Below are 57069 nucleotides of genomic sequence, written 5' to 3'. Positions count from 1 at the left end.
ATATGAGCTTGATCGCCGAATCAAAGATTGAGAATTGAATAATGCACACCTAGTGGGAGCGAACTTGCTCGCGAAAGCGGTGGAACAGTCGACATAAATGTTGACTGTAAACCGCCTTCGTGAGCAAGCCCGCACCCACAGTTTGACCGTGGCTAGCCTTTGAATCGTTATCAGGCAGGCACTTCGTCGAGCATCAGGCGCTGGCGCACCACGTCGACCAGTTTGTCCGGCTGGAATTTGGAGAGGAAGTTGTCGCAACCGACCTTCTTCACCATCGAGTCGTTGAAGCTGCCGGACAGCGACGTGTGCAGCACAACGTAAAGACCACGCAGACGCGGATCGTTACGGATCTCGGTGGTCAGGCGATAGCCGTCCATTTCCGGCATTTCTGCGTCGGTGAAGACCATCAGCAGCTTGTCGGTCATGTTCACGCCGGTATCGGCCCAGCCCTTGAGCATGTTCAGCGCTTTCAAGCCGTCGCTGGCGATGTGCATCTTCACGCCCAACTGGCCGAGGGTGTCGCGCAATTGCGAGAGCGCCACGTTGGAGTCGTCCACCAACAGCACTTCGCGGCCACGGGCGCGCTCCAGGACCGGATCGTCGAGCTTGTCGCGGGACACCTTGGCGTTGTACGGGACGATTTCGGCGAGGACTTTTTCGACGTCAATGATTTCCACCAGCTGATCATCGACCTTGCTGATGGCAGTCAGGTAATGCTGGCGGCCGGCGCTGGTCGGGGGCGGCAGAATAGCTTCCCAGTTCATGTTGACGATGCGGTCCACGCCACCCACCAGGAACGCCTGCACCGAGCGGTTGTATTCGGTGACGATGATCGTACTGGTCGGGCTTGGCACCAGCGGACGCATGCCGATGGCCTGAGACAGGTCAATCACCGGGAGCGTCTGACCACGCAGGTTGACTACACCGCAGACAAACGGATGGCGCTGGGGCATCAGGGTCAGCTTCGGCAGCTGCAACACTTCTTGCACCTTGAAAACGTTGATCGCGAACAATTGCCGCCCAGCCAAGCGGAACATGAGAATTTCCAGGCGATTCTCACCCACCAGTTGCGTGCGTTGGTCTACCGTGTCGAGAATGCCGGCCATCAATGACTCCTGAGCTTGTTCGGATGAATTCACTAAAGAAGGTTATCGGCTGTTTTTGCCGGACCTTGACCCCCATACAAAATGCCACGCGCAGGCATTGATGTCACATTAACATCATGCTTTACTGGACACCTCAATTCATCTGCTTCACTCCCTGCGGCGCGACAACAGTTCGCACGTTAGGTTCCCCTGTGTAAGGGATTCCCCTAGTAACAATCAGGCCCAACCTGATATTCGCAATATCCAATAGCCATTAATGTGACGCCATTCTCATTGCATGAACGGAGTCAGGCTTTTGTGTGTGATCGCAGGTCAGTGGCCATCCACCCTCTCGAATTCCCCTGCCTGCATCCGCGCCGGCCGGAGCGCGATCTCACAACGGCACTGCAACGTCGGGGCCCTGATGGTCCTGGCCGACACACACGACATTCCCTCATTTGACATGACGTTGTGGAGATAAGCATGCCGAACCATAAAGAGTGGGCCCAGCGACTCCCGGTGTTTCTGGTCGAGGCTGAAACGCTCCTGGCCAAATCCGAGGAATGCCTGAGCCATCTGCAACTGATCAGCAATGACAAGGACGCCATCGACTGCATGATGAGCACCCTCCTCAAACTGGCCAACAAGGCTGACGCCCTGGCTTTGGTCGCGGTTTCGGAGTTTTCGCTGCACATTCATGGCCTGCTGAATCATGCCCAGAATCACGTAGACCTGCATGATCAGGCATTGAGCGCGCTGAAAGACTGTTTCACATTGATGGCGTGGCAGCTCGAACTGATCGATCAAAACACCGGCCAGCTCAGCCTGGATGACAGCGAACAGACATCGCTGATCGAGGCCTTTGCCTTTCAGGTCGGACAAAGCCAGTTTCAGCCACCCGCCCACTCAAAACCGTTCAGGCTCGTTTCTTTTTCGGAACAACAGGCTTAATTTTCTGATAACTACGCGATAGCTCGTATTGTTATTGCCATGAAGCCACTCTTTAACTTGAGCACGCTCATGTCGCAATTGAATACTTCATATCTGTCAACGACAGCTCAATACAAATACCCCTCTCCTGCCGCCAAACATTTTCCATTGTGGAACTAACGTCCAAATCCATAATTTCCTGACTGTACGGACATATATACCAAACGCGACCAACGGTTTCTTAAGTGGTATTATGCCGCCCATTAGTTGACGTCAATTAATGGCAGAGTGACTCAGACAGAGACCCGTCAGTCAACATGACCGGTCTGCCCGCAGCGAACATCCATTGGCTCCATCCGCTATGTACGCCAGCCTCAAGTCAATCACCACGTGGCCACCCTCCCGAGAAAACGCGCGCCGGTTCACGCTGTTGCTGTGTACCTGCTCGGCGCTCGGCAGTCTGGCGATCTATAGTCTGTCCATACGCCTGCCACTCAGTCTGCTGCTGCTCAATATTGCGGCGCTGGCTTGCGTCCTGGTGCAGTATTGCCTCTCGCGTAAATCTATAAAGTTCGAACCACAAGAGCTGGCCGACCGATTATTGAAGGTTCAGGAAAACGAACGTCACCGGCTCAGTCGGGAACTGCATGACGATATCGGCCAGTTACTGACTGCGGCGAAACTTCAAAGTGAATGGCTCAAACGCCGAATGCCCGAAGAGCTGCAAGATCAATGCGCGACGCTCTGTGACACGCTGGAAGAAACCCTGACAAAAGTTCGTGATGTATCGGCCATTCTCAATCCCAGGCAGCTGACCAGCCTTGGGCTGGAAGCCAGTCTGCGTGCGCATTTGCTCAAGACGCTGGCTAATACGCAGGTGCACTGGAGCCTGGAGTGCCACTCACGATTGACCGGCATACCGGAAGAAATGGCCGTCGCCGCCTTTCGAATCACCCAGGAAGCGGTGACCAATATATTGCGTCATGCCGAAGCGAAAAATCTGTTGGTTCGCCTGCAACGCCAGCCTCAAGGCCTGACGCTGTTGATCAGCGATGACGGCCAGGGTTTCGCGCCGGCGACGGATCCCGGCCGTGAGGGACAACGTGGAATGGCCGGGATGTCGGAACGGATCGACCAGTTGGGCGGCACCCTGAGCGTGACCAGCGAGCCGGGCAAAGGTACTCAAATCGAAGCTCTCTTCCCGTGGGCGCCACGTGCGCTGGAACGGGCCAGTACGAATAAGGTTATGCATTGACTTGTAACTTACTTTTGGTGGATGACCACTCGCTGATCAGAGCTGGCGTGCGTGCTCTGGTACTGGATATTCCCGGCTACGCGGTAATCGGTGAGGCCAATGACGGTTCGCAGCTGCTCGAGATGGTCGAGAGACTGTCCCCGGACATCGTGCTGCTGGATATTTCCATGAAGGAAACCGGAGGCCTTGAAGCCTTGCAGCGACTCAAGCGAGTACGCCCGCAAAGCAAAGTGTTGATCCTGTCGATGCACACCGACCCGGCGCTCATCATGCAGGCACTGGAATCCGGTGCCCACGGCTACCTGCTCAAAGACACAACGGCCACCGAACTCGAACATGCGCTGGATGCCCTGCGTAACAACGAGCGCTACCTGAGCCCGGCCATTGCCCATACCGTCATCAACCAGGCGCTGACCCGAAACCAGAAGCACCAGCCGGAACCCGCCGACTCGCACAACCTGACGGCGCGCCAGCTGGAAATCCTGCGACTGATCGTTCGCGGAAAATCCACCCGGGAGATCGCCAACGGCCTGGGCCTGAGCATCAAGACGGTTGAAACCCATCGCTCGCAAATCATGAAGCGCTTGCAGATCTACGATGTGGCAGGCCTGGTCCTGTTCGCAGTGCGTGAGCAAATCATCAGCCTGGACGATTGATCGCTGCAGGAATACTCAGCAACGGCGAATGCTCGGGCAAATGCACCCGCAGTGCCGCCGGGCGCGCCGAGAAGCGCAGGCTTTCACCTTCAAGCGGTTCGCCATCAAGGTTGATGTAGAGGCCTTCCGAGACCTTGATCTCGACCCATGGCAAGCGAGCGCGCACAAACATGTTGTCGATGCCGAAACCATCGGTAAGCAAGCTTTTCAACGTACCCACCACTTCCTGCGGCGCAGGCAGAATGCTGATATCCAGCAGACCGTCGTCTGCCAGTGCGTGCGGGCACAGCACATGACCACCGCCCGCCTGGCGTCCATTGCCGATGCCTAATGCCAGAAGCTCGCCACTCCACTGAAAGTCCGGGCCATGCAGCTCACCATAAGCCGCATGCAATTCACTGAAGCGTGATAAACCGGTGAACAGATAAGCCGCGCCGCCCAGTACTTTTTTCAAGTCTTCCGAGGTGTTCGCCGTCACCTGGCTACCGAAGCCGCCCGTGGCCATGTTCAGGAACACCTGTCCACCGACCTCGCCCAAATCGATGGCATGCGGTTCAGCGTCCAGAAGATTCAAGGCCTGAGCGGGTTCCAGAGGTACACCCGCGGCGCGGGCGAAATCGTTGGCGGTTCCCAATGGCATCAGCACCAGACTGGCCTGCGTCGAATGCGCGGCCATGGCCTCGGCAATATCGCGCAACGTCCCGTCACCACCGCCAGCGATGATCTGCGTGTGGCCTGCCGCCAACGCTTCGTCTACCAACCGCTGTGCGTCGCCGGCCTCCCAGGTCAGTCGGACAGCCAACTCCCACCCTTGTGCGCGCCGTTCTTCGACGGCAGCCCGGACTTCCTCGTTGAGCGCCTGCTTGCCGTGCAGAATCAACAGTGCCTTGCGTTCGCCCATTGTGGTCACTCCCATGATTGAATCTCGTATGGGAAATGTGACCCCGTTGCACCCCATAAAAGTCGCAAAAAAATGAATTATTTCAAGCCGAGCGGTATTGAGGTCCTACAAGGCGGGATTTTTTCTTACAAAACGTGAGGAATCGGCTCAATTGACCCCCAACGCCGATTGGTACAACTTGGCGGTACGTTTATCCGTCATCAGCAGGAACTACAGGGACGTATCATGCAAAACCTTGACATCAGGTTGCCGGTGACTTCGGTCACTCCGCTCGCAGACAGGCGGGCCAGCTATCAAGCCGAATTCAAATGCGCAAAACCCAATGGAGAAGTTGAAATGGAACCTCGTGTCGCTGAACTGGAAACACACCTCAAATATATCCGCAGAGACATCGAAGAAGTCCGGGGTGACGTCAAGTCCATCAAACACAGGCTCGCCTACTCCGCCGGCGGAACAGCTGTGGTTCTGGGGCTTCTGGGGTGGATCGCCAACAGCCGTTTCGACCAGTTGGTGGCACTTCTCGCTCGATAGGAAGACGCCAGGAATGCAAAACCCGGTTCAATGAACCGGGTTTGTGTGACAGGTGTGCGGCAGGGGTCAGCCCAGGACTTCACTCAGCGGGATGAAGCCGACGCTGTCACCTTCCACCAATGTGCGATCTTCCCGCACTTCGACCAGACCATCGGCCCACGCGGCGCTACGCAGCACACCCGAACTCTGATTCTTGTAAATGATTGCCCGGCCGTTCTCCAGACGTCCTCGCAAATACTCGCGTCGATTGCCGGCCTTGGGCCAGACAAACCCTGCAGGCACCTGCACCTTCAAGGGTTCGACATCTTTTACCCCCTGACGGCGCAAGAGATAAGGTCTCGCCAACAAGGCAAAGGTCACCAGGGTCGACGCCGGGTTACCGGGTAACCCGATCACCGGAACCCCGCGAAAATGCCCGAACGTCAGCGGCTTGCCCGGTTTGATCGCGAGTTTCCACAACGTGAGCTCACCCTCTTCCCGCAGGGCAATGCCCAGAAAATCGGCTTCACCTACCGATACGCCACCGGTCGACAGTATCAAGTCGACATCCTTCAACTCGCCGAGGCGAGCACGAGTCGTCTCAAGGTTATCCGGAAGAATACCGGCGTCGATCACTTCACAGCCCAAGCGCTGCAACCAGCTGCAGAGCAACACTCGGTTGCTGTTGTAGATCTGGCCTGGCCCCAGTGCCTGACCCGGTTCAACCAGTTCATCGCCGGTGGAGATTACCGCAACGCGCACCTTGCGAATCACCTCCAGCTCGGCGCATCCCAGTGATGCAGCGAGCCCCTGCTCGATCGGGCCAAGGCGTGTGCCCGCAGGCAGAATCAACTCACCGACGGTGGTTTCCTGACCTTGTGGACGGATGTTCTGCCCTGAAGTGAGGACCTCGAGAAAACGCACTCGCTCATCCGTCAGGACCTCGGCGTTTTCCTGCATCTCGACGCAGTCGGCACCCGCAGGCACCGGCGCACCAGTGAAGATTCGCGCGCAGGTGCCTGGCTTTAGAGGCTCCGGAGCGGCACCTGCAAAAATCTTCTGGCTGACGGACAACGGCTCCCCCGTCCAGTCGGCCATGCGCAGAGCGTATCCGTCCATCGCACTGTTGGGCCACGGCGGCAAATCAAGGGTCGAGACCAGGTCAGCAGCCAACACACGACCTTGAGCCTGCGCCAACGGCAGGCGTTCACGCTCGGCAATCGGCGTGGCTTCGGCCATGTCCAGCAAGCGCGCCAGTGCCACCTCGACGGCCATCAGGCTGCCTGTCTTGCCTGGCTTACCCGCGGGATTCACAGGGTGCCGCCTGTTTCAGATGAGCGACGAAATTGCACGGGCGGTGCCGGGAATCCAGTTGTTCGGCAAGAATGCCATCCCACCCGGTGCGCACGGCGTTGGTGGAGCCCGGCAAACAGCACACCAGCGTGCCGTTGGCGAGACCGGCCAGCGCACGGGATTGCACAGTGGAGGTGCCAATATCCGCCACCGAAATCTGGCGGAACAGCTCACCAAAGCCGTCGACCTGCTTGTCCAGCAGGCAGCTCACCGCTTCAGGGGTGCTGTCGCGCCCCGTGAAACCGGTGCCACCGGTGATCAAGACCACCTGCACGACATCGTCGGCAATCCAGTTGGCAACTTGCGCGCGAATTTTGTAGAGGTCATCTTTAAGCAGAACCCGGAAGGCCAGGTTATGGCCCGCAGCACTCAAGCGGTCAACAAAGAGCTGGCCTGATGTGTCGGTTTCCAGGGTACGGGTATCGCTGACCGTCAGCACCGCGATGTTGAGCGGCGCGAAAGGTACATCAGCCTTGGCTTTCATAGGCTCGTCCAGTTGTAGGAGAAACAGCCCGGTGTTATATCACAGCGCCCCTTTTTTTTGCCGCCCCCATGGAGACCAGCCATGACCTTGAATACACAGTTGTCGCCCTGCTCCATTCTGCTACTGGCAGGTGGTCGCGGCCAACGTATGGGTGGTCAGGACAAAGGATTGATCGAGTGGCAGGGTGAGCCACTGATTGCGCATCTCCATCGCAAAACCCGACCGCTGAGCGACGACCTGATCATCTCCTGCAACAGAAACCTGGAAAAGTACGCGCCCTACGCCGACCAGTTGGTCCATGACGATGAAGGTGACTTCCCGGGGCCCTTGGCCGGTATTCGTGCAGGCCTGAAGGCCGCTCGCCATGAGCATCTGATGGTATTGCCGTGCGATGTACCACGCATCGATGCTGCGCTGCTCAACAGCATGCGCGACTCGGCCAGCCAGCACCCGGACAAACCCACGATGTTGCGTCATGGGGAGCACTGGGAACCTTTGCTCTGCATCATCCCCGTAGCCTTGAGCCAAGCGTTCGAAAAGGCCTGGCAGGAAGGCGAACGCAGCCCGGGCCGCCTCATGCGAAAACTGGGCGCAATTGCCCTGCAATGCCCTGACAACGATCCCCGCCTGGCCAACCTCAATACCCCGGAGTTGCTGAGTGCCCACAACAACGTGTCAGATTGACACTAGCCACGGAACTTGCACGCGTTGTATACGTCTCACGCTCAGTAACCAAAGAATTCCAATTCGGAGACACACCCATGACACAACGGACCCTCGCCACTTTCATGCTCGCACTGGGCCTCGCGACCCTTGCAGGTTGCTCATCGCCTGCTGTGATCACATTGAATGACGGTCGCGAAATCCAGGCCGTCGACACGCCAAAATACGACGACGACGCTGGTTTCTACGAGTTCGAGCAATTGGACGGCAAGAAAACCCGCGTCAACAAGGATCAGGTTCGTACCGTCAAAGAGCTGTAATCCTTGCGGTGATACCGGATACAGAAAAGCCCGCTTTACGCGGGCTTTTTCATGGCTGAAAAACGACCATCACCATTGCAGGGTGATGGTGCTTTCGAAGTCTCTTTGCTCACCGGTAACCGGGTCCACAAATCGCAGCCCCTGTGCCAGAAGCTTCAACGGGTTGGCATAGTCGTCTTCGACATCCTTGAGCACGTGCGGATAGAACGGGTCATTGCAAATGCTGGCGCCAAGCGCCGTCATGTGTACCCGCAACTGATGCTTCTTGCCCGTCACCGGGTAAAGCCCGTAGCGCCAGAGATCACCGTTCTTCTCCCTGACTTCGACAGCCGTCTCGGTATTGCTGACACCCGGTCCTTCCTGCATGCGGAAGAAAGGCTCGCCATCGATGAGCCGACTCTTGTGAACCAAGGGAAAGACCCTTTCAGGCAATGCCTTGGCAATGGCTTCGTAGCGTTTATCGATCTGCCGCGTGGGAAACAACGACTGGTACGCGGAACGGCTCTGAGGGTTGGCAGAGAACAGCACCAGCCCCGCCGTATGCCGGTCGATGCGATGCAAAGGCACCAGATGCGGGTTATCGAGTCGGCGAATCAACCGCCGCAGCAATGTCTGCTCTACATATTCGCCCGCCGGCGTCACTGGCAGAAAGTGCGGCTTGTCTGCCACCACCAGATGCTCATCCGCATACAGAATCGACTCGATCACAGGGATCGGCTTTTCGTCCGGCACTTCCCGAAAATAGTGAATCCGCAGACCTTCCTTGTAGGCAAGATCAAGGGCGATTGGCACGCCATGCCCGTCCAGCACACGGCCACGAGCAATTCTGTCCAGCCATTGTTCACGACCGATGGCGCCAAAGTGTTCACACAGGCAATCGAGCACGGTCTGCCACGGCCCTGGCGGCAAGTAGAGTGTGCTGGCCTGGTTGTGCGCAGCAGAAAAAGATGAAGTGGACATACGAAGCTCTGACTCTCGACACAGGGCGGCATTATCCAGCAGTGGCCGGAACGAACCTAGAGGAGAATCCTCAGGCCGGAATCGACTGCGAGCGCGCCGCCGCTTCGGTGAACTCCTTGAGCCAGCGCAACACATCGACCGCTTCCCAGCGCCCCGGATCATAAAGTGCGTACAACAACCCCTGATAACCCACGACATCCAGCTGCCGGTGATAGCCCGCACGCTGGAAAAGTGCCTCGATTTCGGCGAAACAGGTATTGAAATGCAGCTTGTTGAACGGGGTTTTCCCTTCCGTGACCAGACCATCCAGTTGCAACTCGAGGACGGCTTCACGCACCACGTCCACCGACATCCGGTTAACGCTGTTCTTCAATTGTTCTACATTGACCACGACTCACCCCTCTCACGCCCGGCTTGCCCCTATCCGATTAACGGAAACTGCAAGGGCAGGCTTCTGAATAACTGTATGCGCATACAGTACCCGAACACGAAGACTTAAGCCAAGGGATCAATCGTAAAGCTCGACCGCCGGGAAGATTGTTGTAAAACCCGATCAGCGCAGGAAGCTCACCACCTGATCGGCACTGAACGGCCAGCCCAGCTCAGCACCGGTATCGATTCGGCGTAATACCGGAATACGCAGGCTGTAGGCTTCGAACCATGTTTCGTCGTCAGCGATATCTACCAACTCCACCAGCAGGCCGCGTTCGACGAACTCCATCAGCATGGCTTCCGCCACTTCACAGAGGTGGCACCCAAGGGTGCCGAACAGCTGACATTCAGGAAGCATGAGCGCTCAACCGAAAAATTAAGTGATTATTCTAGGCTTGCCCCGAAAAACCGTCGAGCCATTGAATCGTCGGCTGGGGCATGATCGGAGCGGCTGCGGTAAAACCCTGATGCACATCAATCGCCCGAAATGTCTTTTACGTGATGCTCTCGGCTTTTTTGCCTCTACGCTAGAGTAGCCAGCGCCTGTCATTGGAGTTTTCGTGTTCGCCAACCTGTTGATCATTCTCGCCTCCTCCCTGGTGGTGATTGCACTGTTCCAGCGCCTGCGCCTGCCGCCGGTGCTGGGTTACCTGTGCGTGGGGCTGATGATCGGCCCCACGGCATTCAACTGGATCAATGAAAGCGAAGAGTTGCCCGACCTCGCCGAACTCGGGGTGGTGTTCCTGCTGTTCACCCTCGGGCTCGAGTTTTCCCTGTCGAAAATGCTCGAATTGCGCAAAGTGGTGTTCAGGCTCGGCAGCCAGCAAGTGGTGATCACCGCGATACTGCTGGGGAGTTTGCTGATGCTGTTCGGCATGTCGGCGACGCCCGCGCTGCTGCTCGGAGCCGGTCTATCGTTATCTTCTACAGCCATTGTCAGCAAGGAACTCGGGAGTCTCGGCGAGATTTTCAGCAGCCACGGCCAGAACGCCATCGCCGTATTGCTGTTCCAGGACATCGTGGCAGTGTTGCTGTTGACGCTGGTGCCGGTGTTCGCCGGCAACAGCGATCAGGTCTGGTACTGGGCGTTACCACTGACGCTCGGCAAGACCGTCGTGCTCTTCGTCGGCCTGCTGATGGCCAGTCGCTGGTTTCTGCCACGGCTATTTCATGAAGTGGCGGCCGCCCGCTCTGCAGAATTGTTTGTACTGTTGGCACTGGTGATTGTTTTGCTGACGGCCTGGCTCACTCACCTGCTCGGACTCTCCCCTGCCCTGGGTGCCTTTCTCGCCGGCATGTTGCTGGGAGAAAGCCACTACCGCCATCAGATCGAAGCCGACATCCGCCCGTTTCGCGACATTCTGCTCGGGGTGTTCTTCGTCAGCATTGGCATGCTCATCGATTTGCAGCTGTTCCTCAATCACGGCTTGCTGATCCTCGGTCTGACCGCTGGGTTGCTGCTGATCAAGGGGTGCGTGGTCGCGCTGCTGGTCAAATGGCGCGGCAGTGATGTTGAAACTGCCTGGCGCAGCGGACTGGCACTGGCCCAGGGCGGCGAGTTCTGCTTCGCGTTGATGGCCCTGATGCAACAGAACAGAATGATGCCCGCCGACCTCGGCGGGTTGCTGCTGGCCGCGACCTTCTGCTCGATGCTACTGACGCCGCTATTGCTGCGCGCGGCGCCCCGCATCGCGACACGCCTGCACCGCAAGCCCAACGAAGAAGCCAAACTCGAGAAAATAAGCACGCTAAACGCCGGTTTGCACAGCCACGTGGTGATCTGTGGCTACGGTCGCGTGGGTCAGTCGATCGGGCGAGCGCTGCGCAATGCGCTGCAGCCCTATATCGCGCTGGACACCGATCCGGTGCGTGTCCAGGAAGCCGCCGTGGGTGAAACCTGTGTGCACTATGGCGATTCACGGCGCGGTGAGCTGCTGCTGGCGGTAGGGCTGGCACGCGCCAGGCTACTGGTGATTGCCGTGGACCAGGCCGATATCGCGTTACTGATTCTCAAGGAGGCGCGCCTATTGAATTCGACCGTTCCAATCCTGGTACGCACTCGGGACGACAGCCAACTGGCCGAGTTGAAAGCAGCCGGCGCCAGCGAAGTCGTGCCCGAGTTACTGGAGTCGAGCCTGATGCTCGCCTCCCACGCGTTGATCATGCTGGGTCTACCCGCACATCAGGTCCAGGAGCGGGCTAACCAGATACGGCGTGACCGCTATCGCCTGCTACACGGCTTTTATCCCGGCGCCAACGATGAAGAGAACTGACTCAATCCTGGCTCACGGCGCCGATCTTGTGCACCGACAGGTCTGCGCCGTAATACTCTTCTTCCTGGCTCAGGCGCAGGCCATGAAGCGCCTTGATCACGCCATACACCGCGAAACCACCGGCCAGCGCTACGACCACTCCCAGCGTGGTGCCGATCAACTGGCTGATCAGGCTTACACCGCCCAGACCACCCAAGGCACTTTGGCCAAAGATGCCGCAAGCGACTCCGCCCCAGACACCGCACAGGCCATGCAATGGCCAGACACCCAATACGTCATCGATGTGCCATTTGCCTTGGGCCGCAGTAAAGCACCAGACAAACAGCGCCCCGGCGATGGCGCCTGTCGCCAGCGCTCCTACCGGGTGCATCAGATCGGAACCGGCGCAGATTGCCACCAGCCCGGCCAGCGGGCCGTTATGCAGAAAGCCCGGGTCATTGCGCCCGACGATCAGCGCCGCCACAGTGCCGCCGACCATGGCCATCAGCGAGTTCACCGCCACCAGCCCGCTGACCCCTTGCAAGGTTTGCGCGCTCATCACGTTGAAACCGAACCAGCCAACGATCAGGATCCACGACCCCAACGCCAGAAACGGGATGCTCGAGGGTGCAAACGCCACCAGTCTTCCGTCGCGATAGCGACCTTGTCTTGGACCGAGCAACACCACCGCCGCCAGCGCCAGCCACCCGCCCATGGCGTGAACCACCACGGAGCCGGCGAAATCATGGAAACTGGCGCCAAAGCGCTCCAGCAACCAGGCTTGCAGGCCAAAGTTACCGTTCCAGATCATGCCCTCGAAAAACGGATAGATGAACGCCACGATCAGCGCCGTCGCACACAACTGTGGTACGAACCGCGCACGCTCGGCGATGCCGCCGGAAATGATCGCGGGTATCGCCGCCGCGAACGTCAGCAGAAAGAAAAACTTCACCAGGCCATAACCATGATCGGCATTGATCACCGCCGCCGGTTGCAGGAAGGTCACTCCGTAGGAAATCCAATAGCCTATAAAGAAATAGGCCAGGGTCGAAATGGCGAAGTCGCTGAGGATCTTCGACAAGGCGTTGACCTGATTCTTCTGTCGAACCGTACCGACTTCGAGAAAGGCAAAACCGGCATGCATGGCCAAAACCATGACAGCACCAATCAAGATGAACAACGTGTTGGAGCTATGGACCAGACTGTCCACAGCGCTTTGCAGATTTTCCATGGTGTTGGCAGACCTGAAGGCTAAAAAAGCACCAAAGCAGTTCGCGCAGACAATTCGTGCACCAAGTTGCAACCTTTCAGGATCTACACATTGATCCTGATGTGCCGCTTTGGCGCACAAGGCGGGAACCTTTGCGCGGGTTTTCATTATTTGAGATAAGGTTTTGCTCGAATCCTGCCCGGCAACAGCGCAATCACGCTGGCCGGCGCACCACGACAAAGCAAAAGTTGTACCAGTGATTTGCACTGAACCTTCACGCAAGGCTCATACTCGAACGCAACAGAAGCCACTTACGGAGATCACCAATGGCCAGCATCAAGGCAAAGACTGCTCAAGAAATCCTGATGAATGATTTTCAGACACTGGTCAGCGACACTGAACGGTTGCTGGAACACACCGCAACCTTGGCTGGCGATCAGGCTGATGAGTTGCGTGAGCAAATCCACGAAAGTCTGCTGCGTGCACGCGAAACCTTGAAACTGACCGAAGACTCCCTGCGCGAACGCGGCAAGGCCGCCGTTACCGCCACCGAAGACTATGTACAGGCCAACCCATGGCAATCGGTCGGGATCGCAGCCGGTGTGGGTTTCCTGATTGGTCTGCTGGCAACCCGGCGCTGATTATGGCGATCGGCGAATCCGGCTCGTCCGCGACGGGCCCAAGCTCTTCACCGCGGCGCCTGGGTGCCGCATTCCTTGGATTGCTGCACAGCCATGTCGAGCTGTTCGGCATCGAATTGCAGGAACAAAAGGCCCGTACCGTCAGCCTATTGCTGTTCGCAGGCCTGGCATTGGTGTTTGCCTTGCTGTTGCTGGTGGGATTGTCGACGCTGGTGTTGATCCTCTTTTGGGACACTTATCGCCTGACGGCCATCATCGGGCTCTGCGTGTTCTACACCCTTGCCTGCATCTTCTGCGGGATGCGTCTGAGGGCGGCGATCTTCGATGAATCCTCGCCCTTCCATGGCACCCTGGAAGAATTGGCCAATGATCGGGAGCGCCTGCTGCCATGAACCTGCCTGAACTGCCTCACAACAGCTCGCGCACGGAAATGCGCAAGGCGCTGATTCGCTTGCGCATGGAAATGCATCGCCAGGAAATTCGTCACGAATCCGCGCAACTGCTGCAACCCTTGCAGCGGGTGCGCGGGATGACGCAAAACCTGCAAGACGGTTTCGGCATCAAGCATGCCCCGCTCTGGGGCGTGGCGGCCGTGACCCTGCTGGGCTTTTTGACTGGCAAGGGCACCAGGAATGGCGGCGTGAGCAGCCTGACTCGATTGGTACGCCTGGGCACCACATTGGGGCCGTTGATCAAACTGATCATGCAAGGCAACTCGCCCAAACACTGAAGCCGCTATCTGGCTGCATTCTTGCAATATCACCGGGATGAACCTCTTTATCGAGAGGTTCACACCTGCCTGCCTACCCGGCCATCAGGTTTCATCCAAAAACAAGACCTACTAAGGAGGCCTCGTGATCGACGGGCAACCGCTTGCCTGCTTTCAACCGTTCATCGATACCGCCACCGGCCGTATCGCCGGCGTCGAGGCATTGGGCCGACTGCGTCAAGCCGACGGTCAACTGACCTCCGTGGGACCGCTGTTTGCCGACCCGCGAACCCCGGCCATCGCGCTCCGCCGTCTGGATCGCCAGATCCGTGATAACGCCCTGAGCCGTCTGCACGAAGCGCCCGCCGACTGGTTTCTCAGCCTGAACATTTCGCCGCGCTGGATCAGTCGCTTGCGCCCGGACCAGGCGCTGCCCAGCCTCAAGCAATTGAAGCAGCATGGCGTCGACCCACAGCGAATCGTTTTCGAAATCACTGAACTGGGCGGCGACATCCAGCGGCTGGCAGATGTGGTGGCGCGATACCGGCAAGCCGGTGCGCGGATCGCCATCGATGATTTCGGTGCAGGTTACTCACAGCTCGATCGTGTGCTCGCTCTGCAACCGGACATCCTCAAGCTGGATATGCGGCTGTTCCAGGCCGCTGCGTTGGGCGGGCCCAGCAGTGACGTGGTCAAGGCCCTCGCGCTAATGGCGGAAAAAACCGGCTGCTGGATCATTGCCGAAGGGGTGGAAACCGAAGCGCAACTGAATTTTGCCCTCGAGTGCGGCTCGCGCTACGTGCAGGGTTTTCTGTTCGCCCGCGCGCAAGTGGACTTCTTTGCCACCGACGCTTTTGTCGAGCGTTTCGCCCAACTGCGTCAGCGCTATGTCCAACAGAAACTGGCTGAACGCGGCCGACTGATGATCATGCGCCAGCAACTCAGCGAACTGATGGCGATCCTGCAAACGTGGGCCCAGACGTGCGCGCCACTCAGCGCCTTGCCACAGCTGGACGCCTTTCCCTGGCTGTTGCGTTTCTATCAATGTGACCGCCACGGCACGCAACTGACGCCGAACCTTGAATGGCGCAACAACGGCTGGGAAGCCGACGATCGCTACCTGGGACACAACTGGTCATGGCGTCCGTACTTCTATCACTTGCTGGCTGAGGGTTGGGATGAGCGCCGGCTGACGCTTTCCAACACTTACCGCGATGCCACCAGCAACCAGTATTGCCTCACGGCCGGGCAGTTTTTCAACAACGGCGAGCGACTGCTACTCATCGATATCGACGCCGCCGGGCTATAGGCGCCGAGCTTGCTCACGATGAAGCCAGTTCACTCGATACCGCAGCGCCTGACATACCGTCATCGCGAGCAAGCTCGGCGCCTACAGGTGCATGCGTGTTTTTCCCTTGCAGGCCATGGCGCGAACCCTGAAGCTTAAGGCTCAGTCACCTGACGGAGAGAACCAGCCTTGGATTGGCAAACCCTGCTCACCCGCGAACGCCTCGGAAAGCCTCTGCACAGCCCGGAAGAACTCGGCCGCAGCCCTTTTCACAAAGACCATGACCGAATTATTTTCTCGGGCGCGTTTCGCCGCCTCGGGCGCAAGACCCAAGTCCATCCGGTCTCCAGCAACGATCACATCCACACGCGCCTGACCCACTCACTGGAAGTCAGTTGCGTCGGCCGTTCGCTGGGCATGCGCGTCGGCGAAACCATTCGCAGCGCCCTGCCCGACTGGTGCGAACCCAGCGACCTTGGCATGGTGGTGCAATCGGCTTGCCTGGCCCACGACATTGGCAATCCACCCTTCGGTCACTCCGGTGAAGACGCGATCCGCCACTGGTTCCAGCAAGCCGCCGGCCGCGGATGGCTGGAAGCAATGAGCGAAGTCGAACGTGATGACTTCCTCAACTTCGAAGGCAATGCTCAAGGCTTCCGCGTGCTCACCCAGCTGGAATACCACCAGTTCGATGGCGGCACACGACTGACCTACGCCACCCTGGGCACCTATCTGAAATACCCCTGGACGGCCAAGCACGCCGACTCGCTGGGTTACAAGAAACACAAGTTCGGCTGCTATCAGAGTGAATTGCCATTGCTGGAACAGATCGCTCATAAACTCGGCCTGCCGCAACTTGAGGAACAACGCTGGGCACGCCATCCGCTGGTGTATTTGATGGAGGCCGCCGATGACATCTGCTACGCGCTGATCGACCTCGAAGATGGCCTGGAAATGGAGTTGCTGGAGTACGCCGAAGTCGAGTCCCTGTTGCTGGACCTGGTGGGCGACGATCTGCCGGAAACCTATCGCCAGCTCGGCCCGCGGGATTCGCGTCGTCGCAAACTGGCAATCCTGCGGGGCAAAGCCATCGAGCACCTGACCAACGCCGCAGCCCGAGCCTTTGTCGAGCAACAGGACGCGCTGCTGGCCGGCACGCTGCCTGGCGACCTGGTGGAACACATGCACGGCCCCGCCAAACGCTGCGTATTGAATGCCAAAGACATGGCGCGCAAAAAGATCTTCCAGGACAAGCGCAAGACCCTGCACGAGATCGGCGCCTACACCACACTGGAAATCCTGCTCAACGCCTTCTGCGGCGCGGCGCTGGAGCAGCACAACGGTCGCACGCCATCCTTCAAGAGCTGTCGCATCCTTGATTTGTTGGGCAACAACGCCCCCGACCCTTACGGCCCGCTGCACACCTCGTTCCTGCGCATGATTGATTTCATCGCCGGCATGACCGACAGCTATGCCAGCGAAATGGCGCTGGAGATGACCGGCCGTTCGAGCCACTGACGAAACCCGTCTGGTCAGCCATTACGCCGCCAGGAATGGCTGATCAGCCGCTGAAAGCCCAAGTGCGTTCAGCATTCGCCGAATCCCCCTACACCTCACGCCGAGCAAACTGATCGATTGCTCGCCATTCCCGCGAAATAATGACAGGCCCCTCTATATGAGAGTTAAAGCGTGAGTAATCCCAGGTTCGAAGACGATTTGCGCATCCTGCTGGTGGAAGATCATCCCTTTCAACTAAGGGCGACTCAGTACTTGCTTGAAAGTTACGGCTTCACCCAACTGACGACCGCCCACAGCGCCCAAGATGCCTTGCAGCAAATGCTCGCGGCGGTGCAACCATTTGACATTCTTTTATGCGATCAATGTCTACCCGATCTTCCTGGGCTGGACCTGGTCAAATTCGCCAGTCATCGAGGGTTGATCAGGCAGGCAATATTGTTAAGCAGCTTGACGTGTACAGAACTAGAAGGTCTTGAAAAAACCGCGAACGCACACGGACTGCCCCTACTTGGTTATTTGATAAAGCCATTGAAACAATTCGAATTCAGAAAACTATTGAGCTCAATCCATTTATAAAAATGGTTTGCGACACACTTCACCCAAGCGCTATTTGAAACTTACGAAATAAAACTTTGAAATATCGACCAACCACCAATAACTCTATCCGTCCTCATGCAAAACCTAGTTGATTCGTAGCCCCATTCCTTTTCGTTTGTAGGACTATTCCTATATTGCAGCTTCAGGTCCGTCAGTTCATGCGTCCCATCAACTATCTGAGCTAAGGTGCGCGCTTTATTTGAGCTCGTATGGGATCTGATTATGAACTCCGTTTTTATTGTCGACGATCACCCTGTCATCCGCCTTGCCGTCCGAATGTTACTGGAGCACGAAGGTTACAAAGTTGTCGGCGAATCCGACAATGGAGTCGATGCCATGCAGATGGTGCGTGAATGCATGCCTGACCTGGTTATTCTCGATATCAGCATTCCAAAACTGGATGGCCTTGAAGTTCTCGCACGCTTCAACGCAATGAGTACACCGCTGAAAACACTGGTATTGACTGCGCAGTGCCCGACACTGTTCGGTATTCGTTGCATGCAATCCGGCGCGTCAGGTTATGTCTGCAAACAGGAAGACCTGAGTGAACTGGTCAGCGCCATAAAAGCGGTATTGTCAGGTTACAACTACTTCCCCAGTCAAGCCTTGAATCCTGTCCGTGGCGACGACCTGCGTTGCGCCGAACTGGAACTGTTCAAGTCGGTCAACGACAGGGAATTGATGGTATTGCAACTTTTTGCGCAAGGCCGAACCAACAAGGAAATAGCCAAAGGCATGTTTCTAAGCAACAAGACGGTCAGCACCTATAAAAAACGACTTATGCAGAAACTCAAAGCCAAATCCCTGGTTGAACTCATCGAGATGGCAAAACGCAACGCATTAGTGTGAGACGCAGGATGCCCCGTCGTATAAAGGATTATCTGATTCTCGTAGCTGCAGGTTTATGCCTGAGCACTTCAGTGCCTGCTTCGCAGACTGCCAGCGAACACTTCACCCTGCTCAGTCGCTCGACTATCAGGCAGCTGGACGTCCAACTGGATCCATCGCAACGACAATGGATAACGAGTAAGCGCGAACTGATCCTGGGCACGTCGGCCCCGGACTATCCTCCTTTTGACATGACCGTCAGCGGCAAGGACTACGAAGGTTTCACCGCCGATTACGCAGGCATCCTCGGCAAGACCCTCGGTTTGCCGGTCAAGGTCCAGCGCTTTGCGTCCCGCGGGGCTGCCATCAAGGCACTGGAAAAAGGTGAGGTCGATCTGCTCGGCACCGCCAATGGCTTTGAGGCTCACAACGCCGATATCGTGCTTTCTACCCCTTACGCCGTGGACCAGCCGGTACTGGTGACGCGGGAGGGAGAAACCCGATCCCTGACCGATGGCCTTGCCGGCTTGCGGCTGAGCATGGTGTATCACTATTTGCCACTGGAAGAAGTCAGGGCCCTCTACCCCAAGGCGATCATTACGTCCTATCCGTCCTACCAGAATGCGATCAATGCGGTGGCCTTCGATCAGGCCGACGTCTTCCTGGGCGACACCATCTCGACCCATTACATGATCAACAAGGGTTACCTGAACAACATCCGCATGGCCAACTTCGGCAAACACGAAGCCCACGGTTTCAGCTTTGCCGTGCACAGGCACAACCCGCAATTGCTCGGGATCATCAATGCCATGCTCATGGCCATTCCCGCCAGCGAACGGCAGAACATCGCCGAGCGCTGGAGTGCCGGCAGTGACATTCTTCTCACCGACCAGAAGCTACAACTCAGCGCCCCCGAGGAACAGTGGCTGGCGCAACATCCAGTCGTGCGCGTGGTGGTCAATGAGGCCCTTGCGCCGCTGTCGTTTTTCGACAGCAATGGCAATTTTCGCGGTGTCACCGCGGACCTGCTTGAACTGATCAGGTTGCGGACCGGCCTGCGTTTCGACATCCATCGCAGTCGAAGCGATGACGAGATGATCGTACAAATCAAGGAAAACAAAGCCGACGTGATCGCCGCCCTGCTCCCCAGCACCGAACGCGATACAGCGCTGAACTTCACCCGCCCCTATCTGCAAAACTCCTTTGTCCTTCTGACTCGCAAGGCCGCCGACAGCCCGGCAAACCTTGAGCAGTTGGCGGGCAAACGCCTGACCATCGCCCAGGGCAGCCCCCTGGTGGATTACCTGCGCCGCGAGTTCCCGCGGATCAAGTTGATTGAAACACCGGACACGTTCAGCGCGGTAGAGTTGCTCGCCGAAGGCAAGGCAGAAGGTGCGGTGAATTCACTGGTCATAGCCAACTACTTCATTTCATCACGGCTTTTCGAGCACACACTTCAAATCCGGACCACCATAGGTACCCGGCAGGCCGCCTTTTCCCTGGCGACCGGACGCGATGCCAAAGTGCTCAACGCCATCCTCAACAAGGCACTCCTGAGCATCGCCCCGGAAGAACTGGGCATCATCAACAGCCGATGGCGTGGCTATTCGGCGTCCTCGCAAAGCACCTGGCGCAACTACCAGCGATTGTTCTATCAGATCGTGATCGGGGCTGGCGTGTTGCTGCTGCTTTCCGCGGCCTGGAATGCCTACATGCGTCGCCAGATCAAGCAGCGTCAGGCGGCCGAGCGCGCGCTGAACGATCAATTGATCGAGCGGCGCCAACTGTTCGAGGAGCTGCGCTGCGCGAAGGAGCGCGCCGACGAAGCCAACCGCGCCAAAAGCACGTTTCTGGCGACCATGAGCCATGAGATCCGCACGCCGATGAATGCCGTCATCGGTATGCTCGAACTGACGCTGAAACGCATCGAGAACAACCATCCAGACCGTCCGGCCATTGACGTGGCCTACAACTCGGCCAAGGACCTGCTGGAACTGATCGGCGATATTCTCGACATTGCCCGGATCGAATCCGGGCGTCTGAGCCTGAGCCCGGAGCGCGTGAATCCGAGCGAAATCGTGGGGTCGGTCGCGCGGATCTTCGAGGGCCTGGCTCGTCAGAAAAACCTTGAACTGCTGCTGGAATTCAACCCGGCCAATCCGACGATCGACGTCCTGCTGGACCCGATGCGTTTCAAACAGGTGTTGTCGAACCTGGTCAGCAACGCCATCAAATTCACGGAACACGGTCAGGTCAGGATCATCGTCGAGCTGCTTGCGACCACTGAACCCGAGCAAGTCCGGATGCTGTTGCAGGTTGAGGACAGCGGCATCGGGATCAGCGAACAGGATCAACGACGACTGTTCGAACCTTTCGCACAGGCCAATGGCACCGGGCAGTCGGGCAGAGGCGGCGCCGGCCTGGGTCTGGTGATCAGCCGTAGCCTGTGCGAAATGATGGGCGGCAGTCTGCAATTGGACAGCCAGCCGGGAGTCGGCACGCAGGTCCAGGTTTCGCTGCTTTTGCCCACTTTGCCACTCGAGCAGATGCCGCAAATCACCGAAACGTCAATCCACACCTCCACTGCCCCCATGAACATTCTGGTGGTCGACGATCATCCGGCCAATCGCTTGCTGATGTGCCAGCAGCTCGAGTTTCTGGGGCATCGATTCAGCGTTGCCGAGGATGGCGAGGCAGGCTTCGAAGCGTGGAAAACAGGGCTGTTCGATCTGGTGATCGTCGACTGCAACATGCCCGTCATGAATGGATACGAACTCGCTCGCGCTATACGCGACCATGAACAGCAATCCGAACGTCCACCCTGCACCGTTCTGGGCTTTACCGCCAACGCACAACCGGAAGAAAGACAGCGCTGCAAACAGGCCGGGATGGACGACTGCCTGTTCAAGCCGCTGACGCTGACCGCCTTGAGTCAATGGATTGCCGGCATCGTACCGACCGACCGCAGTCCCGCCTTCAGCCTGAAAGGGCTGCACTTGTTGACGGGGGGCAACCCGGCATTGGACTTGCGATTGTTGACCGAGCTCCTCAGCAGCAACCGTCTGGACCGCCAAGCGCTGCAGGTGTTATCCCGCTCAAACGACCCGCAGTCGTTTCTCGATATCGCCCACAAAATCAAGGGCGCCGCCAGGATTGTCCAGGCCTCACGTTTAATTGATAGCTGCGAGGCGCTCGAACAGGTCTGCCATCAGGTTTTTGATCATGACGAAGTGGCCAGATGCAGGATGGCCGTAGAACGCGCGATGCACGAGCTGGAGCAGGCATTGCAGCAACAAATTGGGCAAAACGACAAAAGCAGAATGATGGAGCCTTAACTATGCTTGGTCGCTGAGCAGTGTGTTAAACCTCATGGAGTGACCGCAATGCCCAGCCCACTGCGCCCGGATCAACGGCGGCTTCCCCTGCACGTGCACATCAGTGTGATGTTTACCCTGCTGTTGCTGCTGACCGGTGTGGTGCTGGGCATTTTCAACTATCGGCAAACCACGCAGATCATTCTTTCCAGCAGTGAAAAGCTCTTCGAGCGCATCGAGCAGGACGTCCGGCTGGACCTGCACGCCACCTATGAGCCCATCCATCATCTGTTGAGCCTGCTGGTATACAACCCGGCAGCGCAGGCTACGAACCTGGAAGAACGCCTGGCGTTGCTCGGCCCCTTCAGCCAGTCGCTCAAGGACAACCCTGACCTGGCCTCGCTGTACCTGGGCTACGACAACGGTGATTTCTTCATGGTTCGGCCCTTGCGAACCGACGCCTTGAAAACCCTGCTCAAAGCACCGGGTACCGCTGCTTATCAGGTGTGGAGCATCGAGAGGAACAGCAGCAGCGTCCAGTTGCACTCCCAATCATTGTTTTTCGATCACGACCTGAACCCGATCAGCCGCCAGGACAATCCAGACGACACCTACGATCCACGAACACGCGCCTGGTTTTCCAATGCCCGCAGCGAAAGCGATCAGATCACCACCGAACCCTACCTCTTTTTCTCCACTCACAACGTCGGCACCACCCTGGCCCGCCGCAGCGGTGCACACGCCATCCTGGGCGCCGACCTGACGCTGGCGGAACTGTCCGCGACCCTGGCCAAACATGTCGTCACCCCCAGTACCGAAATCGTGCTGTTCGATGCCGAAGGCTATACCATCGCTTACCCCGACAGCAGCAAGCTGATCGTCGACGACCAGACTCCCCGGCTGAGCAAGGCCGCCGACCTGAGTCCCGGCCTCGGCGCATTGCTGAACAATCCCCCCCGGGCAACCGGCTGAAGGCCGCCGGCCGCCAATGGATCGTTGCCCGCAGCCACATGCGGGAAGGTGGCCCACAGGGTCTGCAACTGGCGCTGCTGGTACCGGAAGACGAATTGCTCGCCGATGCCTATCGCATACGCTGGCAAGGCGCGTTGATCACGTTGGCCACGTTGCTGTTGTGCCTGCCGCTGGGCTGGCTGACCTCGAGAATTCTGGTCAAGCCCCTGCGAGCGCTGGTGCAGGAAGCCGATGCCATTCGCAGTTTCAATTTCAGATTCCCCGTCTCCCGTCGCTCGCTGGTGCTCGAAGTCGACCAACTGAGTGTGTCGATGGGCCGCATGAAAGATACCCTGGCGAGTTTTTTCCAGATCACCGGCAGCCTGAGCGCCGAGACGCGGTTCGCGCCCTTGCTGGAACGGGTATTGTTCGAAACCGTGAAAATCGGCCAGGCCCAGGCCGGCCTGATCTACCTGCGGGAAAATGACGGTGATCGCATGCAGCCTCACGGTCTGGTCATCGACGGCATCTCACAGGCCTTGCCAGCGTTCGATGTTCGCGGCCACGAACCCGGCGACCCACAAAGCCCGGCATGGCTGCGGCAGCTGTCGAAGGCCGATAATGTGGTCATCAATCTCGGTTTCGAACAAGCGGGGGATTTGCAGAAAGTGTTGCTGGCGATGGAGTGTCCGCGGGTGCATCTGATCGGTATCCGCCTGCACAATCGTCATAACGAAACCGTGGGCTTGCTGATCCTGTTGCTGGAGGACAGCGGGGATCAAAGCGATCTCGAGAAACTTCGTCCGGACCGCATTGCGTTCCTTCAGGCCGTGTCCGGTGCGGCCGCCGTGAGTATCGAAAGTCAACGCCTTCAAGCCAAACAGAAACAGTTGCTGGATGCCTTCATTCAACTGCTGGCCGGTGCGATTGATGCCAAAAGCCCCTACACCGGCGGTCACTGCCAGCGCGTGCCGGCGCTGACCTTGATGCTCGCCCAGGCTGCCGCGGTCAGTCAGGACCCCGCTTTCAGCGGTTATCAACCCACCGAAGACGAGTGGGAGGCGCTGCACATCGCTGCGTGGCTGCACGATTGCGGCAAGGTCACGACGCCGGAATACGTTGTCGATAAAGCCACCAAGCTGGAAACCCTGAACGACCGCATTCACGAAATCCGCACCCGCTTCGAAGTGCTCAAGCGCGATGCCTGGATCAGTTACTGGCAGGCCATTGCCCTGGGCGGCGACGAGCAGCACCTGGCGGAACTGCGCAATGCCACGCTGGCGGGGCTCGACGATGATTTTGCGTTTGTTGCCCGTTGCAATCTGGGCGGCGAGGCGATGGCCGATGCCGATCTGCAACGCCTGCGCAGCCTGGCTCAACGTACCTGGACCCGAACCCTGGATGACCGATTGGGCGTTTCCTGGGAAGAGAACCGGCGCCAGGCGCGAACACCGGCACCGACGCTGCCGGTCAGCGAGCCATTGCTGGCGGACAAACCCGAGCACCTGTTCGAACGCGCCGAGGGCGAACTGATTCCCGAAGACAATCCCTGGGGTTTCAAACTCGACGTGCCGCGCTACAAGTACAACCGGGGCGAACTCTACAACCTGAGCATTGCCCGGGGCACCCTGACCCGCGAGGAGCGTTACATCATCAATCACCACATGGTGCAGACGATCATGATGCTCAGCCACCTGCCCTTCCCCGGCCACCTCAACAACGTCGCGGAAATCGCCGGCGGCCACCACGAAAAAATGGACGGCACCGGTTACCCCAAACAGTTGAAGCGCGAAGAAATGAGCCTGCCGGCGCGAATGATGGCGATTGCCGATATTTTCGAAGCGCTGACCGCCGCTGATCGCCCTTACAAGAAAGCCAAATCCTTGAGCGAAGCGCTGGGCATCATGGCCACGATGTGCCGTGACGCCCACATTGACCCCGAATTGTTCGGGCTGTTCATCAACGCCGAGATCTACCGGCAGTACGCCGATCGATTCCTTGATCCACAGCAGATCGACGCGGTGGATCCGTCAGGCCTGCTGGCCAAGGCAGGCCTCAGGGCATGATCAGCAATCGGTCAGGCGCAGGAAAATGGCCGCCAGCTTTTCAATGCCGGCTTGATCGTCAGCGGTAAACCGAGCGAGCTTCGGGCTGTCGAGGTCCAGCACGCCGATCAGGCGACCGTCCTTGACCAATGGCACGACGAGCTCGCTGTTCGACGCGCTGTCGCAGGCAATATGTCCGGGGAAAGCGTGCACGTCTTCGACCAACTGCGTCTGCAACGTCGCCGCCGCCGTGCCGCAGACGCCGCGACCGAAGGGAATTCGCACGCAGGCGATTTGCCCCTGGAACGGGCCGAGCACCAGTTCTTCGTTGCGATTGAGGTAGAAACCAGCCCAGTTCAGGTCATCGAGCTGGTTGTACAGAAACGCAGAAAACTGCGCGGCATTGGCGATGAAGTCCCGCTCGTCCGCCAGCAAGGATTCCAGCTGTGCGTGCAGCATGCCGTAGCCTTCGAGGCCCCGGCCGCTTTGTTGTAAATCGATCATGCCTTGTGCTCCAACAGCTTCAGCCCGACCCAATAGCGGGCAAATTGATAGGCGCAACGTCCGTTGCGGTTGCCCCGGCCGGTGGCCCAGCGCACCGCGAGGATGTCCAGTTCTTCGTCACGCTGCCACTTGAGGCCGGCCTTGTCGGCCAGTTGACCGATCCAGTGCTCGACCACATTGAGGAAGTGTTCCTGGGTAAACGGATAGAACGACAACCACAGGCCAAAACGGTCCGACAGCGCGATCTTGTCTTCCACGGCCTCGCTGGGATGCAGTTCGCCGTCGACCCGTTTCCAGTTTTCGTTATCGCTTTCCTTTTCCGGCACCAGATGGCGACGGTTGGACGTGGCGTACAGCAAAACGTTGTCCGGTGCCTGTTCGAGAGAACCATCAAGAACGCTCTTGAGCACGCGATAATCACCTTCACCCGATTCGAACGACAGGTCATCGCAGAACAGCACGAAGCGCTGGGGCAATTTTGCAATCTGTTCGACCACCCGCGGCAAGTCCGCCAGGTGATCGCGCTCGATTTCGATCAACCGCAGACCCGCCTGGGCGTGTTCGGCCAGCAAAGCGCGCACCAGCGACGATTTACCGGTGCCACGCGAGCCCCAGAGCAGTGCGTGGTTGGCCGGCATGCCGTCGATGAACTGTTGGGTATTGCGCCCCAGTTGCTCCAGTTGCCGATCGACACCGATCAGGTCGGACAAACGCATGTCGAGGCTGACTTGCAGCGGCAACAGAAAACCGCTGCGTCCCTCGCGCTGCCAGCGTGCAGCCAGGCAATGCGTCCAGTCGATGGCTTGCCGAGGTGCAGGCAGCAATGGTTCGATACGGGCCAGAACGGCATCGGCGCGTTCAAGAAAAGCATTCAATCGGGAATCCACGTCTTCTCCTCGGGCACGTTCACAGTAATGATGGCGCTGCAGCGACGAAACACGGTGTTCGGTACCCGGGGCATCCCTTGTTCCACAAGGGCTCGCGAGAACATCGGTATCCATGCATGATCGACTATGCTTGAGCAGCGAAGGGAAACGGAAGTGGTTCGACACCCCATGGATATCAAGTTCACCAACCGGCTGTCCTACAAGCAAGCCCGGCTTACCGTGCTGGTCGGTTTCATTCTGGGCACGCTGCTAAGCCTGCTGCAAATAGGCATCGATTATGCCAGTGAAGACGCCTCCATCAACCGGGAAATACTGTCTTTACTGGAAATCAGCCATAACCCCGCCTCACGCATTGCCTACAACATCGACGCCGAACTCGCCCAGGAACTGACCCTGGGCCTGCTGCGCTCACCGGCGATCATCGGTGCGCAACTGACCGACAACAACGGCACCGTGCTGGCCAGCGTCAAGCGGCCCGGCGTACAGAGCGGCTACCGGGTGATCAGCGACTTCCTGTTTGGTGCCGACCGCGTATTCGAAGACCGTCTGTATCTGGATCACTTGCCGAGCGAATCCCTCGGCACGCTGCGCCTGGACGTCGACACCTATTCATTCGGCAACCGGTTCCTGCGCCGGGCCGAAATCACCCTGCTCAACGGGTTCGCCCGCAGCCTGCTCCTGACCGGCATCCTGCTGGCGTTGTTCTACGTGATGCTGACCAAGCCGCTGGTGCGAGTCATCCGCGAACTCAGCAGCCGCGATCCGCGCAGCGTTGAACCCACCTGGCTGGAGTACCCGGCGGGCCATGAGAACGATGAAATCGGTGTGCTCGTCAAAGTTGCCAACCAGCAGTTCGAAAACATCGCCACTGAGATCCAGCAGCGGCGCAACGCCGAAAACCGCCTGACCGACTACCTCGGGCAACTGGAAAACATCGTGTCGGCGCGCACTGCAGAGCTCAAGGCAATCAACAGCCGGCTCAGCCAGTCCAATCAGGAACTGGAAGTCGCGCGCAGCACGGCCCTGGACATGGCGGAAGCGCGCTCGGCATTTCTCGCCAACATGAGCCACGAGATCCGCACGCCTCTCAACGGCTTGCTGGGGATGATCGCCCTTTCCCTGGACGGCCCGCTGAATGCCGAGCAACAGCAACAACTGTCCATCGCCCATGACTCGGGCAAAGTGCTGGTGGAATTGCTCAACGATATTCTCGACCTGTCGAAATTCGATGCTGGCCAGCTCGAACTCGAACACATTCCGTTCGACCTCGGCTCACTGATCGAGGACACCGCCAACCTGCTGTCGCAGAACGCGGCGCCAAGCGTCGAGCTGACGTGCCTGATCGATCCGGCATTTCCGGCATTGGTGCTCGGCGACCCGACCCGCGTGCGGCAGATCGTCAGCAACCTCTTGTCCAACGCACTCAAGTTCACCCGATTCGGTCGGGTCGATGTGCGCCTGTCGACGTTCGAAGAGGGCGTCAGAATCGAAGTCTGCGACACCGGCATCGGTATCGCCCAGGAAGCTCAGGTCAAGATCTTCCAGCCTTTTACCCAGGCCGGCGCTGGCATTACCCGACAGTTCGGCGGCACCGGGCTGGGGCTGGCGCTGACCTACAACCTCTGCGAAGCCATGCAGGGGCGCCTCACCATCAGCTCGGAAGCGGGTTTCGGCAGCCAGTTCTGCGCCGATCTGCCACTGCCCTGCCACACCCGCGCCCTGTCACCGGCGATGTTGCGCGGCAAGGTCATCGCGATTACCGCCGCCAGCAGCGGCCTGTCTGAACTGTTAAAAAGCCTGTTGCCGGGATGGGGCCTCGATTACCAGCAGCGTTCGATCGATGACTCGATGATCGGCCTGAAACCCGACATGGTGATCACCGATTGCCCGGAATGCCTGTTTGGCCTGCGCCCCAACTGTTCCGCGCCAATTTTGCTGGTGACCGCCTACGGCAGTTTCATGCCCAGCGAACAGGCCAGCGCCCTGGCACCTCTGCAACAACAGGCACGCCCGCTGGCGCGTAATGCGCTGTACCAGACACTGCGGCGAATCCTGCAGCCGGAAATCAACATCCTCAACGATGCACGCCTGGAAGCCCTCTCACCTCAGCGACGCGGTCGGGTGCTGCTGGTGGAGGACAACCCGGTGAATCAGTTGGTGGCCAAGGGCATGCTCGGAAAACTCGGCTGCGAGGTGATTGTCGCGGCGCACGGCGGTGAAGCGCTGGATCAGCTGGAACACAGTGAGTTCGATCTGGTGCTGATGGATTGCAACATGCCGGTGATGGACGGCTATGAAGCCAGTCGGCAAATCCGTCGCAGCGGGCGCTGGCCGCAGCTACCCATCGTCGCCCTGACCGCCAACGCCATGTCCGAAGAGCGCGAACGCTGCCGTGCGGCGGGCATGAGCGATTACCTCGCCAAACCATTCCGGCGGGAAGAACTGGCCGCGCTGCTGGATTTATGGATGCCGACTACGATAGCGACCTGATCTGTCCCAACAGGTGATCGAGGCCATCGCGCAATTCATTGAGCCGGTCCAGATCGACGCCGCTGTCACACAGCAGACGGGCCTTGAGTGGCCCGACCTGATCACGCAACGCCTTGCCGGTTGGCGACAGGCTCAGGTGCACCTCACGCTCATCCCGTGCCGAACGTTGGCGCTGAACCAGTTGCAACTGCTCAAGTCGCTTGAGCAGCGGCGTCAACGTGCCGGAGTCCAGCGCCAAACGCTCACCCAGAGCCTTGACCGTAGGCTGATCCGGCGCTGCCTCCTGCCATTCCCACAACACCAGCATCGCCAGGTATTGCGGATAGGTCAGGCCGAGCTGATCAAGCATTGGCTTGTAGGCACGGATCACCGCCCGCGAGGCGGCGTACAGCTTGAAGCAGAGCTGGCTGTCGAGCTTCAGGGAATCGACGGACAAGGTGTTCATTTGAGCAGGGCTTCAATCTCGCGGCTCAGGTCCTGCGGCTTGGTCGCCGGAGCGAAACGCTTGACCAACTGGCCGTCCTTGCCGATCAGGAACTTGGTGAAGTTCCACTTGATGCCCTGGGAACCCAGCACACCCGGCGCACGTTTTTTCAACTGCACGAACAGCGGATGGGCGCCGGTGCCGTTAACGTCGATCTTTTTGAACAATGGAAAGCTGACACCGTAGTTCAGCTCGCAGAACTCGGAAATCGCCCCTTCGTTACCCGGTTCCTGCTTGCCGAACTGGTTGCAGGGAAAACCGAGGACCACCAGGCCCTGGTCCTTGTAGGTCTGCCACAGTTCCTCAAGGCCTTTGTATTGCGGAGTAAAGCCGCATTTGCTCGCGGTGTTGACCACCAGCACGGCTTTGCCGGCGAAATCAGCCAGGGTCTTTTGCTCGCCCTTGATGGTAGTGCACGGGATGCTCAGCAGGTTGTCGCTCATGATGTGCGCTCTATGTGAAGGAACATGAGGCAAACATAGCGAGCAATTGAATTGTGTGCAATTTAATTAAATCACCTGACGCGCAACCTGAACCTGCAGGAGCCGGCTTGCTGGCGATCGGCGCGCCGCGATGGGCTCCATCCACCGCTATCGCCAGCAAGCCGGCTCCTACAGAGGATCGAGCTAATCTGATTCGCGCGGGACCAGGTCCAGGCACACCGAGTTGATGCAATACCGCAGGCCTGTCGGTGGCGGACCGTCCGGGAACACGTGCCCCAGGTGCGCATCGCACTTGGCGCAGACCACTTCAGTGCGGATCATGCCGTGGCTGATGTCACGGATCTCGACCATGGCGCTGTCGCCGATCGGTGCATAGAAGCTCGGCCAGCCGCAGCCGGAATCAAATTTGGTCCTGGAGTCGAAAAGCGGCTTGTTGCAGCAAATGCAGTGGTAAACGCCGTCGACCTTGCTGTCATTGTATTTGCCGGAGAACGGGCGCTCGGTGCCCTTGAGGCGGCAAACGTTGTACTGCTCCGGATCGAGCATCGCCCGCCATTCTTCCAGGGTTTTCTCCAACTTTTCCATCATCACACCTCGGCAGCTGAAAAAGCCCGATCTGTACCTTTTCCACGGATCGGGCGGCACGTATGATTGCGCCTCGTCAAACGCCAGTCTGGCAGCCAGACCACGCGCATTCAAACGGATTTATGAGTGCTGCCTCTCAAGGCGTCAGCCTGTGTGAATACGCAGGATTCCCAGCACGGTTGTTCAAACGCCGCCTGGATCGTTCATTTTCGGGAACACATCGCCATGCAGGTCAGCAAATCGAACAAGCTCGCCAACGTCTGCTACGACATTCGCGGCCCAGTGCTCAAGCACGCCAAACGCCTGGAAGAGGAAGGCCATCGCATCCTCAAGCTGAACATCGGCAACCCGGCGCCTTTTGGTTTCGAAGCGCCGGACGAAATCCTCCAGGACGTGATCCGCAACCTGCCGACAGCCCAGGGCTACAGCGACTCCAAGGGCCTGTTCAGTGCGCGTAAAGCCGTCATGCAGTACTACCAGCAGAAACAGGTAGAAGGCGTCGGCATTGAAGACATCTACCTGGGCAACGGCGTTTCCGAACTGATCGTGATGTCGATGCAGGCCCTGCTCAACAACGGCGACGAAGTGCTGGTGCCGGCTCCCGACTATCCGCTATGGACCGCCGCCGTGAGCCTGTCCGGCGGCAACCCGGTGCATTACCTGTGCGACGAGCAGGCCAACTGGTGGCCGGACCTGGCCGACATCAAGGCCAAGATCACGCCGAACACCAAGGCGCTGGTGATCATCAACCCGAACAACCCGACCGGCGCGGTGTATTCGAAAGAAGTCCTGCTGGGCATGCTGGAACTGGCCCGTCAGCACAATCTGGTGGTGTTCTCCGATGAGATCTACGACAAGATCCTGTACGACGATGCCGTGCACATCTGCACCGCCTCGCTGGCACCGGACCTGCTGTGCCTGACCTTCAACGGCCTGTCCAAGTCCTATCGCGTCGCCGGTTTCCGTTCCGGCTGGATTGCCATCTCCGGTCCGAAACATCACGCGCAAAGCTACATCGAAGGCATCGACATGCTGGCGAACATGCGCCTGTGCGCCAACGTGCCGAGCCAGCACGCGATCCAGACCGCCCTCGGCGGTTATCAGAGCATCAATGACCTGGTGCTGCCGCAAGGGCGCCTGCTCGAACAGCGCAATCGTACCTGGGAATTGCTCAACGACATTCCCGGCGTGAGCTGCGTCAAGCCGATGGGTGCGCTGTATGCGTTCCCGCGCATCGACCCGAAAGTCTGCCCGATCCACAACGACGAGAAATTCGTGCTCGACCTGCTGCTGTCGGAAAAGCTGCTGGTCGTGCAAGGCACCGCCTTCAACTGGCCATGGCCGGACCACTTCCGCGTCGTGACCCTGCCACGCGTCGATGACCTGGACATGGCCATCGGACGAATCGGCAACTTCCTCAAATCCTATCGCCAGTAATCGGCCTGGCCGCGTGCGACTTTCCAACGAAAGTCGCACGAGGATCAATTCAGCAACATATCTTTATCCCTCGCCGGGCATCCCCGCTTCAATTGTCCACCGACGCTCTGTTTCATGACCGCGCCCAACACTGACGGGGCTTGCGATGCGAATCGGCTGACAATCGCTTCCCATATCCACGTCGGAAATGCCCTGCAAGCGGCTAGACTCTTGCTGTAGGACACAGTTTGAAATAGTCACCCGGTTGAATAGCCCGGTGCAGCACCTTATATACCCCGCAGTACGCTACATCTTTAGCAAAAGGAGATTTCTACAACCATGATGCGCATCCTGCTGTTTTTGGCCACTAACCTGGCGGTCGTGCTGATTGCCAGCATCACCCTGAGCCTTTTCGGCTTCAACGGGTTCATGGCGGCCAACGGGGTTGATCTAAACCTCAATCAGCTGCTGATTTTCTGTGCGGTCTTTGGTTTCGCCGGTTCCCTGTTCTCGCTGTTCATCTCCAAGTGGATGGCGAAGATGAGCACCAGCACCCAGATCATCACCCAGCCACGCACACGCCACGAGCAATGGCTGCTGCAAACGGTCGAGCAACTGTCCCGCGAAGCTGGGATCAAGATGCCGGAAGTCGGGATTTTCCCGGCCTATGAGGCAAACGCCTTCGCCACCGGCTGGAACAAGAACGACGCACTGGTCGCGGTCAGCCAGGGCCTGCTCGAACGATTCTCGCCGGATGAAGTGAAAGCCGTTCTGGCCCACGAAATCGGCCACGTGGCCAACGGTGACATGGTCACCCTGGCGCTGATCCAGGGCGTGGTGAACACCTTCGTCATGTTCTTTGCACGGATCATCGGCAACTTTGTCGACAAGGTGATCTTCAAGAACGAAGAAGGCCAGGGCATCGCCTACTACGTGGCGACCATCTTCGCCGAACTGGTCCTGGGCATCCTGGCCAGCGCCATCGTCATGTGGTTCTCGCGCAAACGCGAATTCCGTGCAGATGAAGCCGGTGCACGCCTGGCGGGCACCAACGCGATGATCGGCGCCCTGCAACGCCTGCGTGCAGAACAGGGCCTGCCGGTGCACATGCCGGACACCCTGAACGCGTTCGGCATCAACGGTGGCATCAAACAAGGGTTCGCCCGCATGTTCATGAGCCACCCGCCGCTGGAAGAGCGTATCGACGCATTGCGTCGTCGGGGCTGATCAGGCTCGGCACCAAATGAAAAGGCCCGCAGTGAATGCGGGCCTTTTTTTGTCTGCTGATTATTGTGGTGCTCATTCCGGCCCCTTCGCGAGCAAGCCCGCTCCCACATTTGATCTCTGACGTTCACATATTCTGTGTCCACTGAAGATCGAATGTGGGAGCGGGCTTGCTCGCGAAGGGGCCGGTAAAGTCAACATCGATTACCGAGCAGAAACCCGATAAACCCGCTCCTCAAGCCGCGTCACGCCACTCTCGATAAACTTCCAGCTCTCACCCAGAACATCCTGGTCTTCCAGGATCTTCAGCGACCACACCGCGCCGAACAACCGTTGCACTTCATCATCAAGCACAGCAAACGGCGGTCCGTCTTTTTGCGCCTGGTCATAATCCAGCGTGATCAAAAGCCCCAAAGAGTCTTTGGGCAGAATCCGGTTCAGATGAGCCGCATATTGCTCTCGCATTTTCGGTGGCAAGGCAATCAACGCAGCTCGGTCGTACAGTGCGCTGCAATCGGCAACATCGCCGGCAGTCAAGGCGAAGAAATCACCACACCAGATCTCGATCGAACCCGCCCGATACACCGTAAAAGGCCCTTGATCGCTGACATCCGGGTCAAATTGGTGTTCGTGGAAAAAGTCTTCCACTGCTTTTTCCGACAACTCGACACCCAACACTTCGTGACCGCATTTCGCCAGCCATAGCAAATCCAGGCTTTTCCCACATAACGGCACCAGCACGCGCGCTCCGTCCTCCAGACCCAACTGAGGCCAGTACCGTTGCAGATATGGATTCACTTCCGGCAGATGAAAGCCGATCTGATTCGACGTCCACCGCTTGTGCCAAAACTCCGGCTGCATAAATATCTCCGAAAATTCGATCAAAACACCCTAAAACTTATATTAGATTTAGATCAATGATCTGACTGAAGATGACGCCATCTTAACTCTCAGGAGCTCATTCATGTTGCCCAGCCTGTATATATCCCATGGTTCGCCCATGCTGGCCCTGGAACCCGGTGCCAGCGGGCCGGCCCTCGCGCGCCTGGCAGCCGAATTGCCGAAACCCAAGGCCATCGTGATTGTTTCCGCACACTGGGAAAGCAATGAGCTGCTGGTCAGCGGCAATCCTCAACCTGAAACCTGGCATGACTTCGGTGGCTTTCCCAAGGCATTGTTCGAGGTGCAATACCCGGCGCCCGGCGATCCACAGTTGGCCGCAGAGGTGGTCGAGCTGCTGAAGCGCAGTGACTTGCCCGCACACATCGACACCAAACGGCCCTTCGACCATGGCGTATGGGTGCCTTTGTCGTTGATGTATCCGCAGGCGGATATCCCGGTGGTGCAAGTCTCGCTGCCTACACGCGGCGGCCCTGCCCTGCAGACCCGCGTCGGGCACGCACTGGGCAGCCTGCGCGAACAGGGCGTGCTGTTGATCGGTTCCGGCAGCATCACCCACAACCTGCGCGAACTGGACTGGCATGCCGGCCCGGAAAGCGTTGAACCGTGGGCCAAGGTATTCCGCGACTGGATGATCGAGAAACTTCAGGCCAACGACGAAACCGCGTTGCACGATTACCGTCAGTTGGCACCGAACGCCGTGCGTAACCATCCAAGTGATGAACACTTGCTGCCGTTGTACTTTGCCCGCAGTGCCGGAGGCACATTCAGCGTGAGCCACCAGGGATTCACCATGGGTGCCCTGGGCATGGACATCTACCGCTTCGGGTAATGCAAGAACCCGGGCCTGCGGCGGCCAGGCTCAGACCACATCGACACCGACATGAATCGCATCGTGCCGCCAGAATTCCAGGTCACAATCGATCAGCCGCTCATGCTGATCGTAATTGACCCGGGCGATGCGCAACCCCGGGCTCCCGACCGACACCCGTAACGCCGCAGCGGCATCCACCGACAAGGCCGTCGGCACGATCTCGAATCGCACCCGCCCGTAATGCAAGTCGTAATGCCGCGCGTACAGCTCGGTAATCGACTGATTCAGATCGAACTCCAGGATCCCTGGAAAATACTGCGGATTGAGGTAGTGCTCCACGTACAGCACCAGTCGCTCATCAATTCGCCGCGCGCGGCAGATCTGAATCACACTCGACAACGCCGGCAACTGCAGCCAGGCACAGATTGCAGCCGACGCCGGTTGCAACCGCGCCGAAATCACTTCGGTGGACGGCACTCGCCCCTGAGCGCTGACCATCGCGTGGAAGTGACTGCGCTGCATCAGGTTGTAAGCCAGGCGTGGCGGCGACACGAACCAGCCGCGACGCTCCTCGCGATAAATCTGCCCTTGGGCCTCCAGCTGCAACAGGGCTTCGCGCACGGTAATGCGTGTGGTCCCGAACAACTCACTGAGCTTGCGCTCCGCCGGTAACTTGCTGCCGGGCGCCAGGAGCCCGTGATCGAGCTGTTCCTGAAGAACCTGCCCGATGGCTGTCACCGCTTTGGTTGTCTCGATGCGCATCAACGTTACCTATCTGGACTAGACCAGCACTGTTTCGGGGCGAAACCGTCATTTGAAACGGCTTCGTCAACTTTCAGCAAGCCTAGGCACTGCAGATGACTGACAGATGACAAAGGCGCTGAACGGTTAGGCCAGACGCCTGCAATTTCATGGCCAAGTCCTTTCATATCAGCTCTTTAGCCATGGTCTACGCTTATCCCGAAGCCTGAGTGTTGTTGCACAAAAGATAGAGGAGGACCGCTGGTCGACATCAAAATGTCATCAGAGGCGCCTAGATTGGCTCAGGTATTGCTGACCTAGACCAACACCACCGCAATCGCAGCGTGAAAACGCCCAAAGGAGCTTCGGATGAAAAAGCTTTTCCTGGCATCACTGTTAGGCTCGACCATTGCCATGTGCACCGCCGCCATGGCGGCTGATGATTTGAAAACCCTGGAAGCCGCAGCGAAAGCGGAAGGTGAGGTCAACAGTGTCGGTATGCCCGACAACTGGGCCAACTGGAAAGGTACCTGGGATGACCTGGCCAAGAACTACGGCCTGAAACACATCGACACCGACATGAGCTCGGCCCAGGAAATCGCCAAGTTCGCCGCTGAAAAAGACAACGCCACCGCCGACATCGGCGACGTCGGTGCAGCGTTCGGCCCGATCGCGGTCAAGCAAGGCGTGGTCCAACCCTACAAGCCAAGCACCTGGGCTCAGATTCCTGATTGGGCGAAGGATAAAGAAGGCAACTGGGCACTGGCCTACACCGGCACCATCGCATTCATCGTTAACAAAAAGCTGCTGCACGGGTCGGATGCCCCGACCAAATGGGCCGATCTGAAAACCGGTAAGTACAAGGTTTCCATCGGTGACGTCAGCACTGCTGCACAAGCCGCCAACGGCGTACTGGCTGCAGCCCTTGCCAATGGTGGCGATGAGAAGAACCTTCAGCCGGCGCTGTTGCTGTTCGCCGACATCGCCAAGCAAGGCCGCCTGTCCATGGCCAACCCGACGATTGCCACCATGGAAAAGGGCGAGATCGAAGTCGGCGTGGTCTGGGACTTCAACGGCCTGAGCTACAAGGCCAAGATGGCCAACCCGGATGACTACACCGTGCTGATCCCATCCGATGGCTCGGTGATTTCCGGTTACACCACCATCATCAACAAATACGCCAAGCACCCTAACGCCGCCAAACTGGCCCGCGAATACATCTTCAGCGACGCCGGCCAGATCAACCTGGCGCGCGGCAACGCTCGTCCGATCCGTGCTGAACACCTGACATTGCCAGCCGATGTTCAGGCTCAGTTGCTGCCGAACGAGCAGTACAAAAAAGTGACTCCGATCAAGGACGCGGACGCGTGGGAGAAGACCTCCAAGGCCCTGCCGCAGAAGTGGAACGAAGAAGTCATCGTCGAGATGAAGTAACACTGTAGGAGCCGGCTCGCTGGCGATTGCATCACCGCAGTGCTCAGACAGACCGCGGCGCATGGATCGCCAGCAAGCCGGCTCCTGCAAATTTTATCGATCCACCTGTTTCGCGGAGTTCCGCCCCTATGAAGCACAACGTCATCCTTGTCGTGCTCGACGGCCTCAATTACGAGGTCGCGCGCCACGCCATGGGGCACCTGCAGGCTTACGTTGGCGCAGGACGCGCGGCGCTCTATAAACTGGAGTGCGAACTGCCGGCCCTGTCCCGACCACTTTACGAATGCATCCTGACCGGCGTCACGCCGATCGACAGTGGCATCGTCCACAACAACGTTTCGCGCCTGTCCAATCAACGCAGCATCTACCATTACGCCACTGACGCAGGCCTGAAAACCGCCGCCGCGGCCTATCACTGGGTCAGCGAGCTGTACAACCGGTCGCCGTTCGTGGCCGCCCGGGACCGACACACTGACGCCCCCGAACTGCCGATCCAGCACGGCCACTTCTACTGGAACGATCACTACCCGGATTCGCACCTGTTCGCCGACGCGGAAAACCTGCGCCTGCGCCACGCACCGAACTTCCTGCTGGTGCACCCCATGAATATCGACGACGCCGGGCACAAGCACGGCCTCGACACCGCGCAATACCGCAACAGCGCCCGCTCGGCGGACATTATTCTCGCCGACTACCTGCAAGGCTGGCTCGACGCCGGTTACCAGGTGCTGGTGACCGCCGACCACGGCATGAACAATGACCGCTCCCACAATGGCCTGCTGTCGGAAGAACGTGAAGTGCCGCTGTTCGTGCTCGGCGACGCCTTCAGTTTGAACGCCAGCGCCGCACCGAAACAAACCGAAATCTGCGGCACCGTCTGCGAACTGCTGGGCGTGGCCCACGACAAACCTGTGTGCCGGGAGCTGCTCAAGTGAACGCCATGACTCGCGGCAAATGGCTGGCGGCCTTGTGCCTCGTGCCCTTCGCACTGTTTTTTATCGTGTTCGAGATCGCCCCGCTCATCTGGGTGATGATCAACAGCCTGCAATCGGAAGAGTTCGGCTGGGGCCTGGCCAACTTCACCAAGATCTTCAATTCGAAGTTCTATCTGCAGGCGATCCAGTACAGCCTCGAGATCAGTTTCTGGTCCAGCGTGTTCGGGATCATCATCGCGGTGCTCGGCGCTTATTCCCTGCGCCGTGTCGACTCGAGGCTGCGTAACTTCGTCAACGCCTTCGCCAACATGACCAGCAACTTTGCCGGCGTGCCTTTGGCCTTCGCGTTCATCATCCTGCTGGGCTTCAACGGCAGCATCACCATCATGCTCAAGCAGGCCGGGATCATTCAGGATTTCAACCTGTACTCGAAAACCGGGCTGATCATTCTCTACACGTATTTCCAGATCCCCCTCGGTGTGCTGCTGCTCTACCCGGCCTTCGACGCCCTGCGTGAGGACTGGCGTGAATCTGCCGCGCTGCTGGGCGCCAACGGCTGGCAGTTCTGGCGGCACATCGGTTTGCCGGTCCTGACACCGGCACTGCTCGGCACCTTCGTGATCCTGCTGGCCAACGCCCTCGGCGCCTACGCCACGGTTTACGCACTGACCACCGGCAACTTCAACGTGCTGCCGATCCGCATTGCGGCGATGGTCTCCGGTGACATTTCCCTGGACCCGAACCTCGCCAGTGCGCTGGCCGTTGTGCTGGTGGCGTTGATGACCCTGGTCACCATCGTGCATCAGCTGCTGTTGAAGAGGAGCTACCATGTCTCGCGCTGAATTGGGCCCCGTCGGTATCTATCACCGCGTCGTGGTTTACCTGCTGTTTGCCATTCTGTTGCTGCCACTGGTTGGCACGCTGATCTACTCGATTGCCAGCAGTTGGTCGGCGACCATTCTGCCCAGCGGCTTCACCGTCAAATGGTATGTGCAGTTGTGGAGCGATCCGCGATTCCTGAGTGCTTTTGGCCAATCACTGCTGGTCTGCGTCGGTGCGCTGATCCTGTCAGTGGTGCTGATTCTGCCCCTGTTGTTCGTGGTGCATTACCACTTCCCGAAACTCGATGCGCTGATGAACATCCTGATCCTGCTGCCCTTCGCGGTACCACCGGTGGTGTCGTCGGTGGGACTGTTGCAGCTTTACGGTTCGGGGCCGTTCGCGATGGTCGGCACGCCATGGATTCTGATCGGCTGCTACTTCACCGTGGCGCTGCCGTTCATGTACCGGGCAATCACCAACAACCTGCAAGCGATCAACCTGCGCGACCTGATGGACGCCGCCCAACTGCTCGGCGCCAGCACTTTTCAGGCGGCATTCCTGGTGGTGCTGCCTAACCTGCGCAAAGGTCTGATGGTCGCATTGCTGCTGTCGTTCTCGTTCCTGTTCGGTGAGTTCGTGTTCGCCAACATCCTCGTCGGCACCCGCTACGAAACCCTGCAGGTCTACCTCAACAACATGCGTAACAGCAGCGGCCACTTCACCAGTGCGCTGGTGATTTCCTACTTTTTCTTCGTACTGGTTCTGACCTGGGCGGCCAATATCTTGAACAAGGACAAAAGCGAATGAGCTATGTCAGCGTCCAACATCTGCAAAAGAATTACGCGGGCACCACGGTGTTCAGCGACATCAATTGCGAAATCCAGAAGGGCGAATTCGTCACCCTGCTCGGCCCGTCCGGTTGCGGCAAATCGACGCTGCTGCGCTGCATCGCCGGGCTGACCTCGGTGGATGGCGGCAAGATCTTGCTCGATGGTGTCGACATCGTGCCACTGAGCCCGCAAAAACGCGGGATCGGCATGGTGTTCCAAAGCTATGCGCTGTTCCCGAACATGACCGTGGAACAAAACGTCGCCTTTGGTTTGCGCATGCAGAAGGTGAACAGCGACGACAGCCAAAAGCGCGTTGCCGAGGTGTTGAAACTGGTGGAACTCAACGATTTCGCCGCCCGTTATCCGCACCAACTGTCCGGCGGTCAATGCCAGCGCGTCGCCCTCGCCCGCTCATTGGTGACCCGCCCACGCCTGTTGCTGCTGGACGAACCGCTGTCAGCCCTTGATGCACGGATTCGCAAGCATTTGCGCGAACAGATCCGCCAGATCCAGCGCGAGCTCGGCCTGACCACGATCTTCGTCACACACGATCAGGAGGAAGCGCTGACCATGTCTGACCGGATTTTCCTGATGAATCAGGGAAAGATCGTACAGAGCGGCGACGCCGAAACCCTCTACACCGCGCCGGTGGATGTGTTCGCTGCCGGCTTTATCGGCAACTACAACCTGCTCGACGCCGACAACGCCTCGAAATTGCTGCAACGACCGATTACGCATCGCATCGCGATTCGCCCGGAAGCCATCGAACTGAGCCTGAACGGCGAACTTGACGCACAAGTGCGCAGCCACAGCCTGCTGGGCAACGTGATTCGCTACAGGATCGAGGCCCGGGGCGTGGAACTGGTGGTGGATGTGCTCAACCGCTCGGCGGCCGATCTGCATCCCGATGGTCAGCGGCTGGCGCTTTCCATCGATCCGACGGCCCTGTGTGAGGTAGCCTGATGCCTTTGCTGATGTTGAAGAGAGAACTGCACTGATGGCCCTGGCAATTTTTGATCTGGACGAAACCCTGATCCACGGCGACTGCGCCACCCTCTGGAGCGAGCAAATGGGTCGCCTGGGCTGGGTCGATCCCGAGTCGTTCATGCGGCAGAACAACGAATTGATGGACGCTTACAGCCACGGCAAGCTGCGCATGGAGGATTACATGACCTTCAGCCTCGAGCCGATGATCGGACGCACGCCGGAAGAGGTCGACCATCTGGTGGGGCCGTGGGTGGAAGACTTCATCGAACCGATCATCTTCAGTGACGCCACCAAAGCCATCGCCGCGCACCGCAAGGCGGGTGACCGGATTCTGGTGATCTCGGCGTCGGGTACGCACCTGGTCAGGCCGATTGCCGATCGTCTGGGCATCGACGAGATTCTGGGCATCGAGCTGGAAGTGCTGCATGGAGTTTACAGCGGTCACACCGTCGGCACGCTGACCTACCGCGAAGGCAAGATCACGCGCTTGCTGGAATGGCTGGATGCGGAAGAGGAAAACCTGGAAGGCGCGAGTTTCTACTCGGATTCACGCAACGATTTACCGTTGTTGCTGAAGGTGGATTTCCCACACGTGGTAAACCCTGATCCGGTATTGCTCGAACATGCCGAAAAAGCCGGCTGGCCGATCCATATCTGGAAATAACGCAGAACCCTGTAGGAGCGAGCTTGCTCGCGATGGACGTTAACTGTAACGCGGCAAACCTGACACACCACGGCGCTCTCAGGTTCATCGCGAGCAAGCTCGCTCCTACAAAGGTCAGGTCAGGCTTTCGTCAATCACCAGCACCAACTTCCCCTCCACCTTATTACTCGCCAACTCCGCAAACGCCGCTTCCGCATCCTTGATCGCAAACGTCCTGGCCAACTGCGGACTCAACCGCCCTTCGGCAAACAGCGGCCAGACGTGCTGGCTCAAATCACTGAACAGATCCGCCTTGAACTGATCGTCACGACTACGCAAAGTCGAACCCAGCAGCTGCACACGCTTGGCCAGCACCTGCGCCAGGTCCAGCTTCGCTTCACGGCCGCCCATCAAGCCGATCAGCACCCAACGGCCATCGCGGGCCAGCAGTTTCAGGTTCAGTGCGGCGTAGTTTCCGCCCACCGGATCGAGAACCACATCGAACGGACCCAGGTCGCTCAGACTTTCAAGATCGTCGGTGCGTACCACACCACCCTGGGCACCCAGCGCTTCGCAGTAAGCCAGCCGCTCGGCAGAACCGACACTGACCCAGCACGGGTTGCCAAACGCCTTGCACAGCTGAATGGCAGCTGAACCGATTCCACTTGCCCCGGCGTGCAGAAGAACTTTCTCACCCGGCTTGAGCGCAGCCAATTGAAACAGATTCAGCCAAACGGTCGCGTAGACTTCGGGGAGCGCTGCCGCCTCGGTGAGGGACAATCCTTCTGGTACCGCCAGCACATGCCGTCCGTCGACAACCACCTCTTCGGCCATCCCACCCCCGGCCAGCAAGGCGCAGACCCGATCACCGACCTGCCACGACGAACCCGGGCCGACCTCACTGATCACTCCGGAACACTCCAGACCCAGTACCTGACTGGCCCCCGGCGGTGGGGGATAAAGTCCCGCCTTCTGTAACAAATCGGCGCGATTGAGGCCCGCTGCCGCCACACGAATGCGAACTTGCCCTACATCACATGTAGGACTGGGCTCTTCAAGCCACTCCACTTGACCTTCCACGCCTTGCAATGCTTTCACAGTGCCTCCATAGTGAGTCTGGACTGAGCCCGAAGCTGTATCGCCGGGCTTTTTGCATTATGCGACCGGCCCCTTGTGGAACCGGCGACTTCAAAGACGGCCTAATATGCGTTATCAATTGTCCCCGCGTCGAATCAGCATGAAGCATCTGTTCCCCAGCACCGCACTCGCCCTATTTATTGGTATCGGCCTGATGCCGATGTCGAGCAATACGTTCGCAGCCAATAGTTGGGACAAGCTTCAGCCTGATCGTGACGAAGTGATCGCCAGCCTGAATGTCGTCGAGTTACTCAAGCGCCACCACTACAGCAAGCCGCCGCTCGATGACGCGCGCTCCGTGATCATCTACGACAGCTACCTCAAGCTGCTGGATCCGTCGCGCAGCTACTTCATGGCCAGCGACATTGCCGAATTCGACAAGTGGAAAACCCAGTTCGACGATTTCCTCAAAAGCGGCGACCTCAACGCCGGGTTCACCATCTACAAGCGCTACCTGGACCGTGTAAAAGCGCGTCTGGACTTTGCCCTTGCGGAGCTGAACAAGGGCGTCGACAAGATCGACTTCACCACCAAGGAAACCTTGCTGATCGATCGCAAGGACGCACCTTGGCTCAAGTCCACCGCAGAGCTCGACGACCTGTGGCGCAAACGCGTCAAGGACGAGGTCCTGCGGCAGAAGATCGCGGGCAAGGACTCCAAGCAGATTCAGGAAACGCTGACCAAGCGCTACAAGAACCAATTGGCGCGCCTGGACCAGACCCGCGCGGAAGACATCTTCCAGGCCTACATCAACACGTTCGCCATGTCCTACGACCCGCACACCAATTATCTGTCGCCGGATAATGCGGAGAACTTCGACATCAACATGAGCCTGTCCCTCGAAGGCATCGGCGCCGTGTTGCAAAGCGACAACGATCAGGTAAAAGTCGTGCGCCTGGTGCCTGCCGGCCCGGCCGACAAGACCAAGCAGGTCGCACCGGCCGACAAGATCATCGGCGTTGCCCAGGGCAACAAAGAGATGGTCGACGTGGTCGGCTGGCGCCTGGACGAAGTGGTCAAGCTGATCCGCGGTCCGAAAGGCACCGTGGTGCGCCTGGAGGTCATCCCGGCCAGCAATGCGCCGAACGACCAGACCACCAAGATCGTGCCGATCACCCGCGAAGCGGTGAAGCTTGAAGACCAGGCGGTGAAGAAATCGGTCCTCAACCTGAAACAGGACGGCAAGGATTACAAGCTCGGCGTCATCGAGATCCCGGCCTTCTACCTGGACTTCAAGGCCTTCCGTGCCGGCGATCCTGATTACAAGAGCACCACGCGCGACGTCAAGAAACTGCTGACCGAGCTGCAGAAGGACAAAGTCGACGGCGTGGTCATCGACCTGCGCAACAACGGCGGCGGTTCCCTGCAGGAAGCCACCGAGCTGACCAGTCTGTTCATCGACAAAGGTCCGACCGTTCTGGTGCGTAACGCCGATGGCCGGGTCGATGTGCTGGAAGATGAAAACCCGGGCGCGTTCTACAAAGGCCCGATGGCGTTGCTGGTCAACCGCTTGTCCGCCTCGGCTTCGGAGATTTTTGCCGGCGCCATGCAGGACTACCATCGCGCGCTGATCATTGGCGGCCAGACCTTCGGCAAAGGCACCGTGCAGACCATTCAGCCGCTGAACCATGGCGAACTGAAACTGACCCTTGCCAAGTTCTATCGGGTTTCCGGTCAGAGCACGCAACATCAAGGCGTTCTGCCGGACATCGATTACCCATCGATCATCGACACCAAGGAAATCGGTGAAAGCGCCCTGCCGGAAGCCATGCCTTGGGACACCATCCGCGCGGCGATCAAGCCGGCGAGCGATCCGTTCAAACCGTACATCACACAGCTCAAATCCGAGCATGACGTGCGCACGGCCAAGGACGCGGAGTTCGTGTTCATCCGCGACAAACTGGCCCTGGCACAGAAACTGATGGCGGAAAAAACCGTCAGCCTCAATGAAGCCGATCGTCGTGCGCAACACGCCGATATCGACGCCAAGCAGCTTGTCATGGAGAACATCCGTCGCAAGGCCAAAGGTGAAGAGCCGCTCAAAGAGCTGAAGAAAGAAGACGAAGACGCCCTCGCGGCCGAGCCGGACAAAACCAAACCAGAAGACGATGCCTACCTGAGCGAGACTGGTCGGATTCTGTTGGACTACCTGAAACTCAACACCGCGGTCGCCAAGCACTGAGGGGTGGCAAACAAGATGATGGCAATTTAATGCTGACGCCCCCGTAGCGTCATCAAACAGTCATCATTCTGTCGTGAAATAAAGGACTGGGAGCCTCTTTTATCCAAGAGCGCTCCCAGTCCTTTTTTTATCGCCAGAGACCGCCATGACCACTACCGAACAGCTGAGTGCGTTGAGTTCAATATTGACTCAAAGCGGTTTGCACAGCCTGTTCCAGCCAATCATTTCGCTCTCTGAACGACGAATAGTCGGCTACGAAGCCCTCAGCCGCGGCCCCTCCAACAGCCCACTCCACTCGCCCATCGCCTTGTTCGCCGTCGCCCGCCAGGCCGGTCGTTTGAACGAGCTGGAAATTGCCTGTCGCGAGAGCGCTTGCCGACGCTTCAATGAACAGCAACTGCCGGGCAAAATCTTTCTCAACGTATCACCGGAGTCCCTGCTCGAAGCGGCCCACCAACCGGGTCGAACCCTGCAACTGCTGCAGGATTTCGGCATACCGCCCAGCCAGGTGGTCATCGAACTCACCGAACAGACCCCGACCGACGATTTCCAGCTGCTGCAGAACGCGCTGCATCACTATCGGGCGATGGGATTTTCCATTGCACTGGATGATTTGGGAGCGGGTTATTCGAGCTTGCGCCTGTGGTCCGAGCTGCGACCTGACTATGTGAAGATCGACCGGCACTTCATCGACGGCATTCATCAGGATGCCCTCAAACGCGAGTTTGTCGGATCGATCATGCAAATCGCCAAAGCCTCTCGGGCGCAAGTGATTGCTGAAGGTATCGAACTGCCAGAGGAACTCGCGGTGTTGACCGATATGGGCGTCGATCTGGTCCAGGGCTATTTGCTGTGCCGGCCGCAGGAACATCCGCCAAGGGATGCTCGAAGCCTGATGCCCAAGCAGGACAGCTCCGCCGTGGCGCTGAACGATGAAGGCAGCGACCTCAGCGCCCTTTTGAACGATCAGCCAGCGGTCACGCGGGATACGCCGACAGCGACAGTACTGGAAGCCTTCCGCCGCCAGGCCAACCTGAACTCGCTGGCGGTGCTCGACGACTACGGCCATCCCTGTGGCATCGTTCACAGGCATTCGCTCTCGGACGCCCTGCTCAAGCCCTTTGCCACCGACCTGTTCGCCCGCAAGCCGATCAGCCGGCTGATGAATGACGACTTCCTCGCCGTCGAGCTGAGCCAGTCGCTGCAACAGGTCAGCCGCCTGATCACCAGCCGAGCCCGACAACGCATTGAAGAAGACTTCATCATTACCCTGAACGGCGGGTATCTGGGGTTGGGCCGGGTGATCGACGTACTGAAGCTGATTACCGAACTGAAGATCCAGCAGGCCCGCTATGCCAACCCGCTGACCCTGCTGCCGGGCAACGTACCGATCCAGCAATGCCTGACGCGCCTGCTGCAACAGCAACGGGAATCGGTGATCTGCTACGTGGACATCGACAGTTTCAAACCTTTCAACGACATCTATGGCTACGGTCGCGGGGATGAAGTCCTGCTGTGCCTGGCGCAATGCCTGAATGATCGCGTCGACCCTTCACGCGATTTTGTCGGGCATATCGGCGGCGACGATTTCCTGCTGGTGCTTGGGCCGGAAGACTGGCGCAAACGCTTGAACCAGTTGCTCGACGATTTCCAGAGTCAATGCCGGCGCTTCTACCGCAGCGAACACTTGGAAGCCGGCTGCTTCATCGCCCCAAATCGCCAGGGTGTGCGACAGGAATTTCCGTTGTTATCGCTGTCGATCGGCGTGGTGCATTTACATCCACAGGCCTGTGGACAACTCGATGCGAGCCAGTTGGCGGAAATGGCGTCGCAGGCCAAGCATCACGCGAAGAATGTGCCGGGGTATAGCGTGCATGTGATTGATAGTTTGGCGGTGCCGGTGCGAGAGGATGAATTGCTGATGGGGCTGCGGTGATTGAACGAAAGCCTTCGCGATCCGACTTGCCCGCGAAGGCGCCAGCCGGTCGACTCAAATCAAAGAAGTTCACTCTGAACCGCGAGACGCCAACTCTTTCAGCTTCATCTCGGCCAACGGATGTCCTGCTTTCGCAGCCATCGCCCAAAACCGAACTGCCTCATCTGGATCCGGCGCCTTGCTCGCCGTCCCGGCCAAGCAGATCACGCCCACCTGATACGCCGCCTTGCCATCACCCGCCAACGCCGCCAGACGCAGCAAGCGGACACCTTCCTCACGAGCACCAAGCCCCACGCCACGAAAGGCCAGAATGTGGCCATAGAAGCTTTGAGCGCTGACGTCACCCAGATTGGCCATGCGCGCGAACTGGCCTTCGAGCCAGCTCCAGCCACGGGGCTGGCGCACGAACCATGACCAATGAAACAACCTGCGGGCCAACCAGTAACCGGCCCGCGCCTTCAGTCGCAAAAACACTCAGGCCTCGGCCGATTCAGGGTATTCGTACTCGAAAACCCGCACCACTTCCGAGGCATGCCAGGACGCGGCAGCGACACCATCGGACGGCCCAGAGAAACGCCCCAGGCGCTCGACACATTCAAAAAAGCCGGTACGTGGCAGGCGACTGGCGCCCTGACTGATCACCAGCGAACTGCGCAAGGGTTGTTCGGCCTTGGCGTCCAGCGCGGCCAGATGTTCAAGCGCCGCAGTCAAGGTTTGCATGGCCGGTGTCGGGAGCTGCAAACGCTCCAGCAACGCGCGATAAGTCAGCAGATGTCGCTGGCGGCGCGCCTGATCCAGCTCGCCCAGCAACCCGTCCCAATGTTGACGACTGATGCGTACGCTCACGATTCTTCCCTCCACCCTGGCACCGTCAATTCCCAGGCCAGGCTGCGGCGAATCGCAGCGTCGGGTTGACGCTCGCCACTTTCGATCAAGGCCAGATAAGACGGGCTGATGCCTACCGTGCGGGCGAGCGCCTCGATGGCGATGCCCTTCCCTTCGCGCAAACTGCGTAGTTGATCCAGACCTGGAAGAATCTGGTCTGGTGCTGCGGCGTGACGCACTGGCGCGTCGGGTGCCGGTTGCTGATTGATACCTGCTGCTTTCAGTAGAGCCTGATACTGAGCCCACGGCAGAACCGCATATTCGGGCTCGCCTTCGCGTGTGATTATCTGAATATCCATGACTTCCCCGTAGGACAACGACACTTAGCGAGTCGGCGCTTTTCCCTAGAAGTGTAATCCTAACAGCGGCCAAGGTCGCGGGGGTATGAATATAGGGATGATCCTGAATCGGCTCAGTTATTTTTCGGTCCCTGAAGCTGAAGTTGCTCAGGGGTATCGGGCAGTCGCTCGACCACCGCGAGTTTTTCCGGCAACTGGCGGTTGCGCCAGGCGCGGAAAGCGTTGAGTTCGTCATCGAGGACTTTCATCAGCCAGGCGAGCACGGCGATGTCATCGAGCATGCCGAACATCGGGATGAAATCCGGAATCGCATCCACCGGGCTCAGGAAGTACATCAAGCCTGCCACCACAGAGATCAGCGCTTTCGGGCTGATCGCCCGGTATTCGCCGCGCCAGTACGCCAGGCACAGCGCCTGCAACAGGCGCAGGTCCTCTTTGAGCTTGCCCAACCGGTTGCCCTGGCTGGCGCCTTTGCTGGCCACCGCGAACAACAGCGTCGGCAATCGTCCACGAGCGAGCAGGCGTCCGGCCAATGGCAGGAAACGAGCGAAATTCCAGGGTGCTTTCATCATTCCTCCCGCTGAAATGTTATCCACACAAATTGTGGATAACCTTGTGAACAGACCTGCATTTCTCGGCTGAAAGCCCCGTTTCATAAGGGCTTTGCTCAGATCGGGCGTTTTTTACTCACATAAAAAAACCCAAGATTTCATTGACTTGGCGCTCTGGCGCGGTTAGCGCAGCGTCCTCAATGGCTATGACTCCAGCGTACCGCATCTGTTCGCTTTGTTTACCCTCACCAACCGCCAGATGCAACAACGCCCCGCATAAGCGAGGCGTTGTTGTCAGAGCAGACGCTGATTACTTCGCGGCGTCGTCTTGCTTGGCTGGATCCTTGATCGCCAGCAGTTCCAGGTCGAATACCAGCACCGAGTTGGCTGGAATCGCCGGGCTTGGGCTTTGGGCGCCGTAAGCCAGTTCGCTAGGGATGTACAGTTTGTACTTCTCGCCAACGTGCATCAGTTGCAGGCCTTCGACCCAACCCGGGATCACACCGCTGACCGGCAGATCGATCGGGCTGCCGCGCTCGACGGAGCTGTCGAAGACGGTGCCGTTGGTCAGGGTGCCGGTGTAGTGAACGGTCACTACGTCAGTCGGCTTAGGCTGTGCGCCGTCGGCTTTCTTGATCACTTCATACTGCAGGCCCGAAGCAGTGGTGGTGACACCGGCTTTCTTGGCGTTATCTTCGAGGAATTTCTTGCCGGCGGCTGCCGACTCTTCGCTCATTTTGGCCATGCGCTCTTCAGCACGCTTTTGCAGTGCAGCGAAGGCTTCGACCAGTTCTTCGTCCTTCAGCTTCTGTTCTTTCTTGCCGACGGCATCTTCGATGCCCTGGGCTACGGCTTTGGAGTCCAGATCATCCATGCCTTCCTGAGCCAGGCTCTTGCCCATGTTCAGGCCAATCCCGTAGGAAGCTTTTTGCGCCGGGGTTTTCAGCTCTACGCTGGTCTGCGAATCACAACCCGCAAGTACCAGGCTAACCAGGGCCACCGCCGCCGCCAACCGATGCTGTTTCATGCTATTTCCTTGTTCATGCGCCTAAAGGGCAATCGAGTAAAGCCGCGAGCTTATCAGGCGGCCACGACCAATGGCTACCGGCATGAGAGCAGGAAACTTCTGATAAGTTCAGGTGTTTTAACGCATTTCCGGAATCGGATGATGAAGCTTCTGTCATCTTCCCCTCACAGACACAACTGACCTGTCCCACATTACTTGGCGTAATGGCCACTTGCCGCACGCCCGCAGCTAAGGCATAAGAGAGCGACAAATCGACAAGGATGTTTATCTTGCGCCTCTTTTATCGCTTGCTGGTTCTGATCGTTGCGTTGCTGGGCATCTGCCTGGCCGTGATTCTGTATTACGTCGCCAACCCGAAACTGCCGACCTGGACACCTGCGCAGCAGGTGCATTACCTGGAGCAGTGGAGCGCGACTGACCGCCAGACCTACTACTTCACGCCCCAGGGTACTCAAGTCAAAGGCTTGCGCTACGACTGGTTCAACGCGCTCGAGCTGCCTTTTTCGCAACAGCGGTTTGCCGCTCCGGAATACCTGGCACGTTTCGGTTTTCTGGTCGATCCCGGGCAGAAAGCCACAGCCAACAACCCTGGTAACCTGCCCGTGGGCTTTGCCCGCCATCAAAACCCAGGCACCCCTGATCAGTTTCTGGACATCACCTGTGCCGCCTGCCACACCGGCGAGTTGCGTTTCAACGGTCAGGCTATCCGCATCGATGGCGGTTCGGCGCAGCATGTCTTGCCTTCCAGCGTTCCTACACTGCGCGGTGGCAGTTTCGGACAGGCACTGGTCGCCAGCCTCGCTTCGACTTACTACAACCCATGGAAATTCGAGCGTTTCGCTCGCAACGTGCTGGGCCAGGACTACGACGCCCGGCATCAACAATTGCGCAAAGACTTCAAGACCTCTCTCGACACCTTCCTGAAAGTCGCCTGGAACGACACTCACCGAGGCCTTTACCCGACCGAGGAAGGCCCTGGCCGTACCGACGCGTTCGGGCGTATTGCCAACGCCAGTTTCGGTGACGCGATTTCACCCACCAATTATCGGGTCGCCAACGCGCCGGTCGACTATCCACAACTGTGGGACATGTGGACCTTCGATTGGGTGCAGTGGAACGGTTCGGCACAGCAGCCGATGGCGCGCAATATCGGTGAGGCCCTGGGGGTAGGCGCCACGCTGAATTTCTTCGACAGCAACGGACAACCACTCAAGGGCGACAATCGCTACCCATCCAGCGTCCGGGTGCGCGATTTACACCAGATCGAAGAAACCTTGCAGCGACTCAAACCGCCGGCCTGGCCAGAAGATCTGCTGGGTGCCATCGACAAACCGCTGGCGGCCAAGGGGCGTGCACTGTTTACGGAAAACTGCGCCGGTTGCCACGTGCCGCGGACGACTCAGGAAGGCGAGCGTTGGGTGCAGCATTTGCACATGCTGCCCGTCGACGTCATCGGCACCGATCCGACTGCCGCGAACAACATCGCCAGCCACCGTTTTGATCTGACAGCCCTGCAATGGGACCCGGCAGAACTGGCGCAGATGGACGTGAAGTTGCACCCCGAACCCAAGGAACCGCTGGACTTGAGCCAACTGTCGGTCGCCAAGGGCCTGGCCTACGTCACTGCATTCGTCGAGGACCGCGCTTACCGTGAGGCCAAGGTCACGACGGCGGAGAAGCCGAGGCTCGACGGCTTCGGCCTGCCGATCGGCGTTCGAGAAAAAGTGGCCTACAAGGCCCGCCCTCTGGCGGGCGTGTGGGCGACGGCGCCGTTTCTGCACAACGGCTCAGTGCCGAGCATTTATCAACTGCTATCACCCCAGGATGAACGCGCGACCACCTTCTACAAAGGCACGTTCGACTACGATCCGCGACACCTGGGCTATCGCACCGAAGCCTTCACCAACGCATTTCTGTTCGACACGCGCATTACCGGCAACCACAACAGTGGCCATGAATTCCGCGCCGGCGAGCGTGGCAACGGGGTTATTGGCCGGTTGTTGCAACCCGAGGAGCGCTGGGCGCTGCTGGAGTACCTGAAAGTGCTGGGCGGCCCGCTGGAGACGCAACTGCCATGATCATGACCACCTTCAAAAAGGATTTACCAATGCTCGCCCGGTTCTGGTTGTGGCTGGGCCGCCTGCTCGGCAAGACCCTGCTGATTCTGCTGTGCATCGGTCTGCTCGGCTGGGCGCTGGTCACTGCATGGTATGCCTGGCAGCACCGGGGCCCGGTCTCGGCACTGGAGCAGATCCCGGACGGCGAAGCTGCCATGACCCGGGACGTGATTCAGACCGCCGTGCGCATTGTCGATCAACACCGTGAAAGCACCCGCTACCTGCGTGACGCCCATGCCAAAGCCCATGGCTGCGTGAAGGCCGAGGTTCAGGTGTTGCCGGAACTGGCGCAGGACCTGCGCCGCGGGGTCTTCAGCGAACCCGGCAAGCGCTGGCAGGCGACCATGCGCCTGTCCAACGGCAACGCTTATCCGCAGTTCGACAGCATTCGGGATGCCCGGGGCATGGCGATCAAACTGTTGGATGTGCAGGGCAAGCCGCTGCTCGATGACCGGCAAGGGCAACACGAGCAGGATTTTGTGATGTTCAGCCATCCGAACTTCTTTGTCAGCGATGTCGCCGAGTACCGTCAGAATGTCGCGGCTCAGGCTGACGGAAAAAAGGTCATGGCGTTTTTTCCTGGCTGGGATCCGCGCACCTGGCAGGTCCGTCATTTGTTCATCGCCCTGGCGACACTGTCCCCGCCGCCGGAAAGCCCGACACGCACCACTTATTTTTCGGTATCGCCGTATAAATTTGGCGAGGCCAACGCCAAGTTCCGGGTGATGCCGGATCCCGACAATTGCCCGGCCTACACCTTGCCCAAGCAGAACCAGGATCTGCCGAACTTCCTGCGTAACGCCCTGACTCAACAGTTGTCCACGGATCGGGTTCCGGCGTGTTTTGTCTTGCAGATCCAGCGCCAGGATGCGAACAGGTTCATGCCGATCGAAGACACCAGCATCGAGTGGCGCGAGCAGGATGCACCGTTCGAAACCGTAGCCCGGATCACCCTGCCACCGCAGGACTTCGACACCCCGGCGCAAAACCTGCAATGCGACAACCTGACGTTCAACCCGTGGTTCGGTCTGGAGGCTCATCGCCCCATTGGCGGTATCAACCGGCTGCGCAAAGCCGTGTACGAAGCGGTCAGCGACTACCGGCACAGTCGAAACGCTGCACAGTAAGCAGAAACGAAAAAAGCGACCAGAGGGTCGCTTTGTCAATGGACGTCAGCATAAGCCAAACCCCAGACAGCAAAAAGCCCGCATTAAGCGGGCTTTCCGTGGTGACCTGGCGTTCAGCGTTCCAGGTTACCGAATATGGCGCAGCGGACGGGACTCGAACCCGCGACCCCCGGCGTGACAGGCCGGTATTCTAACCGACTGAACTACCGCTGCGCGTAGCGTTGAAAGTAAGTGGTGGGTGATGACGGGATCGAACCGCCGACATTCTGCTTGTAAGGCAGACGCTCTCCCAGCTGAGCTAATCACCCTTTACCTTCGTTGCGGGGCGCATTGTGCCACAGATTTTCATAACGTGTTGATTTAATTGATAAATAATTCAAAAAAATCTGAAAACCAGTGAAACGACGCATCCTGCAGGAACTTCAGGCAGAAAAAAACCCGCGTTAGCGGGCTTTTCCGTGGTGACCTGGCGTTCAGCGTTCCAGGTTACCGAATATGGCGCAGCGGACGGGACTCGAACCCGCGACCCCCGGCGTGACAGGCCGGTATTCTAACCGACTGAACTACCGCTGCGCGTAACACTTGAAGCGAATGGTGGGTGATGACGGGATCGAACCGCCGACATTCTGCTTGTAAGGCAGACGCTCTCCCAGCTGAGCTAATCACCCTTCACTTTCGGTGTGGCGCGCATTCTACGGAGCGACCTCACCTCTGGCAAGCACTTTTTTAAATAATTTTTTCAGGCCTTCCAAAGGCTTAGAGAAGGGTTGGCCTATGGCGCCACGAAGAGAATAATGCCCCACTTTGTATAAAGGAGAGACTCGCCCCATGTGGTTCAAAAACCTGCTTATCTATCGCCTGACCCAAGATCTGCCTTTTGATGCCGAGGCGTTGGAAACTGCACTGGCCACCAAACTGGCGCGTCCCTGTGCAAGCCAGGAGTTGACCACCTACGGTTTCGTCGCGCCATTCGGCAAGGGCGAAGATGCACCTCTGGTGCACGTCAGCGGCGATTTCCTGCTGATTTCCGCGCGTAAAGAAGAACGCATCCTGCCTGGCAGCGTCGTGCGCGACGCCGTGAAGGAAAAGGTAGAAGAGATCGAAGCCGGGGAAATGCGCAAGGTCTACAAAAAGGAACGCGACCAGATCAAGGATGAAATCATCCAGGCCTTCCTGCCTCGTGCCTTTATCCGTCGCTCGTCGACCTTCGCCGCCATCGCGCCGAAGCAAGGCCTGATCCTGGTCAACTCGGCCAGCCCGAAACGTGCCGAGGACCTGCTGTCCACCCTGCGCGAAGTCATTGGCACACTGCCGGTGCGTCCACTGACCGTGAAAATGTCCCCGACCGCCACCATGACTGAATGGGTCACTACCCAGAAAGCCGCGGACGATTTCTTCGTGCTGGACGAGTGCGAACTGCGTGACACCCACGAAGACGGCGGCATCGTGCGCTGCAAGCGTCAGGACCTGACCAGCGAAGAAATCCAGCTGCACCTGAGCACTGGCAAAGTGGTTACTCAGCTGTCGCTCGCCTGGCAAGACAAACTGTCTTTCGTCCTCGACGACAAGATGGTGGTCAAACGCCTGAAGTTCGAGGACCTGCTGCAGGATCAGGCGGAACAGGACGGTGGCGAAGAGGCCCTGGGCCAGCTGGATGCGAGCTTCACCTTGATGATGCTGACCTTCGGTGACTTCCTGCCGGCGCTGGTTGAGGCGTTGGGTGGGGAAGAGACACCTCAAGGCATCTAAGCCGACGCTCGGTCTAAATGTGGGAGCGGGCTTGCTCGCGAAGGCGTCATAACAATCAACATCATCGTTGAATGTCGGACCGCTTTCGCGAGCAAGCCCGCTCCCACATTGGATCTGCGTAACGTTCAAATATGAATAATAAGGATCAGGCCATGCGTGCACTGGCTGCATTGAGTCGTTTTGTCGGCAACACCTTCGCTTACTGGGTTCTGATTTTCGCCGTCGTGGCCTTCTTGCAACCGACGTGGTTCATCGGCCTGAAAGGCGCCATCGTCCCATTGCTGGGGCTGGTGATGTTCGGCATGGGCCTGACCCTCAAACTCGAAGACTTCGCCGAAGTCGCTCGCCATCCGTGGCGTGTGGCCCTGGGCGTCGTTGCGCACTTCGTGATCATGCCCGGTGTGGCGTGGTTGCTCTGCCAGGTTTTCCACTTGCCGCCGGAAATTGCCGTTGGTGTGATTCTCGTCGGCTGCTGCCCGAGCGGCACTTCCTCTAACGTGATGACCTGGCTCGCCCGCGGGGATCTGGCGCTGTCAGTGGCCATTGCCGCCGTCACCACCCTCCTCGCTCCGCTGCTGACCCCGGCGTTGATCTGGTTACTGGCTTCGGCCTGGTTGCCGGTGTCGTTCATGGAGCTGTTCTGGTCGATCCTGCAAGTGGTGCTGTTGCCCATCGTGCTCGGCGTGGTTGCTCAGCGCCTGCTTGGCGCTCGGGTTCGCCACGCGGTAGAAGTGTTGCCGCTGGTTTCCGTGGTCAGCATCGTAATCATCGTCACCGCGGTCGTCGCTGCCAGCCAGGCGAAAATCGCCGAGTCCGGCCTGCTGATCATGGCCGTGGTGATGCTGCATAACAGCTTTGGCTACTTGCTCGGGTACTTCACCGGGCGTCTTTTCAAGTTGCCACTGGCCCAGCGCAAATCCCTGGCACTGGAAGTCGGCATGCAGAACTCGGGTTTGGGCGCTGCGCTGGCCAGCGCACACTTCTCACCGCTGGCGGCGGTGCCAAGTGCATTGTTCAGTGTATGGCACAACATTTCCGGGGCACTGCTCTCGACATATTTCCGCCGAATGAGCGAGAAAGAAGATCGCGAAACGGCAGCTCGCCAAGTCACTGAATAAGCGGCCAACTTGATCCCCGGTTTAATGATGGGCACTATACTGCGCAACGCGAGGACGACCTCGCGGCTCGATCGAGTCATTAATCTGGGGACGACCCCGTCAATCGATGGAGGTCTGTCATGTCCTGGGTCATTCTGTTTTTCGCCGGCCTGTTCGAAGTAGGCTGGGCCGTCGGCCTGAAATACACCGATGGTTTCAGCCGCCCCCTTCCCACCGCACTGACCGTTGCCGCTATGGCCATCAGCCTTGGCCTGCTCGGCCTGGCCATGAAGGAACTGCCGCTGGGCACTGCCTATGCGATCTGGACAGGCGTGGGCGCGGTCGGCACGGTCATCGCCGGGATCATTCTGTTTGGTGAGTCCATGGCGCTGTTCAGGCTCGCCAGTGTGGCGTTGATCATTACCGGGTTGATTGGACTGAAAGTCAGCGCCTAGTCATTGCCGGCCCATCAAAAAAGCCCGCCCCCCTGGCGATACCGGGGGAGCGGGCTTTTTAATGGCATGGAAAAAGGATCAGCTTTCAGCCAGCGCCATGCGCTCACGCATGACCGGAGCCTTCTCCACATATTCAAGCTGCATGCAGCGCTCCAGGAACAGGAACATGTAGTCGTAGCTTTTGCACACCGCCTGACGCAACTCTGCCTGCAAGGACTTGCCCGGGTTCATTCCTGCCAGCGTGCAGATGATTTCCAGCGCTTCCCATGGATGGGCATCGTCGTACTGGGCATGCATCTTCAGCCACTTCATGGCCCGCTTGCGATCCTCTTCGGGAAACGCGGCCGCGTAGACACCATTGGAACAGACCAGCGCCGACCACTCACCTGTCGCGCCTTCAATGGCGTAGTTGGTGGCGGCAATGGCAACGATCAGCGAATCCGACGAACTGGTGTGCCAGCACCAATGACTCAAGGCATGAAGTTCAGGGGATACCTTTTGCGCCTGCAGATCTTCCAGGCTCACACCGTGAGCGCGACTCCAGTGCACCCAGTAATCGGCGTGGTTCAATTCCACCCGGATGTTGCGCATCAACCAGCGACGCGCCATGTCCTCGCCGGGATGGCGGGCAAAACGGGTCTTGGTCAGGTTCTGTGCCATGTATAACGCGAACTGCTCGACCACCGGCCAACCACCAATGAGGTAGTTGCGCATGGTCTTTGCGCTGAGTTTGTTATCTCGCATGCGCCTGTACAGTTCGTGCTCTACAACCCGGCGTTTACTCTCGCTGCAATCCTGGATCAGTTGCTGAGCCCAGGCGGGATAACTTGCAGCTTCCATGAGGGGGCCGGTTCGGTTGAATGTCTCGATCACTGTCGGGTTCCTTTTGATTGTGATTGTAAGGATCAGCAGGAGATTTCAACGGAACGTGCCAGGTGCCTTGAACAACAAAGGCTGAGGCCTGGCAGGACGACTTTGCAGACTATCGCAGGTAAACAGATGCGGGCGTTCAATCACATACCCTTGAGCGTAATCCACCCCGATCTCCAGCAATGCCTGCTCGATCTGGGGTGTTTCAACAAACTCGGCAATCGTGCGTTTACCCATGACATGACCGATGTGATTGATCACTTCGACCATGGCGCGGTTAATCGGGTCGTCCAGCATATCCTTTACGAAACTCCCGTCGATCTTCAGGAAGTCTACAGGCAAATGTTTCAAGTAAGCGAATGAGGACATTCCGGCGCAAAAGTCATCCAGCGAAAAATGGCAGCCTAAGCCTTTGAGTTCATTAATAAATCGAATTGCACTTCCAAGATTGGAAATTGCGCTGGTTTCAGTGATTTCAAAACAAATCATTTCAGGCGGTATGGAGTAAGTAATGAACTGTTGACGCAGGAAGTCCAGGAACGCCTCATCTCCGATAGTTGTGCCTGACAGATTAATCGCACACATTGCCAACGGCC

The 57069-nt window shown here is 58.5% G+C and carries 55 protein-coding genes, 4 tRNA genes and 1 pseudogene (1 of these 60 running past the window's edge); 33 read left to right on the top strand and 27 right to left on the bottom strand.

The genetic code is table 11. From position 1 onward, the window contains the following. Window positions 1–170: 170 nt before the first annotated feature. Entirely contained in the window at window positions 171–1106 is a 936-nt protein-coding gene (locus FBY04_RS08495) for a chemotaxis protein CheV (protein WP_084321141.1), read from the bottom strand. Between the two features lie 462 nt (window positions 1107–1568). Here FBY04_RS08495 and FBY04_RS08490 point away from each other — a divergent pair, with 462 nt between their 5' ends. The 3 genes from FBY04_RS08490 (at window position 1569) to FBY04_RS08480 (ending at window position 3926) form a co-directional block, all read left to right on the top strand. Further along, window positions 1569–2036: a hypothetical protein gene (locus tag FBY04_RS08490; RefSeq protein WP_084321140.1), complete on the top strand. Its 468-nt coding sequence runs from the start codon at window positions 1569–1571 to the stop codon at window positions 2034–2036. 340 nt (window positions 2037–2376) lie between these two features. After that, window positions 2377–3270: a sensor histidine kinase gene (locus tag FBY04_RS08485; RefSeq protein ID WP_084321139.1), complete on the top strand. Its 894-nt coding sequence runs from the start codon at window positions 2377–2379 to the stop codon at window positions 3268–3270. Continuing rightward, window positions 3267–3926, top strand: coding sequence for a response regulator transcription factor (locus tag FBY04_RS08480; protein WP_084321138.1), 660 nt, complete (start codon window positions 3267–3269; stop codon window positions 3924–3926). Before FBY04_RS08485 ends, FBY04_RS08480 begins: the two co-directional genes overlap by 4 nt. Here FBY04_RS08480 and yegS read toward each other — a convergent pair. Beyond that, window positions 3910–4827 (bottom strand): lipid kinase YegS, encoded by a 918-nt coding sequence (yegS, locus tag FBY04_RS08475; protein ID WP_084321137.1) that lies wholly within the window; start codon window positions 4825–4827, stop codon window positions 3910–3912. The two genes, FBY04_RS08480 and yegS, sit on opposite strands and share 17 nt — an antisense overlap. Before the next feature lie 225 nt (window positions 4828–5052). On the opposite strand from yegS, the gene FBY04_RS08470 reads away from it, so the two are divergent. After that, window positions 5053–5358, top strand: coding sequence for a hypothetical protein (locus FBY04_RS08470; protein WP_145314960.1), 306 nt, complete (start codon window positions 5053–5055; stop codon window positions 5356–5358). Between the two features lie 66 nt (window positions 5359–5424). Here the strand turns inward: FBY04_RS08470 and glp are convergent, their stop codons facing one another. Next, complete coding sequence (gene glp / locus FBY04_RS08465) at window positions 5425–6612, bottom strand: gephyrin-like molybdotransferase Glp (RefSeq protein ID WP_178118266.1); 1188 nt, start codon at window positions 6610–6612, stop codon at window positions 5425–5427. A 22-nt stretch (window positions 6613–6634) separates the two neighbouring features. Further along, window positions 6635–7174, bottom strand: coding sequence for a molybdenum cofactor biosynthesis protein B (gene moaB / locus FBY04_RS08460; protein ID WP_084321134.1), 540 nt, complete (start codon window positions 7172–7174; stop codon window positions 6635–6637). Between the two features lie 81 nt (window positions 7175–7255). Here moaB and mobA point away from each other — a divergent pair, with 81 nt between their 5' ends. Together mobA and FBY04_RS08450 are read left to right on the top strand one after the other, a co-directional pair. After that, window positions 7256–7858 carry a molybdenum cofactor guanylyltransferase MobA gene (gene mobA / locus FBY04_RS08455; protein WP_145314958.1) on the top strand — a complete coding sequence of 201 codons (603 nt, stop codon included), beginning with the start codon at window positions 7256–7258 and terminating at the stop codon, window positions 7856–7858. Between the two features lie 77 nt (window positions 7859–7935). Beyond that, window positions 7936–8157: a YgdI/YgdR family lipoprotein gene (locus FBY04_RS08450; protein ID WP_084321132.1), complete on the top strand. Its 222-nt coding sequence runs from the start codon at window positions 7936–7938 to the stop codon at window positions 8155–8157. Window positions 8158–8226: 69 nt separating this feature from the next. Here the strand turns inward: FBY04_RS08450 and FBY04_RS08445 are convergent, their stop codons facing one another. The 3 genes from FBY04_RS08445 to FBY04_RS08435 all read right to left on the bottom strand — a co-directional run bounded on the left by FBY04_RS08445 (window position 8227) and on the right by FBY04_RS08435 (window position 9907). Then, window positions 8227–9117, bottom strand: a complete 891-nt coding sequence (locus FBY04_RS08445; RefSeq protein ID WP_145314957.1) for a pseudouridine synthase — start codon at window positions 9115–9117, stop codon at window positions 8227–8229. A gap of 70 nt (window positions 9118–9187) precedes the next feature. Next, on the bottom strand, window positions 9188–9508 hold the full coding sequence (locus tag FBY04_RS08440) for a transcriptional regulator (RefSeq protein ID WP_017339996.1): 321 nt from the start codon (window positions 9506–9508) through the stop codon (window positions 9188–9190). Window positions 9509–9670: 162 nt separating this feature from the next. After that, the gene (locus FBY04_RS08435) at window positions 9671–9907 is read right to left on the bottom strand and encodes a glutaredoxin family protein (protein WP_145314956.1); all 237 of its coding nucleotides are present in this window, start codon (window positions 9905–9907) and stop codon (window positions 9671–9673) included. A gap of 202 nt (window positions 9908–10109) precedes the next feature. Here FBY04_RS08435 and FBY04_RS08430 point away from each other — a divergent pair, with 202 nt between their 5' ends. Continuing rightward, complete coding sequence (locus FBY04_RS08430; RefSeq protein ID WP_084321129.1) at window positions 10110–11822, top strand: monovalent cation:proton antiporter-2 (CPA2) family protein; 1713 nt, start codon at window positions 10110–10112, stop codon at window positions 11820–11822. 1 nt (window position 11823) lies between these two features. Here the strand turns inward: FBY04_RS08430 and FBY04_RS08425 are convergent, their stop codons facing one another. Continuing rightward, on the bottom strand, window positions 11824–13032 hold the full coding sequence (locus tag FBY04_RS08425) for an ammonium transporter (protein ID WP_145314955.1): 1209 nt from the start codon (window positions 13030–13032) through the stop codon (window positions 11824–11826). Window positions 13033–13337: 305 nt separating this feature from the next. Here FBY04_RS08425 and FBY04_RS08420 point away from each other — a divergent pair, with 305 nt between their 5' ends. The 9 genes and pseudogenes from FBY04_RS08420 to FBY04_RS08380 all read left to right on the top strand — a co-directional run bounded on the left by FBY04_RS08420 (window position 13338) and on the right by FBY04_RS08380 (window position 24923). Further along, entirely contained in the window at window positions 13338–13652 is a 315-nt protein-coding gene (locus FBY04_RS08420) for a YqjD family protein (RefSeq protein WP_084321127.1), read from the top strand. A gap of 2 nt (window positions 13653–13654) precedes the next feature. After that, on the top strand, window positions 13655–14044 hold the full coding sequence (locus FBY04_RS08415; RefSeq protein WP_084321126.1) for a phage holin family protein: 390 nt from the start codon (window positions 13655–13657) through the stop codon (window positions 14042–14044). Beyond that, the gene (locus tag FBY04_RS08410; RefSeq protein WP_084321125.1) at window positions 14041–14382 is read left to right on the top strand and encodes a hypothetical protein; all 342 of its coding nucleotides are present in this window, start codon (window positions 14041–14043) and stop codon (window positions 14380–14382) included. Before FBY04_RS08415 ends, FBY04_RS08410 begins: the two co-directional genes overlap by 4 nt. Before the next feature lie 124 nt (window positions 14383–14506). After that, window positions 14507–15670: an EAL domain-containing protein gene (locus FBY04_RS08405; protein ID WP_084321124.1), complete on the top strand. Its 1164-nt coding sequence runs from the start codon at window positions 14507–14509 to the stop codon at window positions 15668–15670. A gap of 168 nt (window positions 15671–15838) precedes the next feature. Next, window positions 15839–17167: a deoxyguanosinetriphosphate triphosphohydrolase gene (locus FBY04_RS08400; RefSeq protein ID WP_145314954.1), complete on the top strand. Its 1329-nt coding sequence runs from the start codon at window positions 15839–15841 to the stop codon at window positions 17165–17167. A 171-nt stretch (window positions 17168–17338) separates the two neighbouring features. After that, window positions 17339–17743 carry a response regulator gene (locus FBY04_RS08395; RefSeq protein WP_084321122.1) on the top strand — a complete coding sequence of 135 codons (405 nt, stop codon included), beginning with the start codon at window positions 17339–17341 and terminating at the stop codon, window positions 17741–17743. 243 nt (window positions 17744–17986) lie between these two features. Further along, window positions 17987–18613 (top strand): response regulator transcription factor, encoded by a 627-nt coding sequence (locus FBY04_RS08390; protein WP_084321121.1) that lies wholly within the window; start codon window positions 17987–17989, stop codon window positions 18611–18613. Window positions 18614–18621: 8 nt separating this feature from the next. After that, complete coding sequence (locus FBY04_RS08385; protein WP_145314953.1) at window positions 18622–21927, top strand: transporter substrate-binding domain-containing protein; 3306 nt, start codon at window positions 18622–18624, stop codon at window positions 21925–21927. A gap of 48 nt (window positions 21928–21975) precedes the next feature. After that, a pseudogene (locus FBY04_RS08380) lies at window positions 21976–24923 on the top strand (HD domain-containing phosphohydrolase). On the opposite strand, the gene FBY04_RS08375 reads toward FBY04_RS08380, so the two are convergent. Together FBY04_RS08375 and FBY04_RS08370 are read right to left on the bottom strand one after the other, a co-directional pair. Further along, window positions 24924–25406, bottom strand: a complete 483-nt coding sequence (locus FBY04_RS08375; RefSeq protein WP_084321118.1) for a GAF domain-containing protein — start codon at window positions 25404–25406, stop codon at window positions 24924–24926. It lies immediately after the preceding pseudogene. Then, on the bottom strand, window positions 25403–26293 hold the full coding sequence (locus FBY04_RS08370; protein ID WP_084321117.1) for an ATP-binding protein: 891 nt from the start codon (window positions 26291–26293) through the stop codon (window positions 25403–25405). Before FBY04_RS08370 ends, FBY04_RS08375 begins: the two co-directional genes overlap by 4 nt. Window positions 26294–26461: 168 nt before the next feature. On the opposite strand from FBY04_RS08370, the gene FBY04_RS08365 reads away from it, so the two are divergent. Next, complete coding sequence (locus FBY04_RS08365; protein WP_145314952.1) at window positions 26462–28783, top strand: response regulator; 2322 nt, start codon at window positions 26462–26464, stop codon at window positions 28781–28783. Here the strand turns inward: FBY04_RS08365 and FBY04_RS08360 are convergent. The 3 genes from FBY04_RS08360 to msrB all read right to left on the bottom strand — a co-directional run bounded on the left by FBY04_RS08360 (window position 28767) and on the right by msrB (window position 30295). Continuing rightward, a complete protein-coding gene (locus FBY04_RS08360) occupies window positions 28767–29228 on the bottom strand; it encodes a MarR family winged helix-turn-helix transcriptional regulator (protein WP_084321115.1) in 462 nt (153 codons plus the stop codon). The genes FBY04_RS08365 and FBY04_RS08360 overlap by 17 nt on opposite strands. After that, a complete protein-coding gene (locus FBY04_RS08355) occupies window positions 29225–29710 on the bottom strand; it encodes a glutathione peroxidase (protein WP_145314951.1) in 486 nt (161 codons plus the stop codon). Before FBY04_RS08355 ends, FBY04_RS08360 begins: the two co-directional genes overlap by 4 nt. Window positions 29711–29893: 183 nt before the next feature. After that, window positions 29894–30295, bottom strand: a complete 402-nt coding sequence (gene msrB, locus FBY04_RS08350; protein WP_084321113.1) for a peptide-methionine (R)-S-oxide reductase MsrB — start codon at window positions 30293–30295, stop codon at window positions 29894–29896. A gap of 225 nt (window positions 30296–30520) precedes the next feature. Between msrB and FBY04_RS08345 the strand changes: the two genes are divergently transcribed. Next, the gene (locus FBY04_RS08345; protein WP_008030363.1) at window positions 30521–31732 is read left to right on the top strand and encodes a pyridoxal phosphate-dependent aminotransferase; all 1212 of its coding nucleotides are present in this window, start codon (window positions 30521–30523) and stop codon (window positions 31730–31732) included. Between the two features lie 318 nt (window positions 31733–32050). After that, a complete protein-coding gene (gene htpX / locus FBY04_RS08340) occupies window positions 32051–32938 on the top strand; it encodes a protease HtpX (RefSeq protein WP_084321112.1) in 888 nt (295 codons plus the stop codon). 201 nt (window positions 32939–33139) lie between these two features. Here htpX and FBY04_RS08335 read toward each other — a convergent pair whose 3' ends face one another. Beyond that, a complete protein-coding gene (locus tag FBY04_RS08335; RefSeq protein WP_084321111.1) occupies window positions 33140–33796 on the bottom strand; it encodes a thiopurine S-methyltransferase in 657 nt (218 codons plus the stop codon). Between the two features lie 103 nt (window positions 33797–33899). On the opposite strand from FBY04_RS08335, the gene FBY04_RS08330 reads away from it, so the two are divergent. Further along, window positions 33900–34667, top strand: coding sequence for a class III extradiol ring-cleavage dioxygenase (locus FBY04_RS08330; RefSeq protein WP_145314950.1), 768 nt, complete (start codon window positions 33900–33902; stop codon window positions 34665–34667). 30 nt (window positions 34668–34697) lie between these two features. On the opposite strand, the gene FBY04_RS08325 is transcribed toward FBY04_RS08330, so the two are convergent. Beyond that, entirely contained in the window at window positions 34698–35411 is a 714-nt protein-coding gene (locus FBY04_RS08325) for a UTRA domain-containing protein (RefSeq protein WP_084321109.1), read from the bottom strand. A gap of 348 nt (window positions 35412–35759) precedes the next feature. On the opposite strand from FBY04_RS08325, the gene FBY04_RS08320 reads away from it, so the two are divergent. The 6 genes from FBY04_RS08320 to FBY04_RS08295 all read left to right on the top strand — a co-directional run bounded on the left by FBY04_RS08320 (window position 35760) and on the right by FBY04_RS08295 (window position 41062). Beyond that, window positions 35760–36824 carry an ABC transporter substrate-binding protein gene (locus tag FBY04_RS08320; RefSeq protein ID WP_084321108.1) on the top strand — a complete coding sequence of 355 codons (1065 nt, stop codon included), beginning with the start codon at window positions 35760–35762 and terminating at the stop codon, window positions 36822–36824. A gap of 128 nt (window positions 36825–36952) precedes the next feature. Next, entirely contained in the window at window positions 36953–37759 is an 807-nt protein-coding gene (locus FBY04_RS08315; protein ID WP_084321107.1) for an alkaline phosphatase family protein, read from the top strand. 5 nt (window positions 37760–37764) lie between these two features. Continuing rightward, window positions 37765–38601 (top strand): ABC transporter permease subunit, encoded by an 837-nt coding sequence (locus FBY04_RS08310; protein WP_167362964.1) that lies wholly within the window; start codon window positions 37765–37767, stop codon window positions 38599–38601. Further along, complete coding sequence (locus FBY04_RS08305; RefSeq protein ID WP_008040901.1) at window positions 38588–39388, top strand: ABC transporter permease; 801 nt, start codon at window positions 38588–38590, stop codon at window positions 39386–39388. Before FBY04_RS08310 ends, FBY04_RS08305 begins: the two co-directional genes overlap by 14 nt. Beyond that, window positions 39385–40374 (top strand): ABC transporter ATP-binding protein, encoded by a 990-nt coding sequence (locus FBY04_RS08300; protein ID WP_008030381.1) that lies wholly within the window; start codon window positions 39385–39387, stop codon window positions 40372–40374. The genes FBY04_RS08305 and FBY04_RS08300 overlap by 4 nt, the downstream gene beginning before the upstream one ends. Before the next feature lie 34 nt (window positions 40375–40408). Beyond that, entirely contained in the window at window positions 40409–41062 is a 654-nt protein-coding gene (locus FBY04_RS08295; RefSeq protein ID WP_084321105.1) for an HAD family phosphatase, read from the top strand. 114 nt (window positions 41063–41176) lie between these two features. On the opposite strand, the gene FBY04_RS08285 is transcribed toward FBY04_RS08295, so the two are convergent. Further along, window positions 41177–42139, bottom strand: a complete 963-nt coding sequence (locus FBY04_RS08285; protein WP_145314948.1) for a zinc-binding dehydrogenase — start codon at window positions 42137–42139, stop codon at window positions 41177–41179. 139 nt (window positions 42140–42278) lie between these two features. On the opposite strand from FBY04_RS08285, the gene FBY04_RS08280 reads away from it, so the two are divergent. Together FBY04_RS08280 and FBY04_RS08275 are read left to right on the top strand one after the other, a co-directional pair. Continuing rightward, complete coding sequence (locus FBY04_RS08280) at window positions 42279–44360, top strand: carboxy terminal-processing peptidase (protein WP_167362936.1); 2082 nt, start codon at window positions 42279–42281, stop codon at window positions 44358–44360. A 145-nt stretch (window positions 44361–44505) separates the two neighbouring features. Continuing rightward, complete coding sequence (locus tag FBY04_RS08275) at window positions 44506–46296, top strand: bifunctional diguanylate cyclase/phosphodiesterase (protein WP_084321101.1); 1791 nt, start codon at window positions 44506–44508, stop codon at window positions 46294–46296. Window positions 46297–46365: 69 nt separating this feature from the next. Here FBY04_RS08275 and FBY04_RS08270 read toward each other — a convergent pair whose 3' ends face one another. The 5 genes from FBY04_RS08270 to FBY04_RS08250 form a co-directional block, all read right to left on the bottom strand. Then, window positions 46366–46770 carry a sel1 repeat family protein gene (locus FBY04_RS08270; RefSeq protein ID WP_145314947.1) on the bottom strand — a complete coding sequence of 135 codons (405 nt, stop codon included), beginning with the start codon at window positions 46768–46770 and terminating at the stop codon, window positions 46366–46368. Beyond that, a complete protein-coding gene (locus FBY04_RS08265) occupies window positions 46771–47142 on the bottom strand; it encodes a hypothetical protein (RefSeq protein ID WP_003223109.1) in 372 nt (123 codons plus the stop codon). Beyond that, window positions 47139–47480 (bottom strand): helix-turn-helix domain-containing protein, encoded by a 342-nt coding sequence (locus FBY04_RS08260; protein WP_084321099.1) that lies wholly within the window; start codon window positions 47478–47480, stop codon window positions 47139–47141. The genes FBY04_RS08265 and FBY04_RS08260 overlap by 4 nt, the downstream gene beginning before the upstream one ends. Before the next feature lie 113 nt (window positions 47481–47593). Further along, window positions 47594–48049 carry a YkvA family protein gene (locus FBY04_RS08255; RefSeq protein ID WP_145314946.1) on the bottom strand — a complete coding sequence of 152 codons (456 nt, stop codon included), beginning with the start codon at window positions 48047–48049 and terminating at the stop codon, window positions 47594–47596. A 292-nt stretch (window positions 48050–48341) separates the two neighbouring features. Beyond that, a complete protein-coding gene (locus tag FBY04_RS08250) occupies window positions 48342–49058 on the bottom strand; it encodes an FKBP-type peptidyl-prolyl cis-trans isomerase (RefSeq protein ID WP_084321097.1) in 717 nt (238 codons plus the stop codon). A gap of 269 nt (window positions 49059–49327) precedes the next feature. Here FBY04_RS08250 and FBY04_RS08245 point away from each other — a divergent pair, with 269 nt between their 5' ends. Next, window positions 49328–51136 carry a di-heme-cytochrome C peroxidase gene (locus tag FBY04_RS08245; RefSeq protein ID WP_145314945.1) on the top strand — a complete coding sequence of 603 codons (1809 nt, stop codon included), beginning with the start codon at window positions 49328–49330 and terminating at the stop codon, window positions 51134–51136. Between the two features lie 29 nt (window positions 51137–51165). Then, on the top strand, window positions 51166–52302 hold the full coding sequence (locus tag FBY04_RS08240; RefSeq protein WP_174602675.1) for a catalase family protein: 1137 nt from the start codon (window positions 51166–51168) through the stop codon (window positions 52300–52302). A 136-nt stretch (window positions 52303–52438) separates the two neighbouring features. On the opposite strand, the gene FBY04_RS08235 is transcribed toward FBY04_RS08240, so the two are convergent. The 4 genes from FBY04_RS08235 to FBY04_RS08220 form a co-directional block, all read right to left on the bottom strand. Continuing rightward, window positions 52439–52515, bottom strand: a tRNA-Asp gene (locus tag FBY04_RS08235). A gap of 19 nt (window positions 52516–52534) precedes the next feature. Then, window positions 52535–52610, bottom strand: a tRNA-Val gene (locus FBY04_RS08230). A 188-nt stretch (window positions 52611–52798) separates the two neighbouring features. Further along, a tRNA-Asp gene (locus tag FBY04_RS08225) sits at window positions 52799–52875 on the bottom strand. A 19-nt stretch (window positions 52876–52894) separates the two neighbouring features. After that, window positions 52895–52970 (bottom strand) — tRNA-Val (locus tag FBY04_RS08220). A 160-nt stretch (window positions 52971–53130) separates the two neighbouring features. On the opposite strand from FBY04_RS08220, the gene rdgC reads away from it, so the two are divergent. The 3 genes from rdgC (at window position 53131) to sugE (ending at window position 55603) form a co-directional block, all read left to right on the top strand. Then, on the top strand, window positions 53131–54051 hold the full coding sequence (gene rdgC, locus FBY04_RS08215) for a recombination-associated protein RdgC (RefSeq protein ID WP_145314944.1): 921 nt from the start codon (window positions 53131–53133) through the stop codon (window positions 54049–54051). Between the two features lie 152 nt (window positions 54052–54203). Next, window positions 54204–55169 (top strand): bile acid:sodium symporter family protein, encoded by a 966-nt coding sequence (locus FBY04_RS08210; protein WP_145314943.1) that lies wholly within the window; start codon window positions 54204–54206, stop codon window positions 55167–55169. A gap of 119 nt (window positions 55170–55288) precedes the next feature. Further along, window positions 55289–55603 carry a quaternary ammonium compound efflux SMR transporter SugE gene (sugE, locus tag FBY04_RS08205; RefSeq protein ID WP_145314942.1) on the top strand — a complete coding sequence of 105 codons (315 nt, stop codon included), beginning with the start codon at window positions 55289–55291 and terminating at the stop codon, window positions 55601–55603. Window positions 55604–55681: 78 nt separating this feature from the next. On the opposite strand, the gene FBY04_RS08200 is transcribed toward sugE, so the two are convergent. Both FBY04_RS08200 and FBY04_RS08195 read right to left on the bottom strand, forming a co-directional pair. Beyond that, the gene (locus tag FBY04_RS08200; protein WP_084321091.1) at window positions 55682–56476 is read right to left on the bottom strand and encodes a TenA family transcriptional regulator; all 795 of its coding nucleotides are present in this window, start codon (window positions 56474–56476) and stop codon (window positions 55682–55684) included. Window positions 56477–56521: 45 nt separating this feature from the next. After that, window positions 56522–57069 carry the end of an EAL domain-containing protein gene (locus tag FBY04_RS08195; RefSeq protein WP_145314941.1) on the bottom strand. 1912 nt of this gene lie beyond the right edge of the window, so the window shows 548 of its 2460 coding nt (coding positions 1913–2460); the start codon falls outside the window, past its right edge — the gene reads right to left on this strand; the stop codon is at window positions 56522–56524.

Origin of the sequence: Pseudomonas sp. SJZ080 (assembly GCF_007828295.1) — a bacterium.
In the GTDB taxonomy this organism is placed as follows: domain Bacteria; phylum Pseudomonadota; class Gammaproteobacteria; order Pseudomonadales; family Pseudomonadaceae; genus Aquipseudomonas; species Aquipseudomonas migulae_A.
Note: the sequence above shows the minus strand (reverse complement) of the source record. Positions and strands in the feature narration are given on the sequence as shown.

What these genes read in the sequence shown, in the direction of transcription:
- glp (WP_178118266.1), bottom strand. Translation starts at nt 6,612, where the DNA reads ATGGCCGTCGAGGTGGCACTGGCGCGCTTGCTGGACATGGCCGAAGCC.
- sugE (WP_145314942.1), top strand. Translation starts at nt 55,289, where the DNA reads ATGTCCTGGGTCATTCTGTTTTTCGCCGGCCTGTTCGAAGTAGGCTGG.
- FBY04_RS08420 (WP_084321127.1), top strand. Translation starts at nt 13,338, where the DNA reads ATGGCCAGCATCAAGGCAAAGACTGCTCAAGAAATCCTGATGAATGAT.
- FBY04_RS08490 (WP_084321140.1), top strand. Translation starts at nt 1,569, where the DNA reads ATGCCGAACCATAAAGAGTGGGCCCAGCGACTCCCGGTGTTTCTGGTC.
- FBY04_RS08240 (WP_174602675.1), top strand. Translation starts at nt 51,166, where the DNA reads ATGCTCGCCCGGTTCTGGTTGTGGCTGGGCCGCCTGCTCGGCAAGACC.
- htpX (WP_084321112.1), top strand. Translation starts at nt 32,051, where the DNA reads ATGATGCGCATCCTGCTGTTTTTGGCCACTAACCTGGCGGTCGTGCTG.
- FBY04_RS08255 (WP_145314946.1), bottom strand. Translation starts at nt 48,049, where the DNA reads ATGAAAGCACCCTGGAATTTCGCTCGTTTCCTGCCATTGGCCGGACGC.
- FBY04_RS08310 (WP_167362964.1), top strand. Translation starts at nt 37,765, where the DNA reads ATGACTCGCGGCAAATGGCTGGCGGCCTTGTGCCTCGTGCCCTTCGCA.
- FBY04_RS08355 (WP_145314951.1), bottom strand. Translation starts at nt 29,710, where the DNA reads ATGAGCGACAACCTGCTGAGCATCCCGTGCACTACCATCAAGGGCGAG.
- FBY04_RS08470 (WP_145314960.1), top strand. Translation starts at nt 5,053, where the DNA reads ATGCAAAACCTTGACATCAGGTTGCCGGTGACTTCGGTCACTCCGCTC.
- FBY04_RS08450 (WP_084321132.1), top strand. Translation starts at nt 7,936, where the DNA reads ATGACACAACGGACCCTCGCCACTTTCATGCTCGCACTGGGCCTCGCG.
- FBY04_RS08295 (WP_084321105.1), top strand. Translation starts at nt 40,409, where the DNA reads ATGGCCCTGGCAATTTTTGATCTGGACGAAACCCTGATCCACGGCGAC.
- FBY04_RS08435 (WP_145314956.1), bottom strand. Translation starts at nt 9,907, where the DNA reads ATGCTTCCTGAATGTCAGCTGTTCGGCACCCTTGGGTGCCACCTCTGT.
- FBY04_RS08485 (WP_084321139.1), top strand. Translation starts at nt 2,377, where the DNA reads ATGTACGCCAGCCTCAAGTCAATCACCACGTGGCCACCCTCCCGAGAA.
- FBY04_RS08275 (WP_084321101.1), top strand. Translation starts at nt 44,506, where the DNA reads ATGACCACTACCGAACAGCTGAGTGCGTTGAGTTCAATATTGACTCAA.
- FBY04_RS08415 (WP_084321126.1), top strand. Translation starts at nt 13,655, where the DNA reads ATGGCGATCGGCGAATCCGGCTCGTCCGCGACGGGCCCAAGCTCTTCA.
- FBY04_RS08260 (WP_084321099.1), bottom strand. Translation starts at nt 47,480, where the DNA reads ATGGATATTCAGATAATCACACGCGAAGGCGAGCCCGAATATGCGGTT.
- FBY04_RS08390 (WP_084321121.1), top strand. Translation starts at nt 17,987, where the DNA reads ATGAACTCCGTTTTTATTGTCGACGATCACCCTGTCATCCGCCTTGCC.
- FBY04_RS08330 (WP_145314950.1), top strand. Translation starts at nt 33,900, where the DNA reads ATGTTGCCCAGCCTGTATATATCCCATGGTTCGCCCATGCTGGCCCTG.
- FBY04_RS08385 (WP_145314953.1), top strand. Translation starts at nt 18,622, where the DNA reads ATGCCCCGTCGTATAAAGGATTATCTGATTCTCGTAGCTGCAGGTTTA.
- FBY04_RS08320 (WP_084321108.1), top strand. Translation starts at nt 35,760, where the DNA reads ATGAAAAAGCTTTTCCTGGCATCACTGTTAGGCTCGACCATTGCCATG.
- FBY04_RS08445 (WP_145314957.1), bottom strand. Translation starts at nt 9,117, where the DNA reads ATGTCCACTTCATCTTTTTCTGCTGCGCACAACCAGGCCAGCACACTC.
- FBY04_RS08325 (WP_084321109.1), bottom strand. Translation starts at nt 35,411, where the DNA reads ATGCGCATCGAGACAACCAAAGCGGTGACAGCCATCGGGCAGGTTCTT.
- FBY04_RS08410 (WP_084321125.1), top strand. Translation starts at nt 14,041, where the DNA reads ATGAACCTGCCTGAACTGCCTCACAACAGCTCGCGCACGGAAATGCGC.
- FBY04_RS08360 (WP_084321115.1), bottom strand. Translation starts at nt 29,228, where the DNA reads ATGAACACCTTGTCCGTCGATTCCCTGAAGCTCGACAGCCAGCTCTGC.
- FBY04_RS08425 (WP_145314955.1), bottom strand. Translation starts at nt 13,032, where the DNA reads ATGGAAAATCTGCAAAGCGCTGTGGACAGTCTGGTCCATAGCTCCAAC.
- FBY04_RS08210 (WP_145314943.1), top strand. Translation starts at nt 54,204, where the DNA reads ATGCGTGCACTGGCTGCATTGAGTCGTTTTGTCGGCAACACCTTCGCT.
- FBY04_RS08250 (WP_084321097.1), bottom strand. Translation starts at nt 49,058, where the DNA reads ATGAAACAGCATCGGTTGGCGGCGGCGGTGGCCCTGGTTAGCCTGGTA.
- FBY04_RS08280 (WP_167362936.1), top strand. Translation starts at nt 42,279, where the DNA reads ATGAAGCATCTGTTCCCCAGCACCGCACTCGCCCTATTTATTGGTATC.
- moaB (WP_084321134.1), bottom strand. Translation starts at nt 7,174, where the DNA reads ATGAAAGCCAAGGCTGATGTACCTTTCGCGCCGCTCAACATCGCGGTG.
- rdgC (WP_145314944.1), top strand. Translation starts at nt 53,131, where the DNA reads ATGTGGTTCAAAAACCTGCTTATCTATCGCCTGACCCAAGATCTGCCT.
- FBY04_RS08335 (WP_084321111.1), bottom strand. Translation starts at nt 33,796, where the DNA reads ATGCAGCCGGAGTTTTGGCACAAGCGGTGGACGTCGAATCAGATCGGC.
- msrB (WP_084321113.1), bottom strand. Translation starts at nt 30,295, where the DNA reads ATGGAAAAGTTGGAGAAAACCCTGGAAGAATGGCGGGCGATGCTCGAT.
- FBY04_RS08305 (WP_008040901.1), top strand. Translation starts at nt 38,588, where the DNA reads ATGTCTCGCGCTGAATTGGGCCCCGTCGGTATCTATCACCGCGTCGTG.
- FBY04_RS08315 (WP_084321107.1), top strand. Translation starts at nt 36,953, where the DNA reads ATGAAGCACAACGTCATCCTTGTCGTGCTCGACGGCCTCAATTACGAG.
- FBY04_RS08345 (WP_008030363.1), top strand. Translation starts at nt 30,521, where the DNA reads ATGCAGGTCAGCAAATCGAACAAGCTCGCCAACGTCTGCTACGACATT.
- mobA (WP_145314958.1), top strand. Translation starts at nt 7,256, where the DNA reads ATGACCTTGAATACACAGTTGTCGCCCTGCTCCATTCTGCTACTGGCA.
- yegS (WP_084321137.1), bottom strand. Translation starts at nt 4,827, where the DNA reads ATGGGCGAACGCAAGGCACTGTTGATTCTGCACGGCAAGCAGGCGCTC.
- FBY04_RS08375 (WP_084321118.1), bottom strand. Translation starts at nt 25,406, where the DNA reads ATGATCGATTTACAACAAAGCGGCCGGGGCCTCGAAGGCTACGGCATG.
- FBY04_RS08300 (WP_008030381.1), top strand. Translation starts at nt 39,385, where the DNA reads ATGAGCTATGTCAGCGTCCAACATCTGCAAAAGAATTACGCGGGCACC.
- FBY04_RS08495 (WP_084321141.1), bottom strand. Translation starts at nt 1,106, where the DNA reads ATGGCCGGCATTCTCGACACGGTAGACCAACGCACGCAACTGGTGGGT.
- FBY04_RS08365 (WP_145314952.1), top strand. Translation starts at nt 26,462, where the DNA reads ATGGATATCAAGTTCACCAACCGGCTGTCCTACAAGCAAGCCCGGCTT.